Source organism: Paenalcaligenes sp. DL 463 (genome assembly GCF_057475185.1).
Map to the genome: position 1 here is coordinate 170,118 of NZ_JBYBKX010000003.1, position 56,671 is coordinate 226,788.

Annotated in this window: 56 protein-coding genes, 1 tRNA gene, 2 pseudogenes and 1 riboswitch (2 of these 60 only partly in view); of the genes and pseudogenes, 36 read left to right on the forward strand and 23 right to left on the reverse strand. The window is 50.4% G+C overall.

Annotated features, from left to right (window positions below; translation table 11 throughout):
• The 13 genes from glyA to AC2UZI_RS12425 form a co-directional block, all read left to right on the forward strand.
• Positions 1-455: the end of a serine hydroxymethyltransferase gene (gene glyA, locus AC2UZI_RS12365; RefSeq protein ID WP_486944183.1), read on the forward strand. The gene continues 790 nt to the left of window position 1, outside the view; only the last 455 of its 1,245 coding nucleotides appear in the window; its start codon lies off the left edge, out of view; the stop codon is at positions 453-455.
• Positions 456-497: 42 nt separating this feature from the next.
• Complete coding sequence (gene nrdR, locus AC2UZI_RS12370) at positions 498-968, forward strand: transcriptional regulator NrdR (protein WP_486944184.1); 471 nt, start codon at positions 498-500, stop codon at positions 966-968.
• 12 nt (positions 969-980) lie between these two features.
• Positions 981-2,132, forward strand: a complete 1,152-nt coding sequence (gene ribD, locus AC2UZI_RS12375; RefSeq protein WP_486944185.1) for a bifunctional diaminohydroxyphosphoribosylaminopyrimidine deaminase/5-amino-6-(5-phosphoribosylamino)uracil reductase RibD — start codon at positions 981-983, stop codon at positions 2,130-2,132.
• Positions 2,133-2,171: 39 nt separating this feature from the next.
• Positions 2,172-2,798 (forward strand): riboflavin synthase, encoded by a 627-nt coding sequence (locus tag AC2UZI_RS12380; protein ID WP_486944186.1) that lies wholly within the window; start codon positions 2,172-2,174, stop codon positions 2,796-2,798.
• An 85-nt stretch (positions 2,799-2,883) separates the two neighbouring features.
• A tRNA-Ser gene (locus tag AC2UZI_RS12385) sits at positions 2,884-2,974 on the forward strand.
• Positions 2,975-3,098: 124 nt separating this feature from the next.
• Positions 3,099-4,316 carry a tyrosine-type recombinase/integrase gene (locus tag AC2UZI_RS12390; RefSeq protein ID WP_486944187.1) on the forward strand — a complete coding sequence of 406 codons (1,218 nt, stop codon included), beginning with the start codon at positions 3,099-3,101 and terminating at the stop codon, positions 4,314-4,316.
• On the forward strand, positions 4,313-4,843 hold the full coding sequence (locus tag AC2UZI_RS12395) for a hypothetical protein (protein ID WP_486944188.1): 531 nt from the start codon (positions 4,313-4,315) through the stop codon (positions 4,841-4,843). The genes AC2UZI_RS12390 and AC2UZI_RS12395 overlap by 4 nt, the downstream gene beginning before the upstream one ends.
• Before the next feature lie 72 nt (positions 4,844-4,915).
• Entirely contained in the window at positions 4,916-5,125 is a 210-nt protein-coding gene (locus tag AC2UZI_RS12400) for a helix-turn-helix domain-containing protein (RefSeq protein ID WP_486944189.1), read from the forward strand.
• Positions 5,122-5,712 carry a hypothetical protein gene (locus tag AC2UZI_RS12405; RefSeq protein ID WP_486944190.1) on the forward strand — a complete coding sequence of 197 codons (591 nt, stop codon included), beginning with the start codon at positions 5,122-5,124 and terminating at the stop codon, positions 5,710-5,712. Before AC2UZI_RS12400 ends, AC2UZI_RS12405 begins: the two co-directional genes overlap by 4 nt.
• On the forward strand, positions 5,702-6,709 hold the full coding sequence (locus tag AC2UZI_RS12410) for a PriCT-2 domain-containing protein (RefSeq protein ID WP_486944191.1): 1,008 nt from the start codon (positions 5,702-5,704) through the stop codon (positions 6,707-6,709). Before AC2UZI_RS12405 ends, AC2UZI_RS12410 begins: the two co-directional genes overlap by 11 nt.
• Positions 6,660-8,045 carry a phage/plasmid primase, P4 family gene (locus AC2UZI_RS12415; protein WP_486944192.1) on the forward strand — a complete coding sequence of 462 codons (1,386 nt, stop codon included), beginning with the start codon at positions 6,660-6,662 and terminating at the stop codon, positions 8,043-8,045. The genes AC2UZI_RS12410 and AC2UZI_RS12415 overlap by 50 nt, the downstream gene beginning before the upstream one ends.
• Positions 8,035-8,700: a hypothetical protein gene (locus AC2UZI_RS12420; protein WP_486944193.1), complete on the forward strand. Its 666-nt coding sequence runs from the start codon at positions 8,035-8,037 to the stop codon at positions 8,698-8,700. The genes AC2UZI_RS12415 and AC2UZI_RS12420 overlap by 11 nt, the downstream gene beginning before the upstream one ends.
• A 181-nt stretch (positions 8,701-8,881) precedes the next feature.
• Positions 8,882-9,250, forward strand: coding sequence for a hypothetical protein (locus AC2UZI_RS12425; protein WP_486944194.1), 369 nt, complete (start codon positions 8,882-8,884; stop codon positions 9,248-9,250).
• Between the two features lie 454 nt (positions 9,251-9,704).
• Here the strand turns inward: AC2UZI_RS12425 and AC2UZI_RS12430 are convergent, their stop codons facing one another.
• Both AC2UZI_RS12430 and AC2UZI_RS12435 read right to left on the reverse strand, forming a co-directional pair.
• Entirely contained in the window at positions 9,705-11,399 is a 1,695-nt protein-coding gene (locus AC2UZI_RS12430) for a hypothetical protein (RefSeq protein WP_486944195.1), read from the reverse strand.
• Positions 11,400-11,585: 186 nt separating this feature from the next.
• Positions 11,586-12,236, reverse strand: coding sequence for a hypothetical protein (locus tag AC2UZI_RS12435; RefSeq protein ID WP_486944196.1), 651 nt, complete (start codon positions 12,234-12,236; stop codon positions 11,586-11,588).
• Between the two features lie 127 nt (positions 12,237-12,363).
• Between AC2UZI_RS12435 and AC2UZI_RS12440 the strand changes: the two genes are divergently transcribed.
• From AC2UZI_RS12440 to AC2UZI_RS12450, 3 genes and pseudogenes are all read left to right on the forward strand, one after another.
• Complete coding sequence (locus AC2UZI_RS12440) at positions 12,364-12,579, forward strand: helix-turn-helix domain-containing protein (RefSeq protein ID WP_486944197.1); 216 nt, start codon at positions 12,364-12,366, stop codon at positions 12,577-12,579.
• Positions 12,580-12,643: 64 nt separating this feature from the next.
• Positions 12,644-12,976 carry a hypothetical protein gene (locus tag AC2UZI_RS12445; protein WP_486944198.1) on the forward strand — a complete coding sequence of 111 codons (333 nt, stop codon included), beginning with the start codon at positions 12,644-12,646 and terminating at the stop codon, positions 12,974-12,976.
• Between the two features lie 245 nt (positions 12,977-13,221).
• Positions 13,222-13,605, forward strand: a pseudogene (locus AC2UZI_RS12450) (Rossmann-fold NAD(P)-binding domain-containing protein); the annotation flags it as partial.
• 26 nt (positions 13,606-13,631) lie between these two features.
• On the opposite strand, the gene AC2UZI_RS12455 reads toward AC2UZI_RS12450, so the two are convergent.
• From AC2UZI_RS12455 to AC2UZI_RS12480, 6 genes and pseudogenes are all read right to left on the reverse strand, one after another.
• Positions 13,632-14,933, reverse strand: coding sequence for a TRAP transporter large permease (locus AC2UZI_RS12455; protein WP_486944199.1), 1,302 nt, complete (start codon positions 14,931-14,933; stop codon positions 13,632-13,634).
• Between the two features lie 23 nt (positions 14,934-14,956).
• The gene (locus AC2UZI_RS12460) at positions 14,957-15,475 is read right to left on the reverse strand and encodes a TRAP transporter small permease (protein ID WP_486944200.1); all 519 of its coding nucleotides are present in this window, start codon (positions 15,473-15,475) and stop codon (positions 14,957-14,959) included.
• 59 nt (positions 15,476-15,534) lie between these two features.
• The gene (locus tag AC2UZI_RS12465; protein WP_486944201.1) at positions 15,535-16,512 is read right to left on the reverse strand and encodes a TRAP transporter substrate-binding protein; all 978 of its coding nucleotides are present in this window, start codon (positions 16,510-16,512) and stop codon (positions 15,535-15,537) included.
• 70 nt (positions 16,513-16,582) lie between these two features.
• Positions 16,583-16,975: pseudogene (locus AC2UZI_RS12470) on the reverse strand (aminotransferase class I/II-fold pyridoxal phosphate-dependent enzyme); the annotation flags it as partial.
• Positions 16,976-17,177: 202 nt separating this feature from the next.
• Positions 17,178-18,485, reverse strand: coding sequence for a branched-chain amino acid transport system II carrier protein (brnQ, locus tag AC2UZI_RS12475; RefSeq protein WP_486944202.1), 1,308 nt, complete (start codon positions 18,483-18,485; stop codon positions 17,178-17,180).
• Between the two features lie 8 nt (positions 18,486-18,493).
• On the reverse strand, positions 18,494-19,564 hold the full coding sequence (locus AC2UZI_RS12480) for a metal-dependent hydrolase (protein WP_486944203.1): 1,071 nt from the start codon (positions 19,562-19,564) through the stop codon (positions 18,494-18,496).
• A gap of 254 nt (positions 19,565-19,818) precedes the next feature.
• Between AC2UZI_RS12480 and trhO the strand changes: the two genes are divergently transcribed.
• Complete coding sequence (gene trhO / locus AC2UZI_RS12485; protein ID WP_486944204.1) at positions 19,819-20,841, forward strand: oxygen-dependent tRNA uridine(34) hydroxylase TrhO; 1,023 nt, start codon at positions 19,819-19,821, stop codon at positions 20,839-20,841.
• 91 nt (positions 20,842-20,932) lie between these two features.
• Positions 20,933-21,610 carry a glutathione S-transferase gene (locus AC2UZI_RS12490; RefSeq protein WP_486944205.1) on the forward strand — a complete coding sequence of 226 codons (678 nt, stop codon included), beginning with the start codon at positions 20,933-20,935 and terminating at the stop codon, positions 21,608-21,610.
• A 50-nt stretch (positions 21,611-21,660) separates the two neighbouring features.
• Here the strand turns inward: AC2UZI_RS12490 and fabI are convergent, their stop codons facing one another.
• The 3 genes from fabI to gloB are packed head-to-tail and all read right to left on the reverse strand — an operon-like array spanning position 21,661 to position 24,701.
• Positions 21,661-22,446 carry an enoyl-ACP reductase FabI gene (gene fabI, locus AC2UZI_RS12495; RefSeq protein WP_486944206.1) on the reverse strand — a complete coding sequence of 262 codons (786 nt, stop codon included), beginning with the start codon at positions 22,444-22,446 and terminating at the stop codon, positions 21,661-21,663.
• A gap of 39 nt (positions 22,447-22,485) precedes the next feature.
• Complete coding sequence (locus tag AC2UZI_RS12500; RefSeq protein ID WP_486944275.1) at positions 22,486-23,880, reverse strand: transglycosylase SLT domain-containing protein; 1,395 nt, start codon at positions 23,878-23,880, stop codon at positions 22,486-22,488.
• A 5-nt stretch (positions 23,881-23,885) separates the two neighbouring features.
• Complete coding sequence (gene gloB / locus AC2UZI_RS12505) at positions 23,886-24,701, reverse strand: hydroxyacylglutathione hydrolase (RefSeq protein WP_486944207.1); 816 nt, start codon at positions 24,699-24,701, stop codon at positions 23,886-23,888.
• 33 nt (positions 24,702-24,734) lie between these two features.
• Between gloB and AC2UZI_RS12510 the strand changes: the two genes are divergently transcribed.
• From AC2UZI_RS12510 to dnaQ, 5 genes are read left to right on the forward strand one after another with little or no spacing between them, the layout of a single operon-like run.
• A complete protein-coding gene (locus AC2UZI_RS12510) occupies positions 24,735-25,487 on the forward strand; it encodes a class I SAM-dependent methyltransferase (RefSeq protein ID WP_486944208.1) in 753 nt (250 codons plus the stop codon).
• Complete coding sequence (rnhA, locus tag AC2UZI_RS12515) at positions 25,480-25,932, forward strand: ribonuclease HI (protein ID WP_486944209.1); 453 nt, start codon at positions 25,480-25,482, stop codon at positions 25,930-25,932. Before AC2UZI_RS12510 ends, rnhA begins: the two co-directional genes overlap by 8 nt.
• Positions 25,933-27,069 (forward strand): efflux RND transporter periplasmic adaptor subunit, encoded by a 1,137-nt coding sequence (locus AC2UZI_RS12520; RefSeq protein ID WP_486944210.1) that lies wholly within the window; start codon positions 25,933-25,935, stop codon positions 27,067-27,069.
• A 29-nt stretch (positions 27,070-27,098) separates the two neighbouring features.
• Positions 27,099-30,137 carry an efflux RND transporter permease subunit gene (locus AC2UZI_RS12525; RefSeq protein WP_486944211.1) on the forward strand — a complete coding sequence of 1,013 codons (3,039 nt, stop codon included), beginning with the start codon at positions 27,099-27,101 and terminating at the stop codon, positions 30,135-30,137.
• A 46-nt stretch (positions 30,138-30,183) separates the two neighbouring features.
• Entirely contained in the window at positions 30,184-30,900 is a 717-nt protein-coding gene (gene dnaQ / locus AC2UZI_RS12530; protein ID WP_486944212.1) for a DNA polymerase III subunit epsilon, read from the forward strand.
• Here the strand turns inward: dnaQ and AC2UZI_RS12535 are convergent.
• From AC2UZI_RS12535 to AC2UZI_RS12545, 3 genes are all read right to left on the reverse strand, one after another.
• Entirely contained in the window at positions 30,897-31,817 is a 921-nt protein-coding gene (locus AC2UZI_RS12535) for an EamA family transporter (protein WP_486944213.1), read from the reverse strand. The two genes, dnaQ and AC2UZI_RS12535, sit on opposite strands and share 4 nt — an antisense overlap.
• Before the next feature lie 102 nt (positions 31,818-31,919).
• Positions 31,920-32,396, reverse strand: coding sequence for a GNAT family N-acetyltransferase (locus AC2UZI_RS12540; RefSeq protein ID WP_486944214.1), 477 nt, complete (start codon positions 32,394-32,396; stop codon positions 31,920-31,922).
• Between the two features lie 56 nt (positions 32,397-32,452).
• Entirely contained in the window at positions 32,453-33,013 is a 561-nt protein-coding gene (locus tag AC2UZI_RS12545; RefSeq protein ID WP_486944215.1) for a 6,7-dimethyl-8-ribityllumazine synthase, read from the reverse strand.
• A riboswitch (FMN riboswitch) is annotated at positions 33,014-33,158 on the reverse strand.
• A gap of 218 nt (positions 33,159-33,376) precedes the next feature.
• Here AC2UZI_RS12545 and AC2UZI_RS12550 point away from each other — a divergent pair.
• Entirely contained in the window at positions 33,377-33,895 is a 519-nt protein-coding gene (locus tag AC2UZI_RS12550) for a hypothetical protein (RefSeq protein ID WP_486944216.1), read from the forward strand.
• A gap of 92 nt (positions 33,896-33,987) precedes the next feature.
• A complete protein-coding gene (locus tag AC2UZI_RS12555) occupies positions 33,988-35,637 on the forward strand; it encodes an ABC1 kinase family protein (RefSeq protein ID WP_486944217.1) in 1,650 nt (549 codons plus the stop codon).
• Positions 35,638-35,649: 12 nt separating this feature from the next.
• On the opposite strand, the gene AC2UZI_RS12560 is transcribed toward AC2UZI_RS12555, so the two are convergent.
• Both AC2UZI_RS12560 and AC2UZI_RS12565 read right to left on the reverse strand, forming a co-directional pair.
• Entirely contained in the window at positions 35,650-36,399 is a 750-nt protein-coding gene (locus AC2UZI_RS12560) for a flagellar brake protein (RefSeq protein WP_486944218.1), read from the reverse strand.
• Between the two features lie 244 nt (positions 36,400-36,643).
• Positions 36,644-37,918, reverse strand: coding sequence for a bifunctional O-acetylhomoserine aminocarboxypropyltransferase/cysteine synthase (locus tag AC2UZI_RS12565; protein WP_486944219.1), 1,275 nt, complete (start codon positions 37,916-37,918; stop codon positions 36,644-36,646).
• A gap of 220 nt (positions 37,919-38,138) precedes the next feature.
• Between AC2UZI_RS12565 and AC2UZI_RS12570 the strand changes: the two genes are divergently transcribed.
• Positions 38,139-40,799, forward strand: a complete 2,661-nt coding sequence (locus AC2UZI_RS12570; RefSeq protein ID WP_486944220.1) for an AsmA family protein — start codon at positions 38,139-38,141, stop codon at positions 40,797-40,799.
• Between the two features lie 3 nt (positions 40,800-40,802).
• On the opposite strand, the gene AC2UZI_RS12575 is transcribed toward AC2UZI_RS12570, so the two are convergent.
• From AC2UZI_RS12575 to rsmD, 3 genes are all read right to left on the reverse strand, one after another.
• A complete protein-coding gene (locus AC2UZI_RS12575; RefSeq protein WP_486944221.1) occupies positions 40,803-41,057 on the reverse strand; it encodes a YfhL family 4Fe-4S dicluster ferredoxin in 255 nt (84 codons plus the stop codon).
• A 68-nt stretch (positions 41,058-41,125) separates the two neighbouring features.
• On the reverse strand, positions 41,126-41,638 hold the full coding sequence (gene coaD / locus AC2UZI_RS12580) for a pantetheine-phosphate adenylyltransferase (protein ID WP_486944222.1): 513 nt from the start codon (positions 41,636-41,638) through the stop codon (positions 41,126-41,128).
• A gap of 69 nt (positions 41,639-41,707) precedes the next feature.
• A complete protein-coding gene (gene rsmD, locus AC2UZI_RS12585) occupies positions 41,708-42,286 on the reverse strand; it encodes a 16S rRNA (guanine(966)-N(2))-methyltransferase RsmD (RefSeq protein WP_486944223.1) in 579 nt (192 codons plus the stop codon).
• Positions 42,287-42,343: 57 nt separating this feature from the next.
• Between rsmD and ftsY the strand changes: the two genes are divergently transcribed.
• Positions 42,344-43,681 carry a signal recognition particle-docking protein FtsY gene (ftsY, locus tag AC2UZI_RS12590; RefSeq protein ID WP_486944224.1) on the forward strand — a complete coding sequence of 446 codons (1,338 nt, stop codon included), beginning with the start codon at positions 42,344-42,346 and terminating at the stop codon, positions 43,679-43,681.
• A gap of 3 nt (positions 43,682-43,684) precedes the next feature.
• Here ftsY and AC2UZI_RS12595 read toward each other — a convergent pair whose 3' ends face one another.
• Complete coding sequence (locus AC2UZI_RS12595; protein WP_486944225.1) at positions 43,685-45,292, reverse strand: CYTH and CHAD domain-containing protein; 1,608 nt, start codon at positions 45,290-45,292, stop codon at positions 43,685-43,687.
• A 166-nt stretch (positions 45,293-45,458) separates the two neighbouring features.
• Here AC2UZI_RS12595 and ribBA point away from each other — a divergent pair, with 166 nt between their 5' ends.
• Genes ribBA through AC2UZI_RS12625 form a run of 6 tightly spaced genes read left to right on the forward strand, consistent with a single transcriptional unit; the run spans position 45,459 to position 49,687 of the window.
• Positions 45,459-46,622, forward strand: a complete 1,164-nt coding sequence (ribBA, locus tag AC2UZI_RS12600; protein ID WP_486944226.1) for a bifunctional 3,4-dihydroxy-2-butanone-4-phosphate synthase/GTP cyclohydrolase II — start codon at positions 45,459-45,461, stop codon at positions 46,620-46,622.
• 21 nt (positions 46,623-46,643) lie between these two features.
• Complete coding sequence (gene ribH, locus AC2UZI_RS12605) at positions 46,644-47,204, forward strand: 6,7-dimethyl-8-ribityllumazine synthase (protein ID WP_486944227.1); 561 nt, start codon at positions 46,644-46,646, stop codon at positions 47,202-47,204.
• The gene (gene nusB / locus AC2UZI_RS12610) at positions 47,188-47,685 is read left to right on the forward strand and encodes a transcription antitermination factor NusB (protein WP_486944228.1); all 498 of its coding nucleotides are present in this window, start codon (positions 47,188-47,190) and stop codon (positions 47,683-47,685) included. Before ribH ends, nusB begins: the two co-directional genes overlap by 17 nt.
• 9 nt (positions 47,686-47,694) lie before the next feature.
• Complete coding sequence (thiL, locus tag AC2UZI_RS12615) at positions 47,695-48,657, forward strand: thiamine-phosphate kinase (RefSeq protein WP_486944229.1); 963 nt, start codon at positions 47,695-47,697, stop codon at positions 48,655-48,657.
• Positions 48,658-48,671: 14 nt separating this feature from the next.
• Complete coding sequence (locus AC2UZI_RS12620) at positions 48,672-49,184, forward strand: phosphatidylglycerophosphatase A family protein (protein ID WP_486944230.1); 513 nt, start codon at positions 48,672-48,674, stop codon at positions 49,182-49,184.
• Positions 49,181-49,687, forward strand: a complete 507-nt coding sequence (locus AC2UZI_RS12625) for a CinA family protein (protein WP_486944231.1) — start codon at positions 49,181-49,183, stop codon at positions 49,685-49,687. The genes AC2UZI_RS12620 and AC2UZI_RS12625 overlap by 4 nt, the downstream gene beginning before the upstream one ends.
• Before the next feature lie 6 nt (positions 49,688-49,693).
• Here AC2UZI_RS12625 and pyrF read toward each other — a convergent pair whose 3' ends face one another.
• From pyrF to AC2UZI_RS12640, 3 genes are all read right to left on the reverse strand, one after another.
• Positions 49,694-50,521, reverse strand: a complete 828-nt coding sequence (pyrF, locus tag AC2UZI_RS12630) for an orotidine-5'-phosphate decarboxylase (protein WP_486944232.1) — start codon at positions 50,519-50,521, stop codon at positions 49,694-49,696.
• A 232-nt stretch (positions 50,522-50,753) separates the two neighbouring features.
• On the reverse strand, positions 50,754-52,409 hold the full coding sequence (gene groL / locus AC2UZI_RS12635) for a chaperonin GroEL (protein WP_486944233.1): 1,656 nt from the start codon (positions 52,407-52,409) through the stop codon (positions 50,754-50,756).
• 34 nt (positions 52,410-52,443) lie between these two features.
• Positions 52,444-52,731, reverse strand: coding sequence for a co-chaperone GroES (locus AC2UZI_RS12640; protein WP_486944234.1), 288 nt, complete (start codon positions 52,729-52,731; stop codon positions 52,444-52,446).
• Positions 52,732-53,119: 388 nt separating this feature from the next.
• Between AC2UZI_RS12640 and AC2UZI_RS12645 the strand changes: the two genes are divergently transcribed.
• The 3 genes in view from AC2UZI_RS12645 to AC2UZI_RS12655 are tightly spaced (each overlapping or abutting the next) and all read left to right on the forward strand, a layout consistent with a single transcriptional unit that may run on beyond the window.
• Positions 53,120-54,331: an ABC transporter substrate-binding protein gene (locus AC2UZI_RS12645; protein ID WP_486944235.1), complete on the forward strand. Its 1,212-nt coding sequence runs from the start codon at positions 53,120-53,122 to the stop codon at positions 54,329-54,331.
• On the forward strand, positions 54,331-56,319 hold the full coding sequence (locus AC2UZI_RS12650) for an ATP-binding protein (RefSeq protein WP_486944236.1): 1,989 nt from the start codon (positions 54,331-54,333) through the stop codon (positions 56,317-56,319). Before AC2UZI_RS12645 ends, AC2UZI_RS12650 begins: the two co-directional genes overlap by 1 nt.
• Positions 56,312-56,671, forward strand: the 5' end (the start) of a protein-coding gene (locus tag AC2UZI_RS12655) for a sigma-54-dependent transcriptional regulator (RefSeq protein ID WP_486944237.1). The gene runs 963 nt beyond the window's last position; only the first 360 of its 1,323 coding nucleotides appear in the window; its start codon is at positions 56,312-56,314; its stop codon lies off the right edge, out of view. The genes AC2UZI_RS12650 and AC2UZI_RS12655 overlap by 8 nt, the downstream gene beginning before the upstream one ends.

Sequence of the window (56,671 nt, forward strand, 5' to 3'; positions counted from 1 at the left end):
ACGTGATTGCTGCGAAAGCAGTGGCGTTCAAAGAGGCCCTAGAACCAAGTTTTAGTGACTATGCTCAGCAAGTGGTTAAAAATGCTGACGTCTTAGCGCGCACTTTGGTTAAGCGTGGTTTGCGTATTGTTTCAGGTAAAACAGAAAGCCACGTGATGCTGGTGGATCTGCGCTCTAAAGGCATTACCGGTAAAGAGGCCGAGCGTGTGTTGGGCGAAGCGCATATTACGGTTAACAAAAACGCGATCCCTAACGATCCCGAGTCGCCGTTTGTCACAAGCGGCATACGTTTAGGTTCGCCCGCCATGACCACCCGCGGTTTTAAAGAAGCCGAAGCCGAGCTTACTGCGAATTTGATCGCAGACGTGCTTGATAACCCAACTGATACGGCTAATATCGAAGAAGTGCGCCGTCGTGTTAACGAGTTAACCGCACGTTTGCCTGTTTATCGCTAAGCCGTAGTACCCAATGGCCCCCAACGGGGCCTATTTAACTTAATGAAATGTCCGTTCTGTAGTAATGAAGACACCCAAGTTATAGACTCCAGAGTCTTAGAAGAAGGTGATGCGATTCGGCGTCGCAGGCGCTGTGTAGCCTGTGATCGTCGTTTTACGACCTATGAGCGGGCAGATCTATTGATGCCCACCGTTGTGAAGCGCAATGCAAGCCGTATGGAGTTCGACGTTTCTCGGCTTCGGGCAAGCCTAGATCTAGCGTTGCGTAAACGATCAGTGGCCAGTGCTGATGTGGACGCGGCGGTTACCCGCATTACCGAGCGCTTACTGGTAAGCGGTGGTCGAGAGATCACCACCGAACGCATTGGTGAGTTGGTCATGGATGAGCTAAAGAAGCTTGATCAGGTGGCTTATGTTAGATTTGCTTCCGTCTATAAAAGCTTTAATGACATCCGAGAGTTCGTTCAGGCCATTGATGAGATGCAAGACTCGCCGGCCAAGTCTAAAAAGTAGCGCTGAGCATACATGATGACGACAGAACAACAAGATCAAAAGTGGATGCAGGCGGCGTTGAGCATGGCACAAAGTGTGCTGTATTTAACATCACCTAATCCTCGGGTGGGTTGTGTAATCGTAGAAAATGATCAGTTAGTCGGAGCAGGGGCTACGCAGCGTGTCGGAGGGCCTCATGCTGAAATCGTTGCGCTTCAGCAAGCGAAGCACAATGGCGCCGATCTTAGTCAATGTACGGTCTACGTCACGCTAGAACCCTGCAGTCATTATGGCAAGACGCCTCCTTGCGTCGATGCCTTGTTGCAAGCACAGCCTAATCGAGTCGTAGTCGCTTTAGTTGATCCCAATCCGCTTGTGGCCGGTAAAGGTATTAAGGCTTTACGTGCAGCGGGTATTCAAGTGGATGTGGGGTTATGCGCAACTGAATCGCTTACGTTAAATCCGGGCTTTGTTTCTCGGATGCTCAATCAGCAACCTTTTATGTGGTTAAAGCTGGCTGCCTCGGTTGATGGGCGTAGCGCCTTAACAAACGGACAATCGCAGTGGATTACTAGCGCCGCGGCTCGCGCCGATGGGCATCATTGGCGTGCTCGCTCGTGTATGGTCTTAAGTGGTATCGGTACAGTGACGGATGACAATCCGTTGTTGAATGTACGTGGTATCGATACGGTACGTCAGCCGCTACGCGCTGTTGTTGATTCGACGTTTAAAATTAGCCCTGAAGCGGCGATTTTTAATGGGGATCCGGTGTGGATATTCACCACGGCACGCAAACCCGAGAAAACGGCACAATTGGCGGATTTGAATGCCAGAGTGATAATACTAGGTGCTACTCCGCAAGGGCAGGTGGATCTACGTGATTTACTGCTTTTTTTACGTGAACAAGCCATTAACGAGATTCATGTCGAGGCTGGGGCCACGCTTAGCGGGGCCCTATTAACGCAACGTTGTGTGGACCAACTACTGCTGTATTTAGCGCCGATGTTGATTGGCTCAGGAATGCCTGTAGCCCAATTGCCTGCACTTGAACGTTTGGCGGATGCTCAGCGATTTGAGTTTAGCGACATGTGCAAAATTGGCCCCGATGTACGCCTCTTATTGCAAGAGCCCTCTCGCTGGGAAGCATTACAACAGGCCGTAAAAGCGACCTCGCTTCATGTGTAGAGCGTTGGCGTTACAGGTGTTTTTTTAGGTAAAGAAATTATGTTTACAGGTATTGTTAGCGCCGTCGGGCGTATCGAGCGCATTACGCCACTTGACGCTCAGAATGCAGAAGCTGGCCTGCGCTTATATGTACAAGCTGGCGGGCTGCCGTTAACGCAGACGAAGTTGGGTGACTCTATCGCGATGCAAGGCGCTTGCATGACCGTTGTTGAGCTGTACGACGACGCTTTTAGCGTAGACATTTCGCGAGAAAGCCTAAACCGTACGGCAGGTTTAGACGATATTGCCGAGGTGAATTTAGAGCACTCGCTGCGCTTAGGCGACAGTTTAGACGGGCACATGGTGCTAGGGCACGTGGACGGTGTGGCCACCGTTAGTCGTTTGGAGCCAGTGGGTGAATCCTGGTTGCTGTCTATTACCATTGACCGGGCCTTTGCTAAGTATTTTGCGTACAAGGGGTCAGTTACGGTCAATGGCGTCAGCCTGACGGTGAACGAGGTAATGGATCATGTTGATAGCTGTGAGTTCAGCATCAATTTGATTCCTCATACGGTAGAAGTGACCACATTAAAGCATCTGCAAGTGGGAAGCCGCGTTAACATCGAGGTCGACGCTATCGCCCGCTATGTAGAGCGTATGTTAAGCGTTAGCCAGACTAAATCGTAGTTTTTGTAAAAGCCGACGCTTAATTTGCCTTTTAATTAGCTTTGCTGTTATGATAGCGGACTTGGCGCTTTATTGCGCCAATTTAGGACAGGTGGCCGAGCGGTTGAAGGCGCACGCCTGGAAAGCGTGTATACGTTCATAGCGTATCGAGGGTTCGAATCCCTCTCTGTCCGCCAATTACCTTTGATTCGCATTAGAACTAAAAACGAAAAGCCTCATAGGCTCTAGACAAAGTGAATCAGGAGGCATACTATTTCAACCATTGTGAATCAGTACAGCGCAAAATTCACGGGTTGAAAAATGGTTGAAAAACTTACCTCATTACAGATAAGGTCCCTAGCCCAAGGTGGTAAGGTTGGTGCTTACGCCGTTGGCGGTGCTGCTGGCTTGTACTTGCGCATTGCTCCGAAAGGAGCTGTGTCGTGGACGCTGCGCACGACGATTAATGGCAAGCGCGTTGAGCGCGGACTAGGGGGCTACCCTGCTGTAGCGCTGGGCGAAGCTCGTCAGAAGGCTGCAGAGATGCGTGATCGTGCGCGAGCGGGGATAGACACCAAGGTTGAACGAGAGGTCCGGCAGGCGGCAGCTGTCGCTGCGGCACGAGAGGCGCGGAATGTACGCTCTTTCGCTCAGGCTGCCGAGGCTTGCGTCGCAGCAAACGAAGCGCGTTGGCGCAATGCCAAGCATGCGCAGCAATGGCGTAACACACTGACCCAATATGCTTATCCTATTCTCGGTGAAATGCCTTGTGGTGAGATCGGCCATGCTCAGATCGTCGCTGTTCTCGATCCCCTTTGGCACGTCAAACAAGAAACGGCCCGTAGGTTACGTGGTCGCATCGAAACTGTGCTGGATTATGCCGAGGCGCACGGCTGGAGGCCCGACGGTCTGCGCAATCCCGCTGCACCAAATGCAAAACTTAAGGCGGCATTACCGCCGATGCCAAAGCGTCAGGGCGTAGCGGGCAGGCGTGGGCACCATGCTGCCATGCGATGGAGTGAAGTCCCGTCGTTTATGGTCTTATTGGGAAAGCGTGAAGGCATATCGGCTCAGGCACTGGCTTTCACGATTCTTACCGCAGGGCGGTCGGGCGAGGTCAGAGGTATGGTTTGGGGCGAAGTTGAGGGCAACCTGTGGACTGTTCCTGCCTCTAGGATGAAGTCCGGCCGAGTGCACCGAGTTCCATTGAGCCTGCAAGCGCGCGCTATTGTCGATGCGTTGAGACCAGAAACTCCCGACGGGGATGCGTTCGTGTTTCCATCGCCACGAAAAGGCGGGGTGCTAAGTGATATGGCGTTGACGAAGCTGCTGCGTGATATGGGTTCAGGTGTTACTGCGCATGGGTTTAGATCGTCATTCCGCGACTGGTGTGCAGACAACGGGCGCGATAGGGCCTTAGCCGAAGCGTCTTTAGCCCATGCTCTTGGTAGCGCTGTTGAGGCTGCATATCAGCGCAGTGATATGCTATCTCGTCGCGCTGAGTTGATGCAGGCATGGGCCAGGTTTGTACTGCCATGAGGGAAGACGACTATCGCTTGTTAGTATCGGCCGTGGAGGTATTCACCAAAGATGAAGGCAACTATTTTCCCGACGCTCGGAAGCTTGCTATCCGCCTGGCTCGCTTCCTAAAGGGAGCCTTGCACGCAAAGGATGCGCGCACACGGGCATGTAACGCCGAACATACTCAGAATGTTATTAAGGGCATCGCTACCAGAGTCACGCCAGCGCATGTGACACTGCGCACAAATCTCATCCAAACCTCCTTTATGCGGGGCTTGAACGACTTGGCTTTAACGCTGGGCGGTAGGCGTGGGGAAATGCCTCCAGACATGTACTTTTACCTGCTTGACGTTGTACAGCAAACTAAAACTGAGTTGGCATCGCGCATTGGCAGGCCTCGAACAGTGCTGCATCAGTGGCTGTATGGTTTTTTACAGCGGACTCCTAATTTGACACGACAGGATGTCATTAGGGCGTTTGTTGAGTGTGGGTTTGATCTTGAGCTGGCTACGCGTTACGCGGATAGATTGTTGCAAAAATCGTAGGGGTTTTGTCCTTATTGTAGTGATGTGTTGTAAGCCACTATGGCTTCACTTCAACTTTGAGTGAGCCATACCATGACAAGCACAGAACTACTCCAAGACGATACGCCATTGACGAAACGGGAAGCTTGTGCAGTGCTGCGTATTTCCACTGCAACACTCGATAGACACGTTCGCGCTGGCCTTTTGCTACGAGTGAAGATAGGCCGCCTATCGCGTTATCCTGTTAAATCAGTAAGGGCTCTGGCACAAGGTGCTGGAACCTCGATGGGGGGGCAGGTATGAACACTTGGCGCATAAACCCCATGCTGGCATTTAAGGGACGTGTATTGCTTCCTACACTGGGGAGTGATTCTAAAGGTCAAGGGGTCGCTCCTCAGCCTGTTTTTGAAAATATCCACGACGCGGCTCTATACGGTGCGGCAGTGACTTTCCTTTGCGTGAAGCTGGGTATCTCATTGAACGCTGTAGGTGTCGATTGCCATGGCTGTGACCGATACGTTGTATCGTTTGATATCCGCCTTGATCATGAGGGTTGCTACTTACTCTCGTGCTTCACGCCATCCATCATCTTTGAGGGTTGTGCGGGTGAATGCGACGACATGCTTAGCCAGATGGTAGATCAGCTTGGGGCCAGCTTTGATATTTGCTCAACCCCGCGCAGATTGCTGAGACGTTGGTTCTACGAGGTGGGTGGTGTTGAAGCCCTAACAGCCTGTGCCGGCAGGCTCAGACATCTTGCGGGTGAGCGATGGGTTACATCTCGCTGGAATGTGACATCACCAGAGTACATGCGTTTCTTTCCTAGAGTTACACCACTAACTATAGAGGAATTGGGTAGGGCGCTGGCGGAGGCAGATCATGACCGCTAAGAACATCTTGTTCTCCCTGGGCTGGGGGGCGAAAACTATAAAGGTGATACCTTGTCAGGCTGAGGATTTTGCCGATCTCGCAGACATGATTGTTATGGGCGATACTGACATGCTGCCCGACGGCCTTCCACCGCTGCCCGTGAGCAACGATGGAAAATTGAAACTACCCTGGTTTGCAGCGCCGTTCAAAGACAATAAGCGCAGTGGTCAAAATGCGCTGCCTTGGCCTGTTTTGGTGCTGGATATAGATCGCTGTATGCCGGATGCCGTGGAGCCTCTTTTGGTTTTCTTGCGGAGCCTGGCACCTGTGTTTGGGTATTCCACGTCAAGTTATACCGCTGATGCACCTAGGTTTCGGGTGTTGCTTTCCCTGGACCGCGTAGTTAAGTCCACAGAGGCGCAGCACCTTGCTAGGGTGGTACAGCATCAGTTGGAAGGTATCGGGCTGGGCAATCAAGTTGAGATTGATCCTGCACAGCAGCGTTCGGGGCAGATTGCCTTTTTACCATGTCGGGGACGTATCGTAATCGCTTTGAAGAACGCCGATATGCCAGCGTTATGTGTAGATGAGTGGCTGTCTGTGAAGATTGATGCTCCGGCTGTTGGAGATAGTCCGGCTGATTTGCGGCCGGAGCGGTTGGAAACAAGCAGTGCGGTTGAAGAGGTGCGGTCTGCGTTATCAACGATAAGTGCAGACTGCTTATATGATCGGTGGTTATCTGTATTACTGTCGTTGCGTAGTACTGGCTGGGAGGCTGCGAAAGGCCTAGCTCGCGATTGGAGTGCTAGTGCCCCTCATCGCTACAATCAAAGCGAGTTCGCAAAGGTATGGGCAGATGGCCGTGAGCGTATCGGTGGCACAAAACGCACTCTGAGCACAGTGTTCCAGTACGCAAAGGAAAATGGTTGGAAACCTGTAAGGCTCCCTTTGGGCAACGATCAGCAGAATGCCACTGCCTTCTTGGCGGAGTACCCTATTATGGTCTCCTCAGCGTAATGCATGGATGTCGTGGGACGGACGGCAATGGCGAGGAGACCCTGACGGTGTTGCGATCCGCGCCAACTTCGCATCTTTCGCCTCCTCATGTTTGGCTGAGGCCGAAGCAGCGATTCGTGCTGCGCCAGATTCCAAGCTGTTGGCCAAGCTCCGTATTACTGCTAAGTCGCTAGGAATGAAGACCAGACGTGATGCCGCGTTGATATTTATTCGAGAAGCTGTCGTGGTGCCTGGGGAGATCAATAGTGCCAGAGTAGCGGATACACCTTTTGATCAAAATGGCATGCTGTTGGGCACTCCTGGTGGCACGGTAAGTATCAGTGCCGACAGCTGGGAACTGAGGGCCTCTACAGAGGATGACATGATCACCAAGACTACATCCGTTACCCCTAAGCGGTGTTCACCGACGTTGTGGCTGCAGACGCTTGAGCGTGCGTTCGATGGTGATGCTGATAAGTTGCACTGGTTTCATGTATGGGTTGGCGCTTGCTGTATTGGAAAGCCCCAGACTGAAATAGCAGTATTGGTTGGCGCAGGGCGCGATGGTAAAAGTTTGATTGCACGTGTGCTAACGGCTGTGTTCCACGACTATGCGGGAGATGTATCACCTGCTGCTCTTTGCGTCAGTCGTTTTGGTGGTGGTGATGGCCCTCAGGCTTCGCTGTTTAAGGCTATCGGTATGCGGTACGTTACCGTTCAAGAAACGGGCAGTTTGCACCATCTTGATGCAGAGATGGTGAAACGCATCACGGGAGGTGATCCAATGAGCGTTCGAACGCTTTTCTCCAGGCCGGTGACGGCTCAGATGGTGTGTGGCCTGTTGATGTACGGTAACAGCTTACCTGCTGTTGCAGGCCAGCAGCAGGACTCGTTGCAGCGAAGACTGTATGCCGTTAGATTCCCTAAAAGCGTTTCGGAAAAAGAGGATGATGCAGCACTCTACGACAAGCTTGTCGCGGAAGGTCCCACTATCCTTGCATGGGCACTTGATGGTGCTGTTATGTATGAGCAACAGCACAGAGGCAAATCCATGCCTTCGTGTTCTGACATTGAAGAGACAACGAGAGGTTGGCTTAGTACTGTAGACCCGACAGAAGCATGGCTGCGTGACTGTACGCGTCCGGCTCGGCCCAGCGAGGCTGGCTCCACGCCTACCGAGCTACTGGATAGTTGTCGAGCCTATCGTCGCATGCTTGACGATCAATCGCGAGTCACAGCACAAGCCCTAGGCCGTTGGTTGGCAGGTAAAGGAGTGGCACAGTCAAACAGCCGCGCCAATGGTCGCCGCTATCCAGTCATGTTAATTGATCAGGGAGATTTAGCGCATGACTTCTGATTTGCGAGATATATTGGCATTTATCGACGGGTACGGTTGTTGCGCGATCCGTTCGTGTGACGAGCATGGGCTATATGGACATATTAAAGCCGATGTCATTTGGTTGCACTATAAACATGGTGCTTGGCGGTGGACGCCGCTACGTGATGCCGGCTGGTGGGTAGGTCGCTGGCTTGCTAATATCCCTCCTGACTTTGATCGTAGTCGTCGCTGCCAGACGCCTACCTTTATCGGCTTGGTTTCTGTCGCTTTGGAGGTGCCGTGGAGGCTTATCGCGGAGGACCTTAATTCCCCGAGCTTGTGCGGTCTGTCAGGCTCACAGGATGTACCGTGGCGGTTTGATCGAGTTTTCGCTCTAAGCCACGCTCGGGGGTACAGTGCCAGTTCGAAGCGCTGGCCCCCAGTTGAAGTGGCGTTGGACTGGTTCCGCGAAAGGCTTTATGTCGGGGGTGATGGGCCTGGCGTGTCCCCTGCCGATGCTGCCCAGGCACTAGTGGCTTACTTTCACCTCCGTGGCTATCGCACCCAAGTGCCATGGGTACAAAACAACTTGCTTCCGTGGCTCCTTCCGCATCGGGGTGGGCAGAAGAATTATGCGATTAGCCTACGCCCACAAGATGGAAGTGGGACATGTGTAGGACGGATGGACAGTTAGATGGTTCTGTTCCTCATAAAAGTCTGTGTTTCTTAAGTTCATTCAGACTTTGGTTTTATATCTGTCCTATCTGTCATGAATCAATGCGATACCCGTATTTATAAGGCTTTTAGTCGGGACGGATAGCATACTGAATCTGCTTTTTATTGTCCCATCTATTAAAAATTTGTGTGGATTAAGCATGCCAAAAATCAATCTTTATTGGCTACAGTACAAAATTGCCGAAGCAAAGCTGTCCTTAGTGTGGCGGGAATGTGTGTTTTATGATTTGTTAGCGGTTCGCTGTCATAGTGATAATGGTGCACATGTCGAGGATGTTTTGGCTAAAGGTCTCGCCATTTACCAGCGTCTGCAAGTTCTCCCTTGGTCCGAGCAACGCCGTGCTCTCGACCTAGCCTCTGATGCATCACGTTGGCCGTCCCCGTTGCCTTATTACGCCGCACTATCGAAGGCGATTAGCTTAGTGACGATGCCTGAGGCAAAGCTGGCAAGCGCTCTAGGAAAGGTGTTGCGAAGCCGTCGTGGTAGTTATACGCAGGGTCGCAGGTAGCGATGTAAACATCGTTAGTTGGGCAGGCTGAGGCCTCAAGCCGCCATGTTCGCTATTGCTCTGAGCAATAGCGTTCTAGGTAGGGGGCAGAAGCAGAAAAATAAACACTCATAGATTTTATCCACTCCCTGGCCTCTAGCAAGGGTAGAGGGGTAGACATTAGCCAGCCGTTTCACCCTCGAAAACGGGAGTAGGCTCAGTCTATCTAATGCTTCCTGTGTGTTCTGTACTGTAAGTATTCCCGTTCCCACTCTTAGGGTGATCTTCCATGTGTGTGTTTGCCATTTCGTAGGAATCTCGAACACAAGCCGTTCGAACTTGCTCGGCATCTATTTGGTTGTCCTGACGAGCAATGTAGATGCCAAGTGCAAGCCATGCCTTGAGACTCAGTCCAAAAAGTTCAACAGTTGTAGGGAAGAGGCTTAGCCATTGTATTGAAGTGGTTGTTAATATATTAGTTCCATCCCATACAAGAGGTGAATGCCGCATGTCCGAGTGCAGTAGGCATTGGAAATTGTGGCGTTGAGTACACTTGATCAACGATGAGCGACGCAGATGAGTTTGGAGGGAATGCCGATTTAGAAGTAAGTAAGGTCTTTCCTGCAACTTTCCAGGAAGCTATTTCATAAGCAATCACAGCTGTTGTGGCACATTGAGCTCCCCGCATCCTTTCCTCTGTATTAAGAGGTAGAGGAGCTGGCTCCGAAACCATGCCAGGCTCCCAGCCTACACATCGCGAGAAGAATGCTCCACCGGAATGGGACGGAGTTCTCCCCAAGAAAAGAGGGTCGTTATAAGCTCGTGGAAGGACTGCTCCTACAATGGCTTGTTTTATCCCTCCTAAGCTTTTGTCATTCTTGATTGCTGATTTGGCCGCTTGCAATGTTGGAAATTTATTTTTGACCATATGAGTGATATGCATCAAGTTGGCCATATTGGAGCATGCGGCGAGACCTTCTAATTTGTGAGGGCTTTTAATTATATTTAAGGATTGCTCAAGCTCTTTGTAAAAGGTGTCCATACTAGGTTTGGGCTGAACTATGTCGTTCATGTTGTTTTCGTGAATAGGAACTGTATGAATATGAACGAATGCATCATTTTTTATTTTATAGAAATGTGCTCCATACACTCCCTTTTCGTCAATCAAGCCGGCTAGGACTATGAGTCGACTATTTTGTCGGTAGATGACCTTGTCTCCTGCGCCCTCCCAGCAGCAAATGGTTCCGGGTAGTGGTGATACTGTTCCTGTCCGTGCATTGGTTGCTACCCCCATCAAACAGCCCGTTCCACAGCCCCAAGTGGTTAAGACGTACTCGCCCGCAAAATTTACTGGTAGTTGCTCGGTATGCTTTATGCGCGTTTTGAATGCCTTGTCAAACTCAGAAACAAGAGCGACCGGCGCATGCGGACGTGAACCTGTATAAGTAGTAAATACTGGATACTCAGTGAATTTTGGGACATTGGACCTTGGCAGAGGACTAACAGGAGTAGGGGGCGTTTCAACTAAGCGCTGATTTTGATTGTTTACTAAGTAGATAGTTGGGGCAGACAGTGTTTGCTTTACCTGAGGCGTATGTTGGATTGGCTGATTTTGGATGAAATTATGAAAGAATAGCGCAACGATGGCGATGACACAAAGCGCGACGATGGCAGTAAGCCAACGCGCTGTCGCGTTCGAAAAAACACTGCCCTTTTCATTAGGAGTAGATACTGGATTATTTCCCAGCAAAGTTTCAGTTTCAGGAGTAGATATAGCGTTATCTTCCGGCATAGTTTCAATTATGTGATTCAAAATCACGTATTCGTCTTGCCAATTTGGAAACGCATCGGACACTTCTGACAGAAACTTGAATAATGCATGTTCTCCAGAAAAATCAGGCACTGAGGCTGTTGCTGTCTCCTCCATACATAAGAGCGGCATAGAGAGCAGTAAGTAAGCTTCTTTGGCAAGAGAGCTCCTCAACTTCCACGTAAGATGGGTGACCTTCTCAGCTCGAGCGGTATTGGATCTATTGCGAAATTTTTGGGTAGCTATAAGCAGCTTTTGTGCAATAGAAAACGACTTTGGAGCTATGTTCTTTAAGTGGGCAGCTTTTTGATAGTCCGTCTGCCTACCTCCTCCTCGAGGGTGAATTCTGATTTCATTCATTTAATGCCTTTTATTAATCAAATCTGCAAGGCTGAGGCTCTATGCTCATTTCAGCACTTAATTGTCAGAATTGTTGTTCGTATGATCCGCTTCAGCAAGGCACCAAACGCCCTAGAGCAATTAGGCATTTTCTATCCGATACGGATGCTCTAAAAATATTACAAGTGCATCTGTACAATTCCTTTGCTACCACTGGGTCGAGCGACAATTAAACCCACCTAATCCATTTGGGGTGCAATCTGTCGTAGTCTGCTTTGGAGTACTGTTGCGTATCATTTCTTCATTACGTTTCATCGCTTCTTCATTCCGACGAGTGGCGTCCTCAAGCATTCGCTCACGTGACTGTTGTGCATCCCGCATATCAGCTTCATGCCGACGCTGATTACTCCGAATGGTTGTCTCTGCGCGTCCATTTATGATTGCGTAACGTCGTGTATTAAATTCGCCCCAAGTAATGCGCTTGCGACGAAGATTCTCTAACTGCTCGACCACAGCGTTTGTACTTCGAATAGACGCTGCTCCGATTGATGGACTCGTTACAAAAACAATATTTGCTGTCCTTGATCCACACTCATCCAGCAAATCGCGGAACTTTGCAATTAATGGCAGTTCGGCTGCAGTTGCATAGCTTTCGTTGAAGCGCAATTTTCCTCCTTCGGCAGTCGGCCTCAGCTCGACTTTATTGCGGATAGGAGCAAACTCCGGCGCGTCCCATTGAGCTTGGCATTCAGCACGGACCTCAGCCATACGTTCGAAAGTGTTATCCCTCCCCCCAAACAAAGAAGAGCAGCCTGTTAACGTCATCGTCAAAATCATCAACAGAATCTTACTTCTCATCTTATTTCCCCTTTATATAAAAATTATTATTCTCAAGTACTCAATAAGAACCACAAAACGTCACGATCAGACCACATGTCACGATTAGTGTGTGTTCCTTTTAGTTTACACTCGGTAAAAGCTTGGGATGCAACCTATCCTAAGGAAACGCTTTGGCACCAAAGTACGCTGCCTCAGAAAGGCCTCAGGGCTCTCACAGGAAGCGTTCGCCGACAAGTGTGGTTTTGCCCGTACTTACATGAGTCGAATTGAGACGGGGGGTTCTAATGCCTCTCTTGATGCTATTGAGACTTTAGCAACCGCGTTAGGCGTATCAGTCGGCGAGCTGTTCAAAGACTTATAGCCTAGACTTTGTTGTATTTGGTATTGTTCTGTCGAAAGTTAACCATTCTTAACCATGGACGCTTATGAAACCCGGAGTTTTCCCTCCTACTGTAGACGCCGAGACCATTAGCCCCCTACTTCATGACATCGAGGCATGTGCACAGAAACATGCTGAACGTATGCGTCCGTTGCTCAGCGACATCGCCGATGCAGGAGTACGTTATGGTCAAGCTCTTGCGAGCTACGACCCCGACGGTAGTCGTCAATACTCTGCGGGTGAAATGGAGAGGCTTCAAGCGTCATTGCAAGCAGCACATGCGGCATTGGGTGACTTATGCAGTTTGGCCCACCGTTGCCGTAACGAGCATGAGCTGCAACCACACGACAGCAGCGGTATGTTGGGCTACATTAAATAAATCACATAGCTTAAATTTATTGGTTGAAAAATGGTGGAAAATATTACTTGTAACCTGTAATGCTACGGCTTATATTGGTTTATGGCGGACTCTCTGTCCGCCAAGAATTCGTCTAATTAGCTAGACACCAATTAAGAAACCCGTAAAGCGAAATGCTTTACGGGTTTTTTGTTGTCTAGCTAATTTGTCAATTATTTAAAAGATAGATATTAAAAAATAGAAGAAGCGGCTGAGTTTGATGTGCTTATGGGGTGGATGTGCGTAGTTTGCGCTACCCTGGATTAATCTCTTATAAAACCGCACCCGGAGGCGGCACCACGGATTATGCAATGGACATTTTTCATGCAGCCGTTACAGGTCGACCTTATTCCTGTTTACTGAATGCGGATGAAGTATTGCCCATGATGTTTATGGGCGATGCGGTCTGGGACACAATTGAATTGATGCAAGCCCCGCTAAATGCCATACGTGAACGGGGTAGCTATAACGTGGCGGGTTTGAGCTTTAGTCCACAGGAAATCGCTGCAGAAATTCAACGCCAAGGCGCGGCGTTAGCGATTCATTATGCGGCCGACTACCGGCAAGACATTGCAGCCGGATGGCCGGATTCGATTAATGATGATCAAGCGTTATAAAAAAGGTGAAACGGAGCATCCTACTTACGTACGTACTGAGGCAGCCACGTCGCGAGTTCAGGCCAAGCAATAAGCAGGAATGCCATGGCAAGCATGATCAAGAACATGGGGAACGCCGCCTTGATCAAATAGCCAAGGTTGTGTCCTGTCATGCCTTGTAAAATAAATAAATTAAAACCAACAGGCGGGGTGATTTGTGCCATTTCCACTGTAATGACGACGAAAATACCAAACCAAATGGGGTCGATGCCTGCTTGGCGGATAATGGGCTCGACGATTCCTATGGTTAAGACAACGGCAGAAATCCCGTCTAAGAACATGCCAATCACGATGTAGAACAGAAGCAAAACCAGCAAGAGTTCAAACTGAGTTAAGCCTAAACTGCCAATCCACATCGCAAGCGTGCGGGGTAAGCCGGTAAAGCCCATTGCTAGCGTCAAAAATGCAGCGCCTGCTAACAGTAAGGCGATCATGGCCGAGGTACGTGTGGCCCCCATTAGGCTGTCGATGAAAGTACGGAGCGACAAAGACCGTTGCGCGGCGGCAATGATTAGCGCACCTATCACCCCCACGGCAGCGGCTTCGGTTGCGGTGGCGATGCCGGTGTACATTGATCCGATCACAAAGGCAACCAGAAGTACCACAGGAAAGAGTGCGCGCGATTGCCAAAGTTTAGCTTTGAAGCTCATGCTTGGCTCTTTAACAGGGTTCCACGAACGTGTGAATCGCGCTGCAAACGCTGTGTAGATCATGAACATCAACGCCAGCATCAGGCCTGGAATGATGCCGGCAATAAAAAGTTTAGTAATGGACTCGTTAATCGTGACGCCATACACAATTAAGATGAGTGAGGGGGGAATCAATAATCCTAAGGTGGCGGCGCCTGCTAACGTACCCATGATCAAGTGCTCTGGGTAATTACGTTTACGTAGTTCAGGAATGGACATGCGGCCGATGGTAGAGCACGTTGCTGCCGAAGAACCAGAAACCGCCGCAAATACCGTACAGCCCACGGTATTAGTATGCAGTAGTCCTCCGGGGAGGCGCGACAGCCAAGGCGAAAGCCCTTTAAACATGTCTTCTGAAAGACGCGTGCGATATAGGATTTCACCCATCCAAATGAACAAGGGCAATGCCGTTAGCGACCAAGAAGAAGAGGAACGCCATAAGATCGTCATCATGGCGTCTCCCGTGGGCCGAGAGGTGAATAGTTCCATCCCGATGTAGGCACAGCCTAATAAAGAAAGGCCCACCCATAAGCCGCTGCCCAGTAGAAGAAATAGGACAAACAGAAAGATGCTAACAACGTAAAAAGATTCCATGATGTGAGCCGCATTCTGTAAAGTTAGATGGTCTCGCTTGCGATATTGTCGCGTTTGCGTACCAACATGGAGATAAGGTTGTCAGCAAAGCACAAGGCCAGAATGACCGAACCCACGGCAACAGGTGTTTGAACAATCCATAAGGGCGTTGCATCTTGCCCCTGACTTACATCACCAAGCACATATGACCAATAGACCATAGCAACGGCATACCAGGCCAGTACGCAGGTAAAAACGGTTGCCACTAGGTGGCAAATGAGCTCGGCGATATAGCGCTTTGTGCCTTCTAGGCGGCCTAGCAAAATACTGACACGCACGTGTCCACCTTTATTTAAGGTATAGGCAAATGCCATGAATGAGGCGGCAGCCATCATATAGCCAGCGTAATCTGTGGAGCCAGGAAAGTGAATGCCCGTAGCGCGAGCTGCCATTTGAAGCACAATAATCACTAAAATTGACAGCAGAAAAAGGGCAGACAATGCGCCCGAGGCCAGATAGATAGCATCCAAAAGCCGACGCACTTTGCATAGCAATGAAGTCATGAGAGCACCTTGCAACGTTGAGAAGGGCTGGCACGACCTCCAGCCCACCCCAGTCAGCTTTATTGTGCGCGATACGCGTCAATAATAGATTGGCCGTCTTCTTTTGCCTTTTCAAGCCATTCGGTGGTCATGATCTCGCCCAGCTTTGCTAAGCCTGCCTCAAGCTCAGGGCTAGGAGGCGTTACCGTTACGCCATTTTCTTCTAGTGTTTTTTGGTATTGCTCGGCCAAGGCTTTTACCTTTTCTAAGCCTTTGTCATAGGTGATATCGCCGCATTCTGTAATGGCATTTTGTGCAGTGTCGTCAAGACGACTCCAAGCGCGTTTGTTCACAAAGACGGTATTGCGCGGTAACCAGGCTTGTACATCGTAGAAGTGGGTAATACCTTGTTCCCAAACTTTGGAGTCCACGCCTGTGGTGCTGGAGGTCATGATGCTATCAACCACACCCGTGGCAAGCGCTTGGCTAAGCTCAGCGGCTTCGATTTGCATCGGGATCATATTGGCGAGTTCCGCAATACGAGCAGTGGCCGCGTTATAGGCGCGGAATTTGATGCCGCTGAGGTCTTCCACGGTATTAATTTCTTTTTTTGTGTAGAAACCGCTGGCCGGCCAAGGCACTGAATACACGTAAACCAGATTTTGAGAGTCTAAGACTTTTTCCATCTGGGGTAAGGCCGTTTTCCAAAGGCGGTCGGAGGCGTCGAACGAGGTGGCTAAGAAAGGAATGGCCTCAACGCCATAAATGGCATTTTCATTCTCATGGGCGGAGGTCACGCGTTCGCCAATATTGGCCTGACCGGTTTGAACGGCGCGTTTGATATCGTTGCCAGCAAACAGCGAACCATTAGGGTGCGTGATAATTTCAAGCTTACCCTCACTTTTTTCTTTCACGCAGGTAGCAAACTCGGCGGCATTTTCTGAGTGAAAGTTATTGGCTGGGTAGGCGAGGGGCATATCCCATTTTTCAGCATGGGCGGCAGTCGCTACGGTACCGAACGCAGCAGACAGGACGAGATAAGAAAACGTTTTACGCATGGCGATGTCTCCTAGTTATGTTTTTTTTCTGATTGTATACGTATCGTAACCCTTGGTGCTAAATGATGCCGAGGTCTTGCATATTATTGTTTTTATAACGAAAGCGCTTGGCTTTACAAAGCCGTACGCCATCAATAATGCTGGCATGACTCAGCTCGTCGCTAATGATGGCGTCGTTTTCATCGAGCAAGGTTTCAAATAGAGCTACGTTGGCATCGAAGCAACTGGAATACAAAATAGCGGCTTCGGTTTGTAGGTACTGGGCCAGTTGCGTTTCTAACTGCTTGTGCACGTGTTGCGTTCCGCAAATGAAACGTACCGATGCCATTCCAAAGCCGTTTTCATCTAAGCTGGTTTTAGCAGCTTCAATTAAGCGGGGATCATTCGCTAAACCCAAATAATTATTCGCACAAAAATTGAGTACCTCGCTACCACCGTTTAAACGGATATCGGTTGCCTGGGGGCGCTCATGAAAGCCCCATCTTAGCCAGCGAGACCAAAGGCTACCGCTTAAAAGTTTGGGGTCCAATCGAATTAGCCGGTGAGTTTGAGTGGTACGAGTTGGTGTTACAACCAAATGGAACATTACGTTCTGAGGCGCATGAGTTGCGTAATATGTCAGACGTTCCGGCTAAGGCTCTATTGGTTGTAGTACACGCAAGTATCTAAGGTTTGAGTGGCCTACATCTATCATTGATGGCAGAAAGCAAGACTGTCACAAGAACAGGTAAAAGCCAGCCTAAACCCAGATTGGCCCCAGGCATGTCGCTTAGCATTGAAGGCACTAAGAAGTCGAAGCCAGCAGCCGTCAAGCCATCCATCACACCGAATAACGCGGCGATACTTAAGGTGGGTATAAATACGCGCGAGGAATTTTTCCACAATGTTGAAGCAAGGCTAAGAGCCACCAGCGCAATCGCTACGGGATAAATGGCGGACAGTACCGGTACGGATATCGCAATCAGTTGTTCCAGCCCTTGATTCGCAACCGCCATACTAAAGAGGCTAACCACAATCACCACCATGCGATAAGTGGCTTTGGGAATGATTTTACTGAAGTAGTCCCCGCAAGCCGAGACCAAGCCTGCGGCGGTGGTTAAGCACGCAAGGGTAATCACAATAGCCAGTAAGACACTGCCCCCAGCCCCAAAAACATGGTGAACAAAGGCACTTAGTATCGGGGCGCCGGTTGTGGCGTTAGGGGCGATGTTGCCACTGCTGGCCCCTAACCAAATCAGCGACAGGTATACCAGAGCCAGACCAATGGCAGCGATAATACCCGCGACAATGGCGTATCGTGTAAGTAATGTAGAGTCTGAAATACCTCGGCTGCGAATGGCGTTGATAATAACAATGCCGAAGACCAATGCACCCAGAGCATCCATGGTTTGGTAGCCTTGTGTGAAGCCTTGCGATAACGGAGCGACCAGATACAAGCCTGAGGGCTCGCCTACGACTCCAGCAGGCACCAGTATGGCGGCGATGGATAAGATAATAAGCGCGAGAATTAGCACAGGGGTAATGATTTTACCGACGGTGTCGATCATTTTCCCAGGGAATAGGGCGATGAGCATGACCAGACTAAAGTACACAAAGGTATAAATGCCCTGTGCAAGCTGCCCGCTGCCTACAAACGGGGCGAACCCCACTTCAAACGAGACGGTCGCGGTACGTGGCGTTGCAAAAAAGGGGCCGATAGTTAAGTACACCAATATGCCCAAGAGCATACCCGCCCCTTTACCAATGGGGGACGTAATGGCCCGCATGCCCCCGCCTACCCGCGCCAATGCGACGATGGTTAACAAAGGAAGGCCTACACCTGTTAACAAAAACCCCAGTGCCGAGTACCAAAGGTGTGAGCCCGATAGTTGGCCAACCATAGGTGGGAAGATAATATTACCCGCCCCAAGAAACAGGGCGAAAGTCATGAAGCCCAAGGCGATGACGTCTCGGATGTTAAGGGTGTGGTTCATAAAAAACCTTATTGCAAAGGTAAGGTGAAAGGCTGATGGTTCAGTTTCGCATCGCGAGCCCACTGCCCAAGTGGCAATGGAGGGTTTTGGCTCCAAATACGATGCATAACGGGTTTCAAATCGGCAAAACTTCGCGAACTTGGCCACAGATAGGGGCTAACCCATTGCCACGAGTCGGCGTGATTAAGCTCACCGACAACGAAGCGGAACGAGTAATGTCCTGCGCCCATGCCCATGCGTAGGTCGCTGACAATTAATAAGTCGTCACGAACGTCAAAACGCACCCAGTCTCCGTTGAACCAACGCAATCGATCAAGTTCGGGCGAAGGCTGTATGGCCTCTGCCAAATGGAGGTTGTTGGCAGCACACCAGCTTTCTGGTGGAGACCGGTCAAATAAACCCACGATGACTTCGCAGTCGAGGTCTTGAGTGGTACGGATGACAGCGCGCCATAACAGCGTGCTAAAGGGCTGGGGCGTCGTGAAACTGCGAGCAGGAGTGTGGCCTTGGGCCATTAGGTGGACACGGGCTTTATGGTCAGCATACTGTTGGCCCAGTAAGCTTAAGCCTAAATAGCTGGTGCTGATAATAAGCGCAACGATGCAGGCCTTGGTGGTGATAAGGCGAGCTCCGGCGGACAGCCCAATCAGCGTGGCAATGAGTAACGGCACGGTGTAGGCCGGATCGATGATAAATAAGCTGCCCCATGCTTGCGGCGTAGGCGTCAGTGGCCACAATAATTGCGTACCATAGCTCGTAAAGGCGTCCAGTAGCGGATGTGTAATCAAGATAAGCCATAGGCTGAACAGCAAATATCGTGCGCGATAACGGGGGTCAGGACGCAGTAAGCGCCATAACAGCGTTAGCACAACAGCCAGCGCACTTAAGGCAAAGACCGAGTGAGAGAAGCCTCGGTGATGAGTCATGGCGAGAATGGGGTCGCTGTAGCGTATGACCACATCCAGATCCGGTAACGTCGCAAGAACGGCACCTGCCGCAACAGCTTTACGGCCATGAAAGCGGCCTAGCGTCGCCCCAGCTAGAGTCGCCCCAAGAACGGCTTGTGAGAGGGAGTCCATTTACTGAGCTTTACCAGAAAGCGGCGTTCGAGGATGGCGATAGAAGGGGGTACTGGTCATGGTGAATAAATAGTGAGTTTTATTGCGCTAAAACAAATGGAATGGTTATTTGAGTAGGAAGGCATGGCTTTAAAGCGTTATTATCTTAACGTGTCCTTGATCGGTCGTTAACCTTCTTTTTATAACGATCGTTACGAGTCTTTTGTTGAAAACATTGCTTAATTGCTTTTTATTGCCTGTGTGCTTTTGTTGATATGGCCAAATACTTAGTTGCCGCCCTTTACCATTTTGTTGAGTTAGAAGATTACGCTGCGCTGCGCGATCCTCTTGAAGAGTTTTGTGCAAAGCATCAGGTGATCGGCACGTTACTGCTGGCTCGGGAGGGCATTAATGGCACAATTGCTGGCCCCGAAGCGGGTGTGCGTGAGGTATTGAGCTACTTACGTTCTGACCCACGATTACATGCTTTAGTTCATAAAGAAGCTTGGGCAACCGTTATGCCTTTTTATCGTCTAAAAATCAAACTAAAAAAAGAAATTGTGACGTTGGGCGTACCGGATCTCAAAACGGCTGAAATGGTGGGCGAATACGTACGACCTGAAGACTGGAACCGTTTAATTCAAGACCCGAACGTTGTGGTTGTCGATACGCGAAACGATTACGAGGTCGGGGTGGGCACCTTTAAAAATGCCATTAACCCAAAAACAGACAGCTTTTCTGAGTTTCCGAAGTGGGTGGCTGAACAAAGTCAGCCGGGGGGTGTTTTAGCCGGAAAGCCTAAAGTCGCTATGTTTTGTACCGGTGGTATTCGATGCGAAAAATCCACTGCTTATATGCGTTCGCAAGGTTTTGACGAGGTCTACCACTTACAAGGCGGCATTCTTAAATACTTAGAAGACGTGGCTGAGGAAGATAGCCTATGGCAGGGTGATTGCTTTGTGTTTGACGAGCGTGTCGCCGTAGGGCACGGATTAAAACAAGGCGATTATGAGTTTTGCCGGGCTTGTCGTATGCCCTTGACGGCTGCAGAGCGTGATATGCCGCAGTTTGAAGAGGGAGTCAGTTGTGCGCATTGCATCGGCACATTTAGCGATGACAAGCTTGAGCGTTTGCGCGAACGTCAAAAGCAAACTCGTTTAGCGCAAGAACGAAACCTACGACACATCGGGGCGCCCATGAACGAGCTTAAGGCTCAAAAGCGTGCATGGCTAGAAGAGCAGGCCGAGTTATCCAGACAAGCGCAAGAACGAGCCCAATCCATCAAGGACAACGATTAAGCGTTATCGACTCTTATACTCATACACAGAGTGTCGGTGTGTGTGGTACATATAAATAGTAAGAGTAATCGTTATCAAGAGGACTTGGACTGTGGGTCTACCTATATTGTATTCATTTAGACGCTGTCCCTACGCCATGCGAGCACGCTTGGCAGTGGCCTCAAGCGAGCTGCAGTGTGCGCTTCGCGAGGTGGTTTTGCGCAATAAGCCCGAAGCGTTATTAGAGGCTTCCCCAAAGGGAACGGTGCCTGTGCTGGTTACAGGGACACAGGTGGTGGATGAAAGTATCGACATTATGCAATGGGCGCTTTCTCAATCCGATCCAGAATCGCTGCTAACACCACAAAAAGGTGACTTGGCGCAGATGCTAGCGCTTATTGCAGAAAATGATGGCTTGTTTAAGCAAGCTTTAGATCGCTATAAGTATCCACAACGGCATGCAGAACATAGCGAAGCCGGCGGTGCGGATGACTATGCAGCAATTCACCGTGATGAAGGGGCGAAATGGTTGCAGCAACTAGAACAACGTTTGGCCCAAGATCGCTATTTGTTCGGTGTGCAATTATCGTTGGCTGACATCGCTATTGCGCCTTTCGTGCGTCAGTACGCACATACGGATCTCGACTGGTTTAACGAGCAACTTTGGCCCAATTTAATTGGTTGGTTTAACGAATTTGTTGCGTCAGCACGGTTTTTGCGAGTCATGGAAAAATACGAGCCGTGGGAACCACAACAGGCAAAAATTATTTTTCCACCACCCCAGCTTTAAGCAAGGTATACGCAGCCAAACCTTAATGGTTTAGCTGCGGTTTATGCGAATTATTCTTGCATGCCTGGGGCAACGCAGGAAAAACCACCGTCTACGTGGGTAATCTCGCCAGTCACTCCAGCGGCAAGATCCGATAGCATAAAGGCAGCTACATTCCCTACGTCTTCAATGGTGACATTGCGACGCAACGGCGAGTAGGTCTCTACAAATTTAAGAATCGATGAAAAATCTTTAATGCCGCTGGCTGCTAAGGTCTTGATTGGGCCTGCCGAAATGGCATTAGCACGTATACCGCGGGGCCCAAGCGACGCCGCTAAGTAACGCACGCTGGCTTCCAGTGAAGCCTTGGCTAGCCCCATTGTGTTGTAGTGTGGAATGGCCTTTTCTGCGCCAAGGTAGGTCAGTGTTAGCACTGAGCTTTTACGTCCTTCGAGCATGGGAAGAGCGGCTTTGACCAATGCGGGAAAGCTGTAGGCTGAAATATCATGCGCGACACGGAAGGCTTCGCGAGATAAACCATCTAAAAAATCGCCAGCGATGGCTTCACGGGGGGCGAAGCCGATCGAATGCACTAAGCCGTCTAAACTATCCCAGTGACTACCAAGTTCGCTCACAGCTTCAGCAATTTGCTCATCTTCGGAAACATCCAAAGGTAAAACAATATTGCTTCCTAGATCGGCTGCATAGCCTTCCACACGTTCTTTGAAACGTTCCCCTACATAGGATAGCGCAATGTCTGCTCCTTGCTCGCGACAGGCCTTAGCAATGCCATAAGCGATAGAGCGATTGGAAATCACTCCGGTGATAAGGATGCGTTTGCCTTCTAGAAAACCCATGCTGATAAATCCTTTTTTTTCTTTAAGGGATAATAAAAATTATCCGCGTATATCGGTGCCTGGTACTCGCAAGCGATAACCAAGTTTTAAGGTGCTGCCGTTCAAGTTATTGAGCTTTTTAAGCTCAGTGACCGTGGTATTGTACTTGCGTGCCAGCCCAAATAAGGTGTCGCCTTTCGCCACGCGATGGGTTAACACGTTGGGTTGACGGCGCATCACGGTAACATCGCCTTGAGGGCGGTGAGTGCTTTTCGAGGCGCTGACAGCAGCGCCTGTGTCCAATGAGGCCAGTTGAATACCGATAGGGTCATTGCTGGCGGGCTGCGCAGCGTTAAGGTCGATAGGAACCAATAAGTTCTGTGCCTGTGCGATGGTTTGTTTAGCGCTTAGACCATTGAGACTACGTAACTCAGTAATACTGATTCCGTGGCGTTTAGCAATCGCCGAGATGCTTTCGCCGCGCTTGGGCTGATACACACGCCAATTGCTTAAATTACCGGTGTAAGCAGCGAGATTACTGTTAAAGATGTCGACCTTGTCTTTAGGTAATAGTAATTGAGACTGATGGGCAGGGATAACTGCGCGGTTGTACGATGGATTCAAGTGGGTGAAATCGTCAAGTGACATTTCAGCCAATTGAGCTGCCAGTTCAAGCTCAATATCGGTGCTGCGCTGTATTGTGGCGAAGTAGGGTTCGTTTTGAACCGCAGGTAAGGTAATGCCGTAACGCTCGGGGTCAGTAATAATATTTTTGAACGCTTGCAGTTTCGGCACGTAATTGCGCGTTTCATCGGGCATGCTTAATGATAGGTAATCGCCCGATAAGTTTTTCTTCGCATTGCGTTCGATCGCTCGGCGCACCGATCCTTCTCCCCAGTTATACGAGGCCAGTGCCAGGTACCAGTCGCCTTGGAACTCGTATAAGTAGTTCAGGTATCGTAATGCCGCATCGGTAGAGGCGATAGGGTCACGGCGCTGATCGTGCCACCAGTCTTGTTGCAGATCGTAGTAGCGGCCCGTGCTGGGAATGAATTGCCATAAACCGGAAGCGTGTGATTTCGAATAAGCCTTAGGGTTATAGGCGCTTTCCACGAAAGGCAATAAAGCGAGCTCGGTGGGCAAGCCACGTTCTTCCAACTCATTCACGATGTGGTAAAGGTAATGGCTTGCCCGCTGGCTCATGCGCTGTACGGATTCGGGGTGAGACGCGTAATAGTTTGTCCAGTGCTCGACCAGATCCGTGCGTAAATTTGGAATGGCATAACCGCGACGGATTCGATCCCAGACATCACGTGGTGGATGGGTGAGATCGATAGTGCGAGAGGTGTCAGCGGCGACAAGCGGCCCAGTGTCTTTTTTCGCGGTTTGGGTTTGGGTGGCACAGCCTGCGAGAGCAACGGCTATGCATAAAATAAGAAGGCGTAAGACGTTCATGGCGATTAAAAGTTGTTTTTCCATTCGCGTAAACAGGCGAATACATTGACCGGCGAAGTCAACGCTTTACCCGCATAGGCCTGCGCGGCATCGACGACCTCAGGGTGGTGGGTACGAATAAACGGATTAACGTCCCGTTCGGTTTTTATCGTGGTCGGAACAGTGGGTAGCCCGTCTTGACGTTGGGCCTTAGCCTGATTCCAACGCGCTTGGATGGCCACGTTTGAAGGTTCGACCTCAAGCGCCCATTCCAAGTTCGATAGCGTGTATTCGTGAGCACAGCATACAAGAGTCGTAGCAGGCAAAGCCGATAGTTTACCCAGAGACGAGGCCATTTGTGCAGGGGTGCCTTCGAATAAACGTCCACATCCTGAAGAAAATAAGGTATCGCCGCAGAATAAAATGGGCTCTTCAGCGTTGTCATTTGAAAAATAAGCGATATGACCGGCGGTATGCCCTGGAATATCTAAAACGGAAAAGCGAAGGGATAAGGCATCAATGTGAACAATATCGTCTTGCTTCAAGGGCACATCAAGGCCGGGAATATGTTCACTGGCTGGACCATAGACGGTCGCGTCCGGGTAGGCTTTTAACAGTTCAAGCACACCACCCACGTGATCACCATGATGGTGTGTAATTAAAATTGCGTCTAAGCTTAATGATTGTTGTTTAAGATAACGCAAAACGGGCGTCGCTTCTCCGGGGTCAACCACGACAGCCTTGTCGTCTTTTTCGAGTAACCAGATGTAGTTATCGTTAAAAGCGGGCAATGGGGAAAGACGCAGTTGTGAATATCCGGCAGAGCTGAGTACGTTCTTCATAGAAAGGGAGGTAAGTTATCAGTGGATCAGACCATGATTGCCGCCGTTGCGCAGTGGTTTCACACCACGTCGGGTCGCTATGCGCGTGCTTGGGAGCACAAGCAGGTTAACACTATGGTGGCTAATACATTTGGCTATCATGCCATACAACTTGGTCTACCGCATTGGGACTTACTTAGGGCTAACCGCATCCCTCACAAAGTGTGTACGTATGGCGCGCTCGACAATGATATTAACCGTAAAGGGCTGTTGTTGTGTAAGCCCGAAGCATTACCGTTTGATACAGAAAGTGTGGACCTTATCGTTTTACCGCACGTACTTGAGTGTTCAACCGACCCGCACCAAGTCTTACGAGAAGCGAATCGCGTATTAGTACCTGAGGGGCAGCTTGTGATTACGGGGTTCAGTCCATTCAGTTTGTGGGGGATGCGTGATCGCATACCAGGACTTGAGCAACTCATGCCAGTGTTACCGTCACATCATTTGTCTCAGCATCGAGTCTGTGATTGGTTATCGTTGTTGTCTTTCGATATTGAACAAACCACTCAAGGGTGTTTTGCGCCGCATTGCACAAGCCGAAAGTGGTTGCGTCGGTGGGCCTTTTTGGATGTGATGGCGCAACGAGGTTGGCCATTAAGTGGAGCCGTTTATGCTGTATCAGCCGTTAAACGCGTAAACTCCATCACCTTGGTGGGATTGAATTGGTCTAAAAGTAAGCAACGTGTCGCGCGAGGGGCGGTGCCCGCCGCGAGACGTGATGCAGAGGTATATAAAACGCATGAGTAGTCAGGTAGAAATTTGGTCGGACGGGGCTTGCAAGGGAAACCCCGGTATGGGTGGATGGGGGGCGCTGTTAAAGCACGGAACGCATACAAAAGAAATTTATGGGGGAGAAACCAACACAACGAATAATCGGATGGAACTTTTAGCCGTTATTCAAGCCTTAAAGGTGTTAAAAAGGCCATGTTTGGTTACGGTTCATACTGATTCGCAATACGTGCAAAAAGGCATGACCGAGTGGCTCGACAATTGGAAGTTGCGGAACTGGCGTACGGCCAGTAAAAAGCCGGTTAAAAATGCCGATCTTTGGCAAGAGCTTGATGCGCTCGCCCTTCAGCATCAACTCACGTGGAAATGGGTTAGGGGTCATGCAGGCGATCCGGGAAACGAGCGTGCTGACGAGCTCGCCAACTTGGGCGTGGACAGCGTATTACTAAGTAAAGAGAACTGAATGAATAAACGCAGGTGGATGTGGGTCGTAGCCATTGCTGTGGTGGCAAGTGCGGTGCTGTTTTTTGGTGGCGCGAATGGCCTAGTGCGACAGGCACTTGATCCGCAGCAAGAGCAGAGCACCGAGCTGAGTCCTCGCTTAACACCGGACCAAGAGGCATTACCAGACTCACCCGCAACGCAGCTGGATGACATTGCGACGGACCGCGTCGATGTGGAAGCCATTGCTGCCGAGTTACGTCCCTTAGCGCGGCAGATTAACGCCGTAGGGTCGTTGCGAGCGCGAGACTCCGTATTATTGCGTGCAGAAACCAATGGTCGGATTACGCATATCGATTTCAACCAAGGCTTGCCTGTACAGAAAGGGCAGCTCTTAATTCGCTTGGATGACAGTGTGGTGGCGGCCCAGCTTCAAGAGGCTAAAGCCAAATTAAGTTTAGCCAACAGTCAGTTTCGACGCTCTCAAGAACTCAGCCAACAGGGGTTTATTAGTTCGCAAGCGCGCGATGAAACCGCTAGCCAGTTACAAGTCGCTCAAGCCAGTGTGGCATTAGCCCAAGCACAATTGGATAAAACAAGCATACGGGCACCGTTTGATGGGGTGGTGGGACTCAAAAACATTTCCGTGGGCGATTACCTCAGTCCAGGGGCCGAGCTGGTTGCGATTGAAGCGGTGGATCCACTTGATGTTGATTTTCGTATTCCCGAACAGTATCTAGCCGAAATTTCAGTGGGTTTACCGATTGATGTTCGCTTGGACGCCTTTCCAGGGCAAACGTATCGGGGCGAAGTTGGCGCGATCAGCCCCGTTGTTGATGCCACAGGGCGTTCGCTATTGTTGCGTGCGCAGGTGCCAAATTCGAGTTTGAATTTACGTCCGGGCTTGTTTGCACGCGTGACGCTTGAGCTAGGGGCGGATGATGTCGTTATGGTTCCAGAGTCTGCCATCACGCCCTCAGGTAGTGCACAGTATGTGTTCAAAGTGGTTAATAATGTGGTCCAGCGAGTAGAGGTTTCAGTCGGACTACGGCGAGACGGCTGGGTCGAAGTGGTAGGAGTTGAGCAAGGCGAGCAGATAGTCGTGCTAGGGACGCAAAAGGTGGCTGAAGGCACGGCCGTAAATGTGGTTAATCACTAGGGCTACGGCTTTATTCTTCAAAGACGCTTATGTTGCTTTCTGATGTTTGTATACGCCGGCCTGTATTTGCCACGGTTCTTTCCTTATTAATCGTACTGATTGGATTGATCTCTTACGACCGTTTAACCGTAAGAGAATATCCCGCCATTGATGAGCCCGTGGTGTCAGTGTCTACCACGTATACAGGGGCTTCACCCGAAGTGATCGAGTCTCAGGTCACCAAGCCCCTAGAAGATCAGTTGGCCGGTATCGAGGGGGTTGATGTGATGACCTCGCGTAGTCGGTTCGAACGTAGCTACATCAACATCAAATTTCACCTTAGCCGCTCTCCCGAGGCGGCTGCCGCGGATGTGCGCGATAAGGTGTCCAGAGCCCGACGCTTTCTACCCGATGAAGTCGATGAGCCTATTATTAATAAAGTCGAGGCGGACTCTACCCCCATTATTTATATTGGGGTGAATTTGGGGGATTACGACCCGATTCAAGCGTCTGACTACATTAATCGTTATGTAAAAACGCGTCTTTCGGTGCTGCCCGGTGCCGCCGAGGTACGTGTGTTCGGCGAGCGTCTTCCTTCGATGCGCATTTTCGTCGATCGTACTCGGATGGCGGGCTATTCCTTAACGGTGCAAGACATTGAAGACGCGCTACGGCGCCAAAACGTTTTGATCCCTGCTGGACGTATTGAATCGCGTGAGCGCGAGTTTTCTGTGGTGTCGTCCACCGACTTACAAACGGTTGAAGAGTTCAATGCCATTATTGTGTCGCGGGTTAACGGATTTCCTGTCCGTTTGGGCGACATGGCGGACGTGCGTGTGGCGGCGCTCGAAGAGCGAGTATTGGCTCGTTTTAATGGTAATAACAGTTTATCAGTCGGTGTAACCAAGCAATCCACGGCCAACCCCTTGGACTTGTCCCTAGCCGTGCGAGACGAGGTTGAAGAGATTAATCGCAACTTGCCTGGAAACATGCAGTTGGTGATCACCTACGACAGTTCGGTCTTTATTCAAGAATCCATTAAGTCCGTCTATATCACCATTGCTGAAGCCATCGTGTTGGTGATGCTTGTTATTGTTTTCTTCCTGCGCAACGTCAGGGCAAGCTTAATCCCCATCGTGACCATCCCAGTTTCATTAATTGGGGGGCTAGCGTTGATGTACGCTTTTGGCTTCTCTATTAATACATTGACCTTACTGGCGATGGTGCTGGCCATTGGTTTGGTCGTGGATGATGCCATTGTGGTGCTAGAGAACGTTTATCGTCATATCGAAAATGGCATGAACAGCCTAGAGGCATCCTTCCTAGGGATCAAAGAAATTGCTGGCGCTGTGATTGCCATGACGCTTACGTTGGTGGCGGTTTTTGCTCCCTTGGCGTTTGCTACTGGTCGAACGGGTAGGCTGTTCATTGAGTTTGCCTTAACGCTAGCGGGTGCCGTGGCGGTATCGGGCTTTGTCGCCTTAACGTTGACGCCGATGATGTGTTCTCGTTTATTAAGAGCAGAAACTCGGCAACCCGGACGTCTATCTCAGGCCATTGAAAATTTTCTACAGCGCCTAACCATACGATATCGTCGAGGTTTGATTCGATCATTACGGCATCGAGGTTGGGTGGCGTTGTTGGGTGTAGTCGTTGCTGCGTTTAGCGTGGTGTTATTTAACGCCATGGAAAGTGAGTTGGCGCCCACAGAAGATAGGGGGGTGATTTTCGGCGTGGTCAGTGCGCCTGAAGGAGCGACCTTAGCATACACCTTGAATAGCGTAGAAAAAATCGAGGAAATGTACAGCACCATTCCCGAGATGCAGGGCGTGCAGTCAATTATTGGCTTCCCCACCGTGACAGATTCGTTTGCGATTTTGCGACTGGCTCCCTGGGACGAGCGCACACGAGCCCAACAAGACATCGCACGCGAATTACAACCCAAATTTAGCGCGCTGCCGGGTGTGCGTGCTTTCCCAACAAATCCACCTTCTTTGGGGCAACGGGCTACCTCTAAGCCAGTTGAGTACGTGATTATGAGCCAAGCTCCGTATCCAGAGCTTGCGAGTATTGTGAAGCGTTTCACGGATGCGTTGGCTGATTATCCCGGTTTGCAGAATATCGATACCGATTTACGGTTGAACACCCCCGAGTTACGAGTGCTTCTGGATCGTGAAAAGCTGGCGGACAGTGGTGTGAATGTGGACACGGTAGGGCGAACACTTGAAAGCTTAATTGGCGGACGCCAAGTGACCCGATTCGAAACGGACGGTGAGCAATACGATGTCATCGTTCAAATTGAAAAAGAAGATCGTTCTCGCCCCGATGATATTCTCAATATCTATGTGCGTGCTGAGTCGGGCGAGATGGTGCCGCTATCCGGTTTTTTAAGTGTTGAAGAAACCGTGTCTCCGCAGTCGTTAAATCACTTTAACCGTTTACGTGCCGTGATCGTACAAGCATCGGTCGCCCCCGGATACGCCTTAGGCGAGGTGCTGACGCATATGGATAGCGTGGCACAACAAACCTTGCCGACCTCGGTGCAGCTTGATCTTGATGGGCAGTCGCGAGAGTTCAGAGACTCTTCGGGCAGCATGTACTTTATTTTTGTGATGTCCCTTATTTTCATTTACTTAGTGCTAGCGGCCCAATTTGAAAGTTGGCGTAACCCCTTGATCATTATGCTGTCGGTGCCGCTCTCTATGACCGGGGCCCTCTTGGCACTTTGGTTAAGTGGGGGGACACTATCGATATACAGCCAGATTGGTTTGATCACGTTGGTGGGGCTGATCACCAAACACGGTATTCTGATTGTCGAGTTTGCTACCCAACTGCGCTCTCAAAGGGTGGGGCTGTATAGTGCGGTAGTGAAGGCATCTGAAATGCGTTTACGCCCCATATTAATGACCACTGGCGCGATGGTGCTTGGCGTACTGCCGCTTGCTTATGCGACGGGCGCGGGTGCGGAAAGTCGACATCAAATTGGTTGGGTGTTGGTTGGGGGGTTAACCTTCGGCACTGTGTTAACGTTGTTTGTGGTGCCCGTTGCCTACACCTTTATTGCCGCGCGGGCTCGATTACGTGAATAGCGTAAAATAAGACTTCGCTGTTTATGTGCTCTGACTTTAAGTAATTATGCGCCAAATTATATTTGATACGGAAACCACGGGCTTGGACCCTGCCGAAGGGCATCGTCTGGTCGAGCTAGCCGGCGTGGAAATGATCAACCGTAGCCTGACAGGGCGACACCTGCATCTGTACGTCAATCCAGATCGTGATAGTGATCCCGAAGCGCTGGCTGTACACGGCTTAACCACCGATTTTTTAGCTAATCATCCGCGTTTTGAAGAAGTGGCCTCACAGGTGGTCGAATTTATCGACGGTGCAGAAGTCATCATTCATAACGCCCCTTTTGATCTGCGCTTTATGGATGCCGAGCTTAAACGGTGTGGTTTAGATAGCTTTAGTCAGTATTGCGCGAAGGTCACTGATTCGTTGGTGTTGGCGCGAGAATTGCATCCTGGTAAGCGCAACAACTTAGATGCGCTTTGTGATCGCTACGGCATTTCTAACGCGCATCGTACGTTACACGGCGCGTTGCTTGACTCCGAGCTATTGGCAGACGTTTGGCTAGCCATGACACGCGGGCAAGAAAGCCTGATGATGTTAAGCAGTGACGATGACGTTAATGTAGAAAATGCGGCGGCACAGTTAACGCGCTTTGATGCAGGCCAATTGGCAGTTATTCGCGCAAACGAGCACGAGCTTAACGAGCATCAAGCTTATTTGGATAGCTTGGAAAAAATCAATAAGCAGCCGCCTCTTTGGAGCACGTTGGCGGCGCAAGACTAATTTTGTTTGGTGTAGGCTAGAACAATGATGCCTGCGATCACGGTGGCCCCACCCAGAATTTGAATCGGGCTCAACGCTTGGCCTAGTATCAACCAGCCTAAACTTAATGAGGCAATGGGTTCAATGTTCATCGCTGGTGCGTTTTGTGCCATATCAAGGCGCGGTGCAAAAATAAACAAGAAAGTAAATGCGCCAGCGTACAACGAACTTAAAATGGCTAAAGAAAACCACCCCACGAACGAGTCAGGCCAGGCAAGCCCGTTAGCAATCATCCCCAGCTCTCCGGCGGCCATCGCGCAGATGAATACCACGATCATCGTATAGAGACTACGTACTGTGCCATTGACTGTGGGCAGTTTGTGTTCAATGACCCATAATGCAACGGCAAAAGAAAGCGATGCTAACAGGGAAAAACCGATTCCGATTAGCCAATGCAGAAGCTCACCACTTGGCTCAGCAATGCGCGCGGGGATATCCAAAGCCAATAGCAGCCCTACAATAATTCCCCCCATAATGAGACTGACTCGAAGAGCGGGGCGGCGACCCCCCAAGCCCCACGTAATCAGTGCGAGCCAGACGGGAAAGGTATTGACAACCAATAGTGCAATGCCGACAGGGATACGGGAGACAGCCGAGTAAATACTGATGCTTTGACAGGCGATTAATAAACCTAGCAAAAGTTGCCAACCTATGTGGCCGCGGGCGAGGGAAATGGTTTGACGACGTATTACCACAACGGTCGTGAGTACCAGTACGGTGACTGCAGAGCGAAAAAGTACGGCAGTCAGCAAGCCTGTGTTGTGATCAAACGAGATTCGCGCAGCAATGTGGGCACTGGCAAAACAAGTACCCACTACGAGCAGTATCAGTATGGATATGTGCCTTGGGAACGAAGCTGGGCGAATAAACGTGGGCATTCAGTTTGTGTAAAGTAGGGTGAAGAAATAAGCTGCCGCGAGATGCCAATGTAACGGTTTATCCGTTCAATGGTTGGAAGAAAGGGTAGGCGTTAGGCTCGTTTACGCTAAGCGTACATGGTAGCGGCGTTTTAAGCGATCACCCGCTGCATACATTGGACTATCTTCGGGTACGGCAACGGTATTGACGTAAAGAGCGCCCAGCTTTTCACAGGTTCGTCGGGAAGCTAAGTTTTCTGGATTACAGGTGATCCAAAGGTCTTTCATGCCATTTAACTTGGCCAAAGGCAATAAAAGATGGGTCGCGCGTTGTGCGTAAGAACGACCTCTGAAATTTGGAAATACCTCATAGCCGATATGGCCCAGGTGATTAATAAGGGTAGGGTGCTCGCCAATGCGCAGATGAATGACGCCTACGACCTCGTCCCCACATTGCATACTGAATTGATAAAAAGGAGCGCCGTCCTTCATGGGGTTGTGATGGCATGAAAGATCAAGTCTTAGCCTAAGGTCATGGTCCCGCAAGTTGATGTTCTCGGGACTCGCTAAGGTTTCAGTTGATGCGGTGTCGTTAGTCATCGGTCAAAGCGTTGAATGGCACTCATTGGAAGTAGAGTGCCAGAAATAAAAGTACGTTAAGCAGCGGATAGCGTATTAATTTTAGCTAAGCTTTCTGCTGTGCTGAAGCAAGCGTTAGCAGCTTCGGCCCCTTTTTGAACAAAATGTTCGGCGAAAAAATCGTAATGTGGACCGGCCTCGTGAAAATGGTGAGGAGTCAGCATTACTGAAAACATCGGTGTTTCGGTGTCGAGCTGTACTCGCATTAATGCGTCAACAACGGTAGAAGCAACAAAATCGTGACGATAGATACCGCCATCAACCACCAAAGCACATGCTACGATACCAGCGTAGCCTTCAGTTTGGGCTAATTTTTTGCAGTGCAATGGGATTTCGTAAGCGCCAGCAACGGGGAACACATCAATTTGTGAGGCGTCGATACCCAGTTTTTCGGCTTCGCGTAAAAAGCCATGATACGCATTTAAGACAATGTTTTCGTGCCATTGAGCATGAACAAAGGCATAGCGTAACTGCGAGGCATGAGGGTAGGTAGAGGGTTGATTCTGATTCATGGAAAGCTCAATAATAAGTCCAGAATCAGGGCGTACAGCAGCGGCCTGAGGCCGAAGCCAAGGCATGTGCGTTTTCTTTCATCCGGACTATAACCGTCGGCTTTGGATTCACACCAAATCTGCTGACCCTAACTGACTGTAGGCGCTCGCGGGCTGAAGCACGTAGGCCATTACCGCCGGTGGGGAGTTACGCCCCGCCCTGAAAACGTAAAAATGAAGTGCCCCGTTAACGCGGCACGTTTTAAAGTATATACCAAGCGTCGTGCAAAGTATTCGCTCGTCGTTGGCGTACCCACACAACATTTTTTTGGGGAGACAGGATTTTTACAAAATCAGGTGTATTACAGTGTAACGGTGAAGGGGTACAATGCTTTTCTGGATTTTTTTGGACGTTATCGTCCATCAGTTACGACTAGGGAAGCATATATTTTGGCTACCAGACGCAGTGCACGTTGGAATGGCGAGCTGCTATCACTCGCCCCTGAGTTTTTAACAGAAGTGATCGAGCGCATGGAATCTTACGGAGATCGTGTGCAATTTGAGTTTCCTGGACACGCTAAACGTCCAAACTATCAAGTGATCAACGCCCGTGGTTTTAAAATGGCGTTCGACAGTAAGAATTTACTGATGTCCTTGAATGAAAATGGAGACGTTAGCGACGCGCTTTCAGCCGAGTTTACGCTGGAAGCGGTCAAGCAGGCGCTGGTTACACCACCAGCGGCAAAACGGGCTACCCGCAGTAGCACAGGGAAAAGTACGCGCAGTCGTGCAGTGGCTCGTCCTGTTCCTGACGAACTTGAGGTTGAAAAATACAATTATTTTAAAGCCAACCGCTCAACATTGCCCGAAGGCATTCAGCAGTACTCTGAGCAAGTCAGTGAGTTAATGCAGCAGGGGAAAAGTGCTGAAGAAGCATTTGGTCAGATCATTGAAACCCATTTCGATTGATTGTCCTTTGGACGTAATCAACGCGCAACGGATGCTCAAAGGGTAAGCGTGGTGCGTTATGCTTGGGGTAATTATCACCCCAAGGATTTCTCATGCTAGAGACAGCAATCGTTGCGGCGCGCGACCGTATGCGTTTGGTTGGTGTGGCGTCTATCCTGATTCGGTATGGTTTAGATGGCATCGTTGACCAGTTAAACCTACGTAAGCTGCTGCCACAAAGTCAACGACGTATCGATATTCGTCACATCGAGCTGTCTCAGCCCGAACGTCTACGCAAAGCGATTGAGGCCTTAGGCCCCACTTACGTTAAGCTAGGTCAAATTTTAGCGACTCGTCATGACCTTCTCGGGCCTGAATGGACGAGCGAGCTTGAAAAGCTACACAGCACCGTCGAGCCGGTGTCGTGGGAGGTGATGCGCGAGCGTATTACGGAAGACCTTAATGCCGACCCTCATACGGTATTTGCTAAGTTTGATGAAACACCGATTGCTGCGGCATCCATGGCCCAAGTCTATCGGGCGACACTGCACAGCGGAGAATACGTTGTACTGAAAGCGCGTCGTCCTAGTCTGCGCCCGATCATTGAAGCTGACCTGCGTATACTGAATTACATTGCGCGACTGTTGCAACAGTCCAGCGAGGCTTGGAAACGTTATAAGCCCCTTGAAATTGTCAGTTACCTCGGTTCTGTTATGCGGGACGAGCTTGATTTCGCGCGTGAAGGCCATTATTGCGATGAAATCGCCCGAAATTTTGAGGCAGACCCAACGGTAGCGATTCCCAAAATTTATTGGGAATGGAGTAACGAGCGATTGCTGGTGCAAGAGTTCATGCAGGGGCATACCCCTATTAGTGCTGAACAATTGCGTGCACAGGGTTTAAATCCGCATCTTATCGCCGAGCATGGCGCTAAGGCCATGTTGCAAATGGTTCTGCAAGATGGCGTTTTTCACGCAGACCCCCATCCCGGAAATATTTTGGCCATGAGTGAAAACCGAGTCGGCTTTATTGACTTCGGTATGGTCGGCCGTGTTTCAGAACGGCGCAAACTCGAGCTTTTACTATTGTTCAAAGCTTTGGTCGATGGGCGGGCGGATAGCGTGGCGGGGATGTTATTAAATTGGTCCAGTGATTACGATAGCGACCCGATCGCGTTAAGCGCTGCTACAGAGCGTTTTCTGGGTAGGCATCGTGTAGCGCCGTTAAAGATTAATGAGGCGCTAAGCGACTTTATGACCTTGGCTCGCGAGCTGCACATTGCGCTTCCGGCGGATTTAAGTCTATTACTTAAAGCATTGATTACGGCCGATGGTGTGCTTTCTCGGGTGGATCACCGTTTAGATATTGTCAGTGTGGCGCAACCTTTAGTGAAGGCGCAATTAACTGAACAATATTCGCCTCACATGCTACGCCGTAAAACCCGCATCTTGAGTGCTGAGCTATACGACTTGGCATCGGATATGCCGGGCTATTTGCGTTTGTTGATGCATCGTATCCGGCATGGGCGTGTGGGGGTGGATTTAGAAGTACGCCACATGCGAGATCTTGGACAGTCGCTAGAACGCGCAGCGACACGCGTGGGTATTGCCATCGTGACCGCCGCTTTTGCGCTGGGTTTGGCTCCGCACTTATCGAGTATAGGGCCCCGTTTGTTCGGTTTGCCATTGTTTACCCTGTTGGGGATTCTGGCTACTTTAACGGGTAGCTTGTTGCTACTGTATTGGTTATGGCGGCGGAAGTAGCGTCGCACAAGCTTAGCTTAAACCGCGATCTCGAGCGATAAGTAAGCGTTCAAGCTGAGTACTGTATTGCTGTATGTGCGTTTGCTCGCTACCTGATAGGTGTATAAACGCACAACCTAGTCTGCGGACTTCTCGCCCACTAGCAAGTTGATGGGCTTGAATGCGCATGACTTGTAGTGCAACCGTTAAGGTGGTTGTGGGCGGTAAAAGCAAAGAGCAATGATCTAGCACGGCGCCCATTTGAAAATCGGTGCTCAGGTCCGTGTCGAGTAAAGAAATCCCACCTGCGCTAATGTCGTACACGTCAAAGGCTTGAGCGAGTCCGCCTGCGTTTACAGTGCAGGTGGCCGGGTTATTTACCGGCGTGCGCACCCTGAAAAACTCACGCCGCTGTATACGGCGTATGGCGCTAGGAATGGGGATATGCAACGCTGGCTTTGTCTCAAAGGTACAGGGCTGAATGTCATCCACGCTAAATTGCACCTTAATTTGGTCTATCACCGTTTCGAAGTTTGCTGCACCGCTGCGAAGTAAGGCGTCATTGATGTGCTCATGCGATGCGGTGTCGATAATAAGACGGTTGGCGTTTACATCCATTGCTAACAAGGTGGTAACCACCGCTGCGGGTGAGCCCTTGGCTTGCATGCGCACTAAAATGCCATCTTCTAAGATTCGTCGAAAAATACGGTTGATTTCGTAGCGAGATGACAAGTGATAAGGATCGTGCTCGAGAGTCGAGTTAGGGCTGGAAGCACTAGACATAAAGGGCCTGAAACGAAAAGTGGGTATTTGTGTTGAGTTGTTGCGAAATGACTTAAGCATACCATTGCTTAAAGTACATTTACATGACTAATGAGCTGTCGTGGTCGGCCGATGAGGACGTTCATAAAAATGAAACAAGCGCCGGGCAGAGCGAGAGCGACACAAAAAAGCGGGCTTTTGGTCTTTTGCCCAAAAGCCCGCTATTAAGAACGTAAATGTCTTATACGTCTAAATTATTCACGTGTTACTGACTGGCTGCTAATGCTTGCTCTAAATCAGCCAAGATGTCATCAATGTGTTCAATGCCGATAGACAGTCGAACCATGTCTAAGGTGACGCCTGCTGCTTCAAGCTCTTCATCGTTTAGCTGGCGATGCGTTGTGGTGGCAGGGTGGCATGCTAAGGATTTAGAGTCACCAATATTAACGAGGCGCGTAATCAGTTGTAGTGCGTCGATGAACTTAGCACCATTGTCCCGACCTCCTTTAATGCCGAAGGTCAAAATAGCAGCGGGTTTGCCGCCCATGTAGCGTTGTGCCAATTCATGTTCGGGGTGATCACTAAGGCCGGCATACTGTACCCAGCTAACGTGATCATGCGCTTTCAAATATTCGGCTACCTTCAACGCGTTCTCAGTATGGCGCTCCATACGTAAGGCGAGAGTTTCGATGCCTTGCAAGATAAGAAAGGCATTAAAGGGCGATAGCGCTGCACCCGTATTACGCAGGGGCACAACACGGCATCGGCCAATGAAGGCCGCTTCACCAAAGGCTTCGGTATATACCACGCCATGGTAAGACGGATCAGGCTCATTAAGGATGGAGAACCGTTCTTTGTGCTGAGCCCATGGGAATTTACCGGAGTCGACGACGGCACCGCCGATGGTGGTGCCGTGACCACCTAGATATTTAGTGAGTGAGTGCACCACAATGTCAGCACCGTGCTCGATGGGTCGGCACAGGGCGGGCGAGGCGACGGTATTGTCCACAATAAGTGGTACGCCATGGCGGTGAGCGGCATCTGCTAAGGCCTGAATATCAATCAGGTTTCCGCCGGGGTTTCCAATCGTCTCGCAAAACACGGCACGGGTGTTTTCGTCAATTAACGCTTCTAGCTTGCTGATGTCATCATGCGGAGCAAATTTAACGTTGATGCCTTGACGAGGAAAGGTGTGAGCAAATAGGTTATAGGTACCGCCATAAAGCTTACTAACCGAAACAATGTTGTCGCCTGCTTGTGCGATGGTTTGTATAGCATAGGTAATGGCAGCCATGCCAGAGGCTACCGCTAAGGCGCCAATCCCACCTTCTAACGCTGCGACACGCTCTTCGAGCACGGCATTGGTGGGGTTCATAATACGCGTGTAGATATTCCCCGGTACTTTGAGATCGAATAAATCAGCACCGTGTTGCGTGTTATCAAACGCATACGCCGTCGTTTGGTAGATGGGTACGGCTACGGCTTTGGTGGTAGGGTCTGGGGAATAGCCAGCATGAATGGCCAATGTTTCTAATTTCATATATGTCTCGGTTTAATGATTACAGAATGGCGACGTTAAATGCGTGTACCTAAGCAATAACTATAGATGGATAATAATTTTATTTGTTATTCGTTTTTGTTATATGGTGTGCTCTTTAGGCTATGACATTATATTTGGTTTTACGTAGATGCGTGTTTTGACGTTGACTATCGCATGGTACAACGAGTTGATGTAGGATTCAGCATTGCGGGCGTGGCGAATGTCGCTGCGCTCCCTCTTTGCTTCTGAGGGCCCGATGAAAGTATGGTTTAAACGTGGGCTATTTAGCCTAGTGGTAGTGTTTATCGTAGCGTTGGTAGGCGCTGCAATTTTCTTGCTAACCTTTGATCCCAATGCATACAAAAACAAATTGGAAGAAATCGTTTACGAACGCTATCAACGCACGTTAACGATTGAGGGTGATATCGAGCTTTCTTTATTTCCCCGTATTGGGTTGGCCGTCACCTCGGCATCGCTCTCTGACCGTTTATCTGAAGATCCTTTTGCATCAATAGAAAGTGCGCGATTCGCTGTGGCAATTTGGCCTTTGATGTCGAATCGTTTTGTTGTGGATCATGTGGCATTACGGGGTTTTAAAGCGTGGATTGTGCGCGAAGAAGACGGAAGTTTTAACTTTACCGATTTGTTGCACCGCTCGACGCTTAGCCCAGCTCCTAGTCAAACAGCCAGCACACTTCAGCGGTTTAGTCCCTTAGCGTCTGCACGCGCCGAACCCACTACGGCCTTAGAGGTAGTGGATCAAGCGGCATCCTCAGCGGGGGCGGCGTTGAAGGCGGCGGTCACGCCTGATGCCCATAACACAGATTTTCAGATCGATATTGCCGGCCTTGAGTTTAAAGAGGGGCAAATCCATTATTACGATAAGAGCAATGCCACCATTGCTCGTATTGTGGATGTAGAGGTCAATACAGGCCGGATGACCTTTGGGCAGGCGTTTGACGTCGCATTTTCCGGTGATTTACAAGGCGACTATCCCATTATCGATGCGCAGTTTGAAGGTCAAGCGTTAGTTAAGCTGGATCCTTATCAGAATAACTATTCGGCACAACGAATTAATGCTCAGCTTGTGGGCGACATTGCTGATTACAGGGCTAGTTCGTTGCAACTTCGAGGAAATGTAGCCTACGAACCTGCAACGCGGTTGCTGCAAGCACGTACGCTAGAGTTGCAAAGCCAAGGCGAACTTAAAGGCGAAACCCCCGTTACCGGGTTGCAGTTTTCCGTGACGACTCCTCAGTTGAATTATGGCAGAGACCAAGACACTTTGGATTTCCAGCAACTGGCCATTCGTGGTTCGGGGCAAGTCGAAGGTGAGCCTTTAGAGCTTGCTGTCGATGTGCCCCAAATTAGTCTTACCCCTTCGTCGGCTGAAGCAGAACCGATCGTGGGCAGCGTGAAACTAGGTCAAGAAAACGTCATCGGTTTAAACCTACAGGTAAGTGATCTGCATGGGTCAATTTCTGATTTACACGCGGAGTCGTTTACGGTGGATGGCGTGGTTAAACGGCCAAATCAAGCATGGCAGTTGAAACTTGATAGCCCCATGCACTGGGACCGAGCGCGCCACCAGTTGCAATGGTCTCAACTCGCCGGGGTGCTCAGCCTTACGGATGAAGGTCTACCTCGTAGTCCCGCTCAAGCCGACATTAGTGGTGAGGCAACCTGGTTGTTACGTCAACGCAAATGGGACACCGCCATCGAAGCGGCTAGCGGTCAAGGCAAGCTTAATGTATCGGGCACCTACCAGTATCGACAGCGCCCAAGCTTAGCGGTGGGAGTGACTGCCAACGATGTGGATCTAACAAGTTGGTTGCCCTCGCACGAACTACGCACACGTCAAACGCAGGCACAAAGCGATACGCCACCGCCCGAGCTGATCGGGCCTGTCGCTGTGCCATGGATTGATTTTTCGCCGTTACGTGCGATTGATATTAGCGCGAAGGCTAAGCTTGAAAATGTGTATCTTGGCAATCTACGTCTGGAAGACATGACTACGGATATGCGTTTAGATCAGGGCGATTTGCAGCTTAAACTTCAAAGCCCACGCTTCTATCAGGGCCAGATTAATGGGTCCTTGCGTTTGCTTCCCGATAATACGATGCGTGCATCGGCGACGGGTTACGGCATCGATTTAGGGCCGTTATTGCAAGACAGTTTTGGGCAAATGCGTGCCAGCGGTAAAAGTGACATTTCACTCAGGCTGGAAACCAGCGGCTACACGCCTGCTGCGTGGTTAAGTGGACTAACAGGAAGTTTTAATTTAGACGCAACGGACGGTCAGATTTATGGTTTGGACCTAGAGCAGGCACTGCGCAATATCTTGCACGTAGCTGACAATGCGTTCAGCCCTCAGCTTCCCCCGCTGGATCTCGACTTTGATCTACAAAAATCCACTGATTTTGCAGCATTAAGTCTGCAGTCTGTGATCGATGAAGGGCAATTAACCTTTAAGACCTTGGTGGCGTCAACGCCTACGTTACGCATTAGTACGGCAGCCCCAGCGACTATTAATTTACGTGATCAGCAGGTCGATCTTAGCTTGCAGACACGTTTGCAAAAAGTGAACGCGATAACGCGTGACCCTTCAATCGCAGAGCTAATTGGTGTCACCGTGCCCATTCATGTGGGTGGGTTACTAGCTGCACCTGAGCATCAGGTGAAGTGGGAGCAAATTAATAGTCCCACGATCAAAGAAGCTATTGAAAATGGCCTGTTAGACAAGCTTTCAGCACGTCGCTCAACCACGGAACAGCTGTTGGGTGACGAGTCGGTTGAGGCGATAACGACCAGTAATGCTGATATCAGAGATCGAAGTTTGGGCGAGGCCATTCGGGACTTATTAGGCATCGTTGCCCGATAAGAATCACGCTTTAGTGGCCGTTAGCTGATGGTATTTAGCGAGCAGAGTCGCTTGATCTTCAGGGTGCTCAGGGTGCACTTCGATGCACTCGACGGGACAAAAGACCACACATTGAGGTTCGTCGAAGTGACCAACGCACTCGGTGCAAAGTGAGGGGTCAATTTCGTAGATCTCTGCGCCCATATAAATAGCAGTGTTTGGGCATTGTGGCTCGCATACGTCGCAGTTAATGCACTCTTCAGTGATATGTAGAGCCATGTTGTCTACCGTAAAATAAAAAGATAATCATGGCTACAGTGTAATACTTAACTGAAGCCATACTGCGATTAACCTTGGGCGTCGAGCTCTTGTTGTGCTCTAAGCGCTTTACTTTTGTTAAGAAGCCAGCGCTCAACCGAAGGAAAGACAAACTTACTGACATCGCCGCCCAATATAGCAATTTCACGAACAATCGTGCCTGATATAAATTGGTATTGATCGGATGGTGTCATAAACAGAGTTTCCACTTCGGGTAGTAAATGGCGGTTCATGCCGGCCATTTGAAACTCGTACTCAAAGTCAGAAACCGCGCGTAGACCACGCACGATGACTCGGGCGTTTTGCTCGCGGGCGAAGTCTTTAAGTAAGCCACCAAAGCTTCGCACTTCGACATTAGGATAGTGCCCAAGCACTTCGTTGGCGATATCGACACGCTCTTCTATCGTGAAAAATGGTTTTTTTGCTTGGCTGTGCGCCACGCCCACCACCACGCGGTCAAATAAATTGGCAGCACGACGCACTAAATCTTCGTGCCCGCGAGTAAGGGGGTCAAATGTACCAGGGTATACGGCAGTTATCATTTTGGTTCCGTGCTAATAAGACAAGGTAGCAGACGAGAAAAAAGTTTATGGCTGTGTTTAGCAGCGAAATCAGGCATTATTGACTGTTTCGTGTCTTGCGGCAAATCTGAATAAATGGAAATATACCTGACCTGCGCGTTGCTCGCGCTCTAAAACGAAGTTGGGGGGCGGTTCGACCTGCACTTCAGACTCTACATAGATTAAGGCGTCGGGTGCAAGTACCATGGGTAAAATTGGCCACACTTTATCCAACCAGCTTTTGCCAAAGGGGGGGTCGATAAACACCAAGTCGTAACGACTTTCGGTTCGTTCGAGTACGTGTAGGGCATCGCCAGCATGAATTCGAACCTGCTCCGCGCCCAGCTTGTTGCGTAACGAGCGTAAGGCGCTAACGGCTTGTTTGTTGAGCTCTACCATTTGCACAGAGGCTACACCATGTGAGGCGGCTTCAAAACCTAAGGCTCCTGCGCCCGAAAATAGATCCAGGACGTGTTTATCGGCAAAGTTGTTTTGCCACAGGTGGCGCAACCAGTTAAATAATGTTTCTCGCACGCGATCAGGTGTGGGCCTAAGGCCCTCAACATCGGTGACAATAATGGGTGTACGGCGGTAATCACCGCCTACAATACGGATTGTGTGTTTTTTCATGCGCGCTTCGAATGGCGAGAGTATGAACCAACCAAATTTTGGCTATATCTAAATTGTATGTTCAGATTTTTTAAAAGAAAGAAAGGCTCTAAAGAAACCGTTGTCGATCAGACTCAATTAGACGCCGAGGCGTTAGTTCAAGCTGAACAGACAGTCAGCGAAGCTGAGGTTGTAGCTGACCTCGGTCTAGCTGAGGCCTCTAGTGTAGAGCAAGACGCTGCTGCACTCTCAGATGTTGCTATTGATCGTAGCGAGTTAGCACAGGTGGAAAGCCTGAACACCGATAATTCGATGTTTCGTGAAATGGCGCGTCCGCTTGATGAGCCTTCTTCTCCCGTTGTGGCTTCAGCAGAGCCGATGGCGCCTTTCGTTCAAGAAACAAACGACGCGAATGTTGTCGCGGACGAGCCGGTTTCCGATCAACACGTTGTTCCCACAGAAGAACCCAGCGAGGTGAAGCAAGAAGAAAGCGTGCCGCCGCCTAAAAAGTCATGGTTAAGCCGTTTACGCAAAGGGCTTTCTCGTACAGGGCAAACGATTGGTGGCATTTTTGTTGGCGTTAACGTCGATGAGGCGTTGTTCGATGAACTCGAAATGGCGTTAATCATGTCAGACGCCGGTGTGGAAGCAACGGAAAAGCTCTTGACGACGCTGCGCACGCGGGTACGCAAAGAAAGGTTGTCTGACGGTGCACAAGTAAAGCAGGCGTTAAAAGAAATACTGGCCGATCACCTTCGCCCCTTAGAGAAAACATTTGATCTTAAGCAGGCCTCACCCTTAGTGGTTATGATCGCAGGCGTCAATGGTGCCGGTAAAACCACCTCGATAGGTAAATTGGCGAATGCCTTTCAAGCGCAGGGGGCATCGGTGCTGTTGGCCGCTGGGGACACTTTCCGCGCTGCAGCGCGCGAGCAGTTGGTCGAGTGGGGATCACGTAACAACGTTGCCGTGATTGCTCAAGACGGGGGTGATCCGGCGGCTGTTGCTTTTGATGCCGTTAATGCGGGTAAGGCTCGTGGCATGAATGTGGTGATGGTTGATACCGCAGGTCGTTTGCCAACGCAGCTTAATTTGATGGAAGAGCTTAAGAAAATTAAACGGGTTACCGCTAAGGCCGATGGTCAAGCACCCCACGAGGTATTGCTAGTGGTGGATGGCAATACAGGGCAGAATGCCTTGTCACAAATTAAAGCGTTTGATGCGGCCATAGGGTTAACGGGTCTGGTTGTTACCAAGCTTGATGGTACAGCGAAAGGGGGCACGTTAGCAGCGGTTGCTGCAGGCGCACAGGGCGTAAGGCCCGTGCCTGTGTACTGGATTGGGGTAGGCGAGGGCATGCAAGACCTACAACCTTTCGTCGCTTCTGAGTTTGCCTCGGCGTTAGTCGGCGAGTAACACCTAGGCCTCAATGGTTTTGACAGGTCTCGCTTTATGCCGAGCATAAGGCGGGTATGGCATGTTGATAATGGGTTGTAGCGTAAGAGCCGCTTGTTTTGCTCGTAAATCACGTCGAGCATTCAGCCATCCCAGAGCGTAACCCCGTTGCTCAGGGTCTTCGATGGCCGCTTGGGCCCACGCAATCGTTACATCCAGATCCGTCATTTTGCCTAGCACCTGTTGGGCTTCGCGTAACTGCGCCGTTAATGGCGTATGGGATGATGTCCCTAAAAACTCCAGACAATAGCGTAAGCTTTTTATCCAGTTTCTAAGTCGATGCTGGCGCCGCTGACTTAAGGCTTTAAAGTCAGCACTTGCTTTTTGTATGTTGTCTAGTTGTCCCTCTAGTAAGGCGTGTAATGTGGGGTACAGTTCAGACTTTGTCGGTGCATCCTCGACAATGCTTTGTTGGGTTACAAGCTGCCCTAGACTGCGTAACAGACATCGTTGAAAGTCGGGGCTGGCGGCCGCCTTCTTCGCATCAAAATCGGCCTTAGCGGGTAGATGGATAGGTTCAGAAAACACCAGTCCACCTTTTTGCAGTTTTGGCAGCATCTCTAACGCTAACAGATCGCCGTCTCTGGCTTCTCCAAATTCGGCAAAGTAATGTCGTAAGGCTTTGCTGAGATGTTTTTCACTGGGTGTCATCCAAGGCCTGAATAGACGGCGTACCGAGCGCAGTCGTCTCATTCCAACTCGCATTTGTGTCAGATAATCGGCTTGTTGTGTGGCTGAGGCTTGAATGTCGTCGATACCGGCTAAAAAGGCAGCGTTACGAATGGTTTGGCTAAGATAGGTCGTGGCACATTCTGCATAACACGCATGCATGGATTGGGCAGCGCTAAAGGGACGTTTCTGGATGCGATAGGCTCGGTGAGCAAGTGCTAACGCCGAGCTGCTGTGGTTCTTCAAAACCCCTTTTGCGTTCTTGCTGGCCAGAGCGTCGCCGCGTTCTGATTTGCTACGCAACTCAATAATAAGGCCGAACTGTTTAAGCCAGATTTCACCCACCTCGAACAGCGCATCGACTTTCCCTGATACTAGCTCAAACTCAATTTCACGAATGGCAAGCTCCGCATGGCCTGCTTTGATAATGCCTTCGTCTAGCGCGATTTCTATTGTTGATTGCCCGACGTGTATAAGTGCGGTATGTCGTTCAACGATGGTTTCGTAACGAGCACTTAATGCGTGGCCCAGTTTCTTGAACAACGACTCTGCCGATGGGTGATCGCGGTATTTCTTTAAATCCAGGGTGGGTTTTTTTAGGGTGTGATTCAGCTCAATTTTAGAGAGCTCGTCAGGACCGGCCATTTTTACGGTTTGTACCCATTTGTCGCCTTCCAGACGAATACGTAAAGCGGCTTTTTTAAGAGCTAAGTCGCGTTCAGCCGTATCGTAGTAAATAGCATGCAGGGTTTGACGCTGGGGTTTCAGTTTGGCAACGTGCTCTGTTAACGCAGGCATAGCGTCACGGGGGATATAAAGCTTTAGTTCGCGTTCTAACACGGTAAGTTCTTCGTTAAAGGGTCGTAAATTGTGAGCGGTGCCCAAGCGCCACGAGGTTTCCATCTACTGTTCTAGAAGCCGTATACTACGGTTTAGCAACAATGCAATGCAGAGGGCCGTAAGGCAAAAAAGCTATTATGCCTTATTCAGTTTCAGCTGTTCGTGTCTCATTGTACGAATAGCGTCGACAGGCGCTAAAATGGCCTATCCATTAAAAAGCAGGAATGTTATGAGTCATATCGAACCGGCCGATCTTCCGGAAGCAGAATCCTACGATATTTCACCCGTCCCCGATATTGTGGCCGAGCTACGTGCGGGGCGCATGGTCATACTGGTTGATGAAGAAGATCGTGAAAACGAAGGCGATTTGGTGATGGCTGCCGAGTTCGTTAGCCCAGAGGCGATCAACTTCATGGTGACTCACGGACGTGGTCTGGTGTGTTTAACCTTAACAGAAGAGCGCTGTCAGCAACTTGATTTGCCGTTAATGGCAGTGCGTAACGGTACGAAATTCGGTACGAATTTTACGGTCTCTATCGAGGCTGCCGAGGGTGTGGAAACCGGTATTTCTGCTGCCGATCGCGCTAAAACCGTGCGTGCGGCGGTGGCTCGCGATGCTCGTCCTACTGACTTGGTTCAACCAGGCCATATTTTTCCGTTAAAGGCGGCTAATGGCGGTGTGCTAGTGCGTGCAGGGCACACTGAGGCGGGTTGCGATCTGACTAGAATGGCAGGCTTAACGCCGGCCGCGGTCATTTGTGAGATCCTTAATCCTGACGGAACGATGGCACGACTTCCCGATCTTGTACGGTTTGCAAAACAGCATCAATTGAAAGTGGGTACGATTGCTGATTTAATTCAGTACCGAAGCCAAAACGAGTCCATGGTTGAACGTCTGTTTGATCGTCCAATGCTTACCCCTTGGGGCGAGTTTCAGGCAGTGGGCTATCGTGATCTTTCGTCCGGGGCCCCCCATTTAGCCTTAGTGCATGGCACGGTCACTCCCGACGACGAGGTGCTAGTGCGAGTACACGAGCCCACGACGGTTATGGATTTTCTCTGCGACGAGGTTAGCGACCACAGTTGGACGGTCTCCTCAGCGTTGAATGCCATTAAACAAACCCCTGCTGGCGTTATGGTGTTGATGAACTGTCAGGGTGACATCGAAAAGCTTTTCGGCCAATTCGATGCCCGCAGTGATAGCCCAAAACCCACCACCCCTGAGATCGGACGTGAAAACCGTTACGACTTACGCACTTACGGCATTGGGGCCCAAATTTTACGTGATTTAAATGTGGGTAAAGCGAAACTTCTTGCTCGCCCACGAAAAATGCCTAGTATGACGGGCTTTGCCCTGAGCATTACGGGTTACCATAGCGAACCTAACCAATAAGTCTGATCGGAGCTGCCCATTATGAACCCCTACATCGTATTTCCAGACCACGACGGCGAAGGCCTGCATGTTGGTATTGTGCGTGCTCGTTTTAATGACGAAATTGGTAATGCGCAGCAAGAGGCGTGTGTTGCCGAGCTCGTCGCTTTGGGCGTTGATGTACGTGATATCACAGTGCTCTCTGTACCTGGGGCGCTTGAGGTAGGTATCACGCTAGCCCAAATGGCAGAAACAAGCGAATTTGATGCGCTGATCGCGTTGGGTGCGGTGATCCGAGGTGAAACCTATCACTTCGAAATTGTAAGCAATGAAAGCGCAGCGGCCATTACGCGGGTATCGCTTGATACGGGCATGCCCATTGCTAATGGCATCTTGACCGCCGAAACCGATGAGCAGGCACAAGTTAGAGCGGCTGAGAAAGGCCGTGATTGTGCGCGTACCGCCGTTGAAATGGCCAACCTAATCGCGTTGCTTGAGCCTGACTTCGACGAAGATGACGAAGACGATGATGATATAGACGACGAAGCAGACGATACTGACTTCGACGATGATGAGGAAGAAAATCTTGACAACAACAACTAACCCTTCGGGAGCTACACCCTCGCGGGGAAACAGCCGTAGCGCCCGACGTCTTGCGCGTGAGTTTGCCCTACAGGGTATATACGCGTGGATTATCCGTGGCGCCGACGGCTTACAAGAAGCCGGTTCCATTGATGCACACATACGCAGCGAAGAGCACTTTGCTGAGGCGGATGCGGCGTGGTATCGCACCTTGCTGTACGGTGTAATGCGAGAGTCCGCTGATCTACAAGAGCGCTTTATGCCCTTTGTTGATCGCCCGCTCAGCGAACTCTCACCGATCGAGCATGGTATTTTGCTTCTGGGTAGTTATGAGCTAGTGCACCATGTGGAAGTGCCATACCGAGTGGCCATCAACGAGGCGGTAGAGCTGGCTAAAGACTTCGGTGGCACCGATGGTTTTAAGTTTGTTAATGGTGTGCTTGATCGGCTCGCGCTTACGGTCAGGGAAGCCGAAGTTCAAAAGTACCAAAAGCGTAAGTAGGGCAAGCCGTTGGCCAACGAGTTCGATTTAATCGCGCAGTATTTCTCCCGGCCGGCCCCAGAGGGCTATGTGGGCGTTGGCGATGACTGTGCCTTATTTTCGGTTCGTTCGGGTTATCAACTAGCAACAAGTACTGACTTGTTGCTTGAAGAGCGCCACTTTTTTAGCGATGTGGATCCACAGCGTTTAGGCCATAAGGCTCTTGCAGTGAATCTGTCCGACCTTTCGGCTATCGGCGCTATCCCTAAGGGATGTTTGTTGGGCTTAGCCCTTCCCACGGTCGATCACGACTGGCTGTACGCCTTTAGCAAAGGTCTGCTTGAACTCGCAGATCGCTATCAATGCCCCCTTATTGGGGGCGACACCACTCGATCAGTACAAGGTATCAGCATCAGCCTAACCGTAATGGGCGAGGTACCCACGGGTCGCGCTCTATTGCGCTCTGCTGCTCAGGTAGGTGACGATATCTGGCTAAGTGGCGAGTTAGGTGCTGCGGACATTGCTCTGCGCTATCGTACACAGCAGCTGCCTATGGACAGCGTCCGTTATGCGGGCTGTATTGACGACCTTGAGCTTCCCCATCCCCCCGTGCGCTTAGGTGCTGACTTAGTGGGGGTAGCCAATGCGGCCATCGATGTTTCCGATGGTTTAGTGCAAGATTTAGGGCATATTCTGGCGGCAAGCCGATGCGGTGCTGAAGTTCATTATGCCTTATTGCCTATCCATCCGGCGTTAATGGGTCTGCCCATGGCTGTGCAAGAGCAGGCCGTGCTAGGGGGTGGCGATGTCTTTCAGCTTTGTTTTACCGCCCCAGTATCGCAACGGTCATTGATTATGGAAATGGCTCAGCAGCACGGGATACGTGTTACCCAGATAGGTGAAATTACACAAAGCGCAGGGCTGCGAGTTCGTAATGCCCAAGGCGAATGCATTGAACCAACTCGTCAGGGTTATGATCATTTTGCAGAGTAAATACCGATTTAATCATGACAAAGCCACACGATAGCGTACGTGTTCGTCCCAGCGTGCAATGGGTTTATCAAAAGCCCTACCGTTTTTTTGCCTTTGGTTTCGGCTCGGGTACGTTGTATCCAGGGCCGGGTACATGGGGGACGGTATTAGGGTGGCTGTTGTGGCTGCTTGTGTTGCAGCACTTACCCGATACCAGTGTTGCGGTATTGTTGTTGCTGAGCTTTGGCTTAGGTTGCTGGGCGTGCCAGCGTACTGGCGATGATCTGGGCGTACCCGATCACAGTGGTATGAATTGGGATGAAGTGGTTGCGTTCTGGTTAGTGCTTTGGCTTAGCCCGACGGGATTTTGGCCTCAGTTGTGCGCCTTTGCGTTGTTCCGTTTTTTCGATATTGTTAAGCCGCCACCGGTACGTTATGTCGATCGCCGTCTTTCGGGCGGTTTTGGCGTTATGTTTGACGATATTGTCGCAGCGCTATATGCCTTACTGGCAATGGCCCTCTTGGTACGATTAGGAGTCTTTGTATGATAAGCAATACGAACCTACTCTTAGCTGAAAAACTCGGTACATTGTTAAAAAAGAAAGCCATGTTTATAGCCACGGCAGAGTCGTGCACGGGTGGCTTAGTCGCGGCGAGTTGCACCGCAATTGATGGATCCAGCCAGTGGTTTGAGCGCGGTTTTGTGACCTACAGCAATGCGGCAAAGCAAGAAGACCTTCAGGTGAACGTTGATACGCTGGAGCGTTTTGGTGCGGTCAGTGAAGAAACCGCCATGGAGATGGCCTCTGGGGTGCTAGCTTCTGTAGCAGGTGTACAGGTCGCCGTCTCTACCACAGGGATAGCAGGACCCACTGGCGCTACACCAGGAAAGCCTGTAGGCATGGTTTGTTTTGGCATTGCAAGATGTACCAAAGACGGAATTGTCACCCGCGCTTATACGCAAATTTTTGAAGGTGATCGCACTGCGATACGAGATCAAGCGGTGGTATTTATTCTCACTACCACGGCTGATCTCTTACAGAACGCCTAAGGGTGTCTATCGTATCGCTGTTTTGGCAGTATTAATGGCGTCGCGAGTTTGCTTTGCAACGGTTGCTGCCATTTCACGCCAGTCGTCGCCCGAGCTCGCGTATAAAATGGCCCGAGAAGAATTGATCATCATGCCATGACCGGTGCTGTCTAAGCCTGCAGCCACGGTTTCAGAAATGCTGCCACCTTGAGCACCGATGCCAGGTACGAGTAGTGGCATGTCGCCAATGCGGGCACGTACGGCTGCTACTTCGTCTGGAAAGGTAGCGCCTACTACTAAGGCACACTGCCCATTGCGATTCCATTTATTAGCGACCAGATCGGCCACATGAAGGTATAGGGGCGTACCATCTTGCATCGTCAGAAATTGTAGATCTGACCCGCCAGCGTTAGAGGTTCGGCACAATACGATGACCCCATGATCAGACCATTCTAGATAGGGTTCTACCGAATCAAAGCCCATATACGGGTTCACGGTGACTGCGTCGGCTTGATAGCGCTCAAAGGCTTCGGCGGCGTAATGATTGGCAGTCGAGCCAATATCACCACGTTTCGCGTCTAAGACGATCGGCAGCCAGGGGTAGTGCTCTCGTACATAGGCGCATAAGGCTTCAAGTTGCGCTTCGGCCGCTTGCGAGGCGAAGTAGGCAATTTGGGGTTTAATCCCACAGGCATACGCTGCAGTCGCGTCGACGATGTCCCGACAAAACTCAAAAATAGCGTCAGGTTTATGGTGTAACTCTGCGGGGAAGCGAGAGGTATCTGGGTCTAGGCCTACCATCAATAACGAGTTAGAGCGAGACCAGGCGGCCTCAAGCTTAGCGGAAAATTTCATAATAAATAAAGCGATAAGAGGCCAATGGCAGCGAGCAGAAAGTGAAAGCTTAACAGGTGTGGCGGTAGTGAGCGTAAGACAGCGATGATTCGATGCCGCCTAGATGCAGACGTGATTATAAAGGCTGACCCAAGAAAATAAAAAAGGGCCCTTGCTGCGTTATCACAGCAAGGGCCCTTTTAGTGCAGGGTGCTTAACGAGAGAGGTTAAGCTTTTGCAACGAATTGGGTGCTTAGAAGCCGCCCATTCCGCCCATACCACCCATGCCGCCCATTCCACCCATATCAGGCATACCGCCTTCGGCTTTCTCTTCGGCGATTTCGGCAACAGCAACTTCAGTTGTTAGCAACAAGCTAGCAATGGAAGCAGCGTTTTGTAGTGCTGTACGCGTTACTTTAGTTGGGTCAAGTACACCTTGAGCCACTAAGTCGCCGTACTCGCCTGTAGAGGCGTTGTAGCCGTAGTTACCTTCACCGGAAGCGACTTCGTTAACAACGACGCTTGCTTCTTCACCAGCATTGCTGACGATGGTGCGTAGGGGAGCTTCAATAGCACGTAGTACAAGTTTGATACCTGCGTCTTGGTCTAGGTTCTCGCCGGTAAGCTGAGAAACTGCAGCGCGTGCACGGATAAGTGCAACACCACCACCAGGAACAATACCTTCTTCTACGGCAGCGCGAGTTGCATGCAATGCATCTTCAACACGTGCTTTTTTCTCTTTCATTTCAACTTCTGTTGCTGCACCAACGCGGATAACGGCTACACCGCCAGCCAACTTGGCTACACGCTCTTGAAGTTTTTCACGATCGTAATCGGAAGTGGCTTCTTCGATCTGTGCACGGATTTGTTTTACACGTGACTCGATGGAAGGGCTATCGCCAGCACCGTCAATAATCGTGGTGTTTTCTTTAGCAACTTCAATGCGCTTGGCTTGACCTAAGTGCTCGAGAGTTGCTGTTTCGAGTGACATACCGGTTTCTTCTGAAATTACGGTACCGCCAGTTAGGATAGCGATGTCTTCCAACATGGCTTTACGACGATCACCAAAGCCTGGAGCTTTAACAGCAGTAGCTTTAAGAATGCCGCGGATGTTGTTGACGACTAGGGTAGCTAGCGCTTCGCCTTCTACGTCTTCAGCAATAATCAACAGAGGACGGCTGGACTTGGCAACTTGCTCAAGAATAGGAAGCAAATCGCGGATGTTGCTGATTTTTTTGTCAAAAATTAGCACATAGGGATCGTCCAGAGCAGCAACTTGCTTTTCAGGGCTAGTGATGAAGTAGGGTGAGAGGTAGCCGCGATCAAACTGCATACCTTCTACAACATCAAGTTCGTTTTCAAGCGACTTACCGTCTTCAACGGTAATGACACCCTCTTTACCGACTTTGTCCATGGCGTTAGCAATGATCTCACCGATGGAGAGGTCGCTGTTGGCAGAAATAGAACCCACCTGAGCGATTTCTTTGCTGGTCGCGCAAGGGCGTGACAGTTTACGTAGTTCTTCTACGGTAACCGCAACGGCTTGGTCGATACCGCGCTTGAGGTCCATTGGGTTGATACCCGCTGCGACGTATTTCAAGCCTTCTTCTACGATGGCTTGTGCCAAAACTGTAGCAGTGGTTGTACCATCACCGGCGTTATCAGACGTTTTAGAAGCCACTTCTTTAACGAGTTGTGCACCGATGTTTTCAAATTTGTCTTTCAGTTCGATTTCTTTAGCAACCGATACACCGTCTTTGGTAACGGTAGGAGCGCCAAAAGAACGATCGAGAACCACGTTACGACCTTTGGGGCCCATGGTGGTTTTTACAGCGTTAGCGAGAGTGTTTACACCACGTACAATGCGTGTGCGAGCTTCATCGCCGAAAAATACTTGCTTAGCAGCCATTTTTAATTCCTTGATTCAGTGCGTAAATGGAGGATTACTCGATAATGGCGAGGATTTCTTCTTCGCGGATAACGAGCAGTTCTTCACCGTCAACTTTGACGCTCTGACCGGCGTATTTGCCAAACAGAATTTTGTCGCCAACTTTCAGGTCGAGAGGCAGAACTTTGCCGTCTTCTGTACGTTTACCTGGGCCTACTGCCAAAACTTCACCTTGATCGGGCTTTTCTGCCGCGCTTTCAGGGATAACAATACCCGAGGCTGTGGTGCGCTCGTTGTCCAAACGTTTGACGATCACACGATCGTTCAGAGGACGCAGTGCCATAGTTGAACTCCTGTTCAAAAAAACAAGTGGAATAAAATTTTGAGCCTGTGACTGTTGTTAGCACTCACTAGCTATGAGTGCTAATTATAAGGGTGAATGAGGTAATTTCAAGTCATGCAAACCATGATGGTTACATAACGGGATTTAAACGCACTTTCTACCCAGCCACAGCGCCGTGCTGACACCATTGTGTGCAGCTAACCACATAGATGGAGATGCTTTTTTATCATTTCAAGAGGCAGCCTTACGAATATTCCGTTGTTCAGTGATTATGTCTGCTTTTATGATGCTTTGAAGCTGTGCGAGGGGCTGTCTGTACGATAGTATGTGATTCGTGGACGTCAAGCGTCCTGAGCGGGTGAATATAATATTTAAAGCAAAAGGAAAAATGCGCTCAGTTCATCACGGACCGATGGTTCTTATCCAACCTCTCAGTTTGTTGACTGTGTGGGTGGCGTTAATGTTACCTACGATGGCGGCAGCTCAAGAACTGCGGATCATGACGTCGTACCAATCGGTTGTGGTTGACCCATTGGTTGAAGCCTTCCATCGGCAACACCCGGATATCCGGGTGCGGGTGCTGAATAAGAACACTCATGCTGCTGTCGACGAGATGTTGGCGGGTAATGGTCGGCGCTTTGATTTGTTCTGGGCCTCATCACCAGAGGCTTTTGTGGTATTGAAACATGCTGGCCTATTGGTTGACGTAGGGCATGGGCCACACGCCGATTTCGCATGGTCAGCGGTGGGTTGGACATGGCGAGCAACACACGATGCACCCCCTGACTTTCCTATACCGCAAGACTGGAATGATTTGCTCGACCCGGTGTTTTCGCAACGTATTGCCATGTCGCATCCGATGCGCTCAGGGACCATGCACTCTCTTCTGGAAACGATTCTGCAAGATCGAGGTTGGCAAGCGGGTTGGGCGTGGGTTTTAGAACTTACTGCACAGTTAAGTACGATCTCTGCCCGTAGTTTTGGTGTGCTAGAGGGTGTGGAGAGTGGTGAGTTCACTTTAGGCTTGAGTATTGACTACTTGGCGTTAACACGCCGGAGTGATGGACTGGTTTTTCGCTACGGTCATCCAGTGATCATGATCCCGGCGCGAATAGCCGCGTTACAGGGCGGCGACAACTCCTCAGCAGCCCGAGCCTTCATGAACTTCGTATTGTCGGAGCAGGGCCAACGAGTTTTGCTACGGCCCGAGATACGTCGCATCCCTGTCGACCCTGATGTGCGTGCCGAGCTCGAAGCGTCTTTGCATCCTGAGGTCAGAGCGGCGTTGAATTTCAGTTGGTCACGCTATGACCCTGAGTTGGCCGCACGACGTTATTGGGAAATCAAGCAAATATTTGAAGCGTTTGTGGCTCGTGATTTGCTGCTGCGCCGTGATTTATGGCGCCGTTTACGAGCGCTGGATCACGCGCCTGCTGCGCAGCGAGCTCGTATACGGCAATTGTTGACATGGATGCCGTTAACCGAACATCAAGCTCGCTCGACCAAGCAGAACCGTGAGACGCTAATAGAATGGTCTGAGCGTTCACATACCATTTTACGTGACGCAGAGTCGCTCATTCGGCTGTTAGAGGAGTCGTAATGCGGTATTGGCGTAAGTCCATTCGGGGGCGGTTGGTAGCAGCGTTAATACTTGTGGTGTTGATTGCAGCCGGTGTATTAACGGTGGGTATGACGGTCATGCTTCATGCCGAACGTGATTTTCGGACCTTAGCGCAGGACCGGATCCCCGCGGTTGCATTGGCTGGCGAGTTAGCGGAGGCAACGGGCGAGTTGGCGGCACTCGCGATGCAGTTAGTCGCAGACCCTGCTATGCCGATAACACCGATGAAGCGAGCCATTGAACATGCAACCGAAGGGGTCGAGGCGGTTTTGGCATCACCGGTATTACAGGTTGCCCCTGAACGAAACGCGACGCGTGCGGCGCTTGAAGTCGCTGAGCGCGACTTGAGGCACGCACTCACTGATTTTGGTCGCATCAGTGTGGACCTCTCCCGCCACGCGCAGTCCGAAGCTCAAGCGGATATTGAGCTGCGTTGGGTTCATGCCGACGTGCAGGATCAAGTGCAGGGCATTCTGAGTGACCTATCTTTTAATATGGATACGCAGTTGACGGCGTTGGTGAGTGAAGCAGCTCCGGTGGTGCGTCGGGAGGCTGAGCAAGCACTGACGCGAGACTGGCTACTGCGCGACCGAATACAGCAGATTGGCTCTGAAGCTGCCACGTTAACCGCCTTGTTGCTTCAAGCGCGGTCAGCCGATAGCCTTGATGGGCTTGAGCAGACACGAGGCTTGGGCCGCGACACGTTGGACAGTTTGGCTTTGGCTCAACTGAATTTGGCACCGAGAGTGGATATCGGATTGTTAGTACAAGTTCTCGAGAGGTTGAAAGCCCTAGCAGCAGGTGACGGGAATGTTTTTGAGCAACAACAGCAGCGTCTGGAATTGCACCGCGCCGCTGTTGCTGAATTACATGCAGCCCAAACGAGTCTGGCGCAGATGCAGGCTGCACTGACCGATCTGGGTAGATCAGAGCGCATCGGAGCACAGCGCAGTGCTGATGCAGCTGCCGCTGCTATCCGGCGTGGCTCGTTTGGCTTGGGTTTGGTGACCTTGTTTGGCGCTTTGGCAACGGCTGTTATTTTGGCGGTCTTTGTTCATCGTCGTATTTTGTTGCGCATTGAGGCGCTGTCGGCTGATCTACGCCGTATTGCGCGAGGCGATTTGAGCGATGCCCAGCCAATCCCTGTGCCGGCTCTTGCTCAATCTCCTGTGGGGGATGAAATTGCGGATATGACGCATGCCGTAAGAGTTTTTCGCGTATCGGTCCGTGAGCGGCAGCAGGTGCTTGAAAGACTTGAGCTCGCGCAGCGTGAACTGATACAAGCCGGTAAGATGGCAGCTTTGGGACAGATGTCGGCGGCGATTAGTCATGAAATCAATCAACCATTGGCTGCTATCGGCCACCGACTGCATAATCTGGGTGCAAACTATCCCGAAACTCGTCCTACTATTACGCGAATTGAAGGATTATTAGAACGAATTAATCGTACCATCAGTCATTTGCGTCGTATCGCTCGTCGATCGGCTCATCGTAATCATTGTGTTTCTTTGGCGGAGCCGCTCACTGAGGCAATGGAGCTGCTGGAGCATCGTATTCGAGCAGAAGGGGTTCAAATTCAGTGCGACGATTTAACAGAGGTAATGGTCTCAGGAGACGAAATTCTGTTAGAGCAAGTCTTGTTAAATATTTTGGGGAATGCGCTGGACGCGATTGCTACGCGCGAAGGGACGCCCGAGTCCGGTTTGATACGAATTCATCTAGAAGCTGGTGATCCGGTTAGGCTACTCATCTGCGACAATGGCGTGGGCTTGGGGGGGCAAAGTGGACAGGCATTAACAGACCCCTTTGTGACTACAAAAGAGCCAGACAAAGGGCTTGGTCTTGGTCTTTCGATTGCTTTCAATGTCATGCAAGACATGGGAGGTCATTTAGAGATTGAGCAAGGAGACCAAGGTGGAGCTGCTGTACGGTTAAGGTTGAATCGCTGGCAAAGAGGTGATGAGTGATATGCCACAGGTGATGTTAGTTGAAGATGATGTCGATTTGCGACTCGCTACGGTCGAGACGCTAGAGCTTGCTGGGTTTCAGGTATTGGCGTTCGAAGCAGCGGCTCCGGCGCTGGCGCAGCTACGTCCTGATTTCCCTGGTGTGATTTTGTCCGACTTACGAATGCCGGGTCTTTCGGGTCTCGACTTTCTGGATCAGGTGCAAGACGTCGCGCCAGAGGTGCCCTTTGTCTTGATCACTGCCCACGGAGACGTCCCTGCAGCACTCCGGGCCATGCGTGGGGGAGCGCATGATTTTTTAGAGAAGCCGTGCTCTCCGGAGCTAATGCTCGATGTGTTGAGGCGCGCACAA

Coding starts and splice junctions, on each gene's coding strand:
- nrdR (WP_486944184.1), top strand. CDS start 498: ATGAAATGTCCGTTCTGTAGTAATGAAGACACCCAAGTTATAGACTCC.
- ribD (WP_486944185.1), top strand. CDS start 981: ATGATGACGACAGAACAACAAGATCAAAAGTGGATGCAGGCGGCGTTG.
- AC2UZI_RS12380 (WP_486944186.1), top strand. CDS start 2,172: ATGTTTACAGGTATTGTTAGCGCCGTCGGGCGTATCGAGCGCATTACG.
- AC2UZI_RS12390 (WP_486944187.1), top strand. CDS start 3,099: ATGGTTGAAAAACTTACCTCATTACAGATAAGGTCCCTAGCCCAAGGT.
- AC2UZI_RS12395 (WP_486944188.1), top strand. CDS start 4,313: ATGAGGGAAGACGACTATCGCTTGTTAGTATCGGCCGTGGAGGTATTC.
- AC2UZI_RS12400 (WP_486944189.1), top strand. CDS start 4,916: ATGACAAGCACAGAACTACTCCAAGACGATACGCCATTGACGAAACGG.
- AC2UZI_RS12405 (WP_486944190.1), top strand. CDS start 5,122: ATGAACACTTGGCGCATAAACCCCATGCTGGCATTTAAGGGACGTGTA.
- AC2UZI_RS12410 (WP_486944191.1), top strand. CDS start 5,702: ATGACCGCTAAGAACATCTTGTTCTCCCTGGGCTGGGGGGCGAAAACT.
- AC2UZI_RS12415 (WP_486944192.1), top strand. CDS start 6,660: ATGCCACTGCCTTCTTGGCGGAGTACCCTATTATGGTCTCCTCAGCGT.
- AC2UZI_RS12420 (WP_486944193.1), top strand. CDS start 8,035: ATGACTTCTGATTTGCGAGATATATTGGCATTTATCGACGGGTACGGT.
- AC2UZI_RS12425 (WP_486944194.1), top strand. CDS start 8,882: ATGCCAAAAATCAATCTTTATTGGCTACAGTACAAAATTGCCGAAGCA.
- AC2UZI_RS12430 (WP_486944195.1), bottom strand. CDS start 11,399: ATGAATGAAATCAGAATTCACCCTCGAGGAGGAGGTAGGCAGACGGAC.
- AC2UZI_RS12435 (WP_486944196.1), bottom strand. CDS start 12,236: ATGAGAAGTAAGATTCTGTTGATGATTTTGACGATGACGTTAACAGGC.
- AC2UZI_RS12440 (WP_486944197.1), top strand. CDS start 12,364: ATGCAACCTATCCTAAGGAAACGCTTTGGCACCAAAGTACGCTGCCTC.
- AC2UZI_RS12445 (WP_486944198.1), top strand. CDS start 12,644: ATGAAACCCGGAGTTTTCCCTCCTACTGTAGACGCCGAGACCATTAGC.
- AC2UZI_RS12455 (WP_486944199.1), bottom strand. CDS start 14,933: ATGGAATCTTTTTACGTTGTTAGCATCTTTCTGTTTGTCCTATTTCTT.
- AC2UZI_RS12460 (WP_486944200.1), bottom strand. CDS start 15,475: ATGACTTCATTGCTATGCAAAGTGCGTCGGCTTTTGGATGCTATCTAT.
- AC2UZI_RS12465 (WP_486944201.1), bottom strand. CDS start 16,512: ATGCGTAAAACGTTTTCTTATCTCGTCCTGTCTGCTGCGTTCGGTACC.
- brnQ (WP_486944202.1), bottom strand. CDS start 18,485: ATGAACCACACCCTTAACATCCGAGACGTCATCGCCTTGGGCTTCATG.
- AC2UZI_RS12480 (WP_486944203.1), bottom strand. CDS start 19,564: ATGGACTCCCTCTCACAAGCCGTTCTTGGGGCGACTCTAGCTGGGGCG.
- trhO (WP_486944204.1), top strand. CDS start 19,819: ATGGCCAAATACTTAGTTGCCGCCCTTTACCATTTTGTTGAGTTAGAA.
- fabI (WP_486944206.1), bottom strand. CDS start 22,446: ATGGGTTTTCTAGAAGGCAAACGCATCCTTATCACCGGAGTGATTTCC.
- AC2UZI_RS12500 (WP_486944275.1), bottom strand. CDS start 23,880: ATGAACGTCTTACGCCTTCTTATTTTATGCATAGCCGTTGCTCTCGCA.
- gloB (WP_486944207.1), bottom strand. CDS start 24,701: ATGAAGAACGTACTCAGCTCTGCCGGATATTCACAACTGCGTCTTTCC.
- AC2UZI_RS12510 (WP_486944208.1), top strand. CDS start 24,735: ATGATTGCCGCCGTTGCGCAGTGGTTTCACACCACGTCGGGTCGCTAT.
- rnhA (WP_486944209.1), top strand. CDS start 25,480: ATGAGTAGTCAGGTAGAAATTTGGTCGGACGGGGCTTGCAAGGGAAAC.
- AC2UZI_RS12520 (WP_486944210.1), top strand. CDS start 25,933: ATGAATAAACGCAGGTGGATGTGGGTCGTAGCCATTGCTGTGGTGGCA.
- AC2UZI_RS12525 (WP_486944211.1), top strand. CDS start 27,099: ATGTTGCTTTCTGATGTTTGTATACGCCGGCCTGTATTTGCCACGGTT.
- dnaQ (WP_486944212.1), top strand. CDS start 30,184: ATGCGCCAAATTATATTTGATACGGAAACCACGGGCTTGGACCCTGCC.
- AC2UZI_RS12535 (WP_486944213.1), bottom strand. CDS start 31,817: ATGCCCACGTTTATTCGCCCAGCTTCGTTCCCAAGGCACATATCCATA.
- AC2UZI_RS12540 (WP_486944214.1), bottom strand. CDS start 32,396: ATGACTAACGACACCGCATCAACTGAAACCTTAGCGAGTCCCGAGAAC.
- AC2UZI_RS12545 (WP_486944215.1), bottom strand. CDS start 33,013: ATGCCTTGGCTTCGGCCTCAGGCCGCTGCTGTACGCCCTGATTCTGGA.
- AC2UZI_RS12555 (WP_486944217.1), top strand. CDS start 33,988: ATGCTAGAGACAGCAATCGTTGCGGCGCGCGACCGTATGCGTTTGGTT.
- AC2UZI_RS12560 (WP_486944218.1), bottom strand. CDS start 36,399: ATGTCTAGTGCTTCCAGCCCTAACTCGACTCTCGAGCACGATCCTTAT.
- AC2UZI_RS12565 (WP_486944219.1), bottom strand. CDS start 37,918: ATGAAATTAGAAACATTGGCCATTCATGCTGGCTATTCCCCAGACCCT.
- AC2UZI_RS12570 (WP_486944220.1), top strand. CDS start 38,139: ATGTCGCTGCGCTCCCTCTTTGCTTCTGAGGGCCCGATGAAAGTATGG.
- AC2UZI_RS12575 (WP_486944221.1), bottom strand. CDS start 41,057: ATGGCTCTACATATCACTGAAGAGTGCATTAACTGCGACGTATGCGAG.
- coaD (WP_486944222.1), bottom strand. CDS start 41,638: ATGATAACTGCCGTATACCCTGGTACATTTGACCCCCTTACTCGCGGG.
- rsmD (WP_486944223.1), bottom strand. CDS start 42,286: ATGAAAAAACACACAATCCGTATTGTAGGCGGTGATTACCGCCGTACA.
- ftsY (WP_486944224.1), top strand. CDS start 42,344: ATGTTCAGATTTTTTAAAAGAAAGAAAGGCTCTAAAGAAACCGTTGTC.
- AC2UZI_RS12595 (WP_486944225.1), bottom strand. CDS start 45,292: ATGGAAACCTCGTGGCGCTTGGGCACCGCTCACAATTTACGACCCTTT.
- ribBA (WP_486944226.1), top strand. CDS start 45,459: ATGAGTCATATCGAACCGGCCGATCTTCCGGAAGCAGAATCCTACGAT.
- ribH (WP_486944227.1), top strand. CDS start 46,644: ATGAACCCCTACATCGTATTTCCAGACCACGACGGCGAAGGCCTGCAT.
- AC2UZI_RS12620 (WP_486944230.1), top strand. CDS start 48,672: ATGACAAAGCCACACGATAGCGTACGTGTTCGTCCCAGCGTGCAATGG.
- AC2UZI_RS12625 (WP_486944231.1), top strand. CDS start 49,181: ATGATAAGCAATACGAACCTACTCTTAGCTGAAAAACTCGGTACATTG.
- pyrF (WP_486944232.1), bottom strand. CDS start 50,521: ATGAAATTTTCCGCTAAGCTTGAGGCCGCCTGGTCTCGCTCTAACTCG.
- groL (WP_486944233.1), bottom strand. CDS start 52,409: ATGGCTGCTAAGCAAGTATTTTTCGGCGATGAAGCTCGCACACGCATT.
- AC2UZI_RS12640 (WP_486944234.1), bottom strand. CDS start 52,731: ATGGCACTGCGTCCTCTGAACGATCGTGTGATCGTCAAACGTTTGGAC.
- AC2UZI_RS12645 (WP_486944235.1), top strand. CDS start 53,120: ATGCGCTCAGTTCATCACGGACCGATGGTTCTTATCCAACCTCTCAGT.
- AC2UZI_RS12650 (WP_486944236.1), top strand. CDS start 54,331: ATGCGGTATTGGCGTAAGTCCATTCGGGGGCGGTTGGTAGCAGCGTTA.